Origin of the sequence: Micromonospora sp. NPDC049257 (assembly GCF_040678915.1) — a bacterium.
In the GTDB taxonomy this organism is placed as follows: Bacteria; Actinomycetota; Actinomycetes; order Mycobacteriales; family Micromonosporaceae; genus Micromonospora; species Micromonospora antibiotica.
Genome location: NZ_JBFAQU010000028.1, coordinates 1 through 57,671, shown reverse-complemented (window position 1 = coordinate 57,671; position 57,671 = coordinate 1). Strand labels below are relative to the sequence as shown.

The following is a 57,671-nucleotide window of genomic DNA, read 5'->3' as shown; positions in this document are numbered from 1 at the left end:
TGGTGCCCGGCACCGCCCTGGTCAGCACGAGCCCGTGGCACACCCGGATCGCGCTCTGGGACAGCCCGCTGCAACTGGTGGTCGGGCTGGTGATCGGGGTCGCGGCGGTCTTCGCGGTGAACGCCCGACGACGGCTGACCGCGATGCTGCTGGTCGGGGTGACCGGCTACGGCACCGCGATGCTGTTCGTGCTGCACGGGGCACCCGACCTGGCGCTGACCCAGTTCCTGGTGGAGACCTCCACCATCGCCGTCTTCGTGCTGGTGCTGCGGCGGCTGCCGGAGCGGTTCTCCGCCCGGCCGCTGCGCCGCAGCCGGTGGGCCCGCCGGGTGCTCGGCGTCGCGGTGGGCGTGGTGCTGGCCGGGCTGGCGCTGATCGCCTCCGGGGCCCGCACCGCGGTGCCCATCTCCACCGCGTTCCCGGCGCTCTCCGTCGCCGAGGGGTACGGGCGCAACGTGGTCAACGTGACCCTGGTGGACATCCGGGCCTGGGACACCATGGGTGAGATCTCGGTGCTGGTGGTGACCGCCACCGGGGTGGCCAGCCTGATCTTCGAGCGGTCCCGCACCGGACCGCGCCCCCGCCGGGTCGAACCCGCCTCGCCCCGACACGACGACCGGCCGGTCTGGTTACGTGGCGGGGCGACCCTGCACGCGCGACGCCGGTCCATCGTCTTCGAGGTGGTGACCCGGCTGCTGTTCCACACCATCGTGCTCTTCTCGCTGTTCCTGCTCTTCTCCGGTCACAACGCACCCGGCGGCGGCTTCGCCGGTGGCCTGGTGGCGAGCCTGGCGCTGGCCGTGCGCTACCTGGCCGGCGGCCGGTACGAACTGGCCGAGGCCGCCCCGATCGGGGCGGGCACGGTGCTCGGGGCCGGCCTGGCGATCTCCGTCGGTGGTGGCGTGCTGTCCCTGCTGACCACCGGGACCGTGCTGGAGAGCGCCAAGGTCGACCTGCCGCTGCCCGGCCTCGGTGGGCCGTACCTGGTCACCTCGCTCTTCTTCGACATCGGCGTCTATCTGATCGTGGTGGGGCTGATGCTGGACATCCTGCGCAGCCTCGGAGCGGAGATCGACCGGCACGTCGAGGCGGCCGGCAAGTCCGACCGGGGGCTCGTCGTCGACCACGAGGGGGACCGACGGTGAGGGGCGGCGGGGCGGGACCCACGCTGGTGCTGGTGATCGCCGTGGGCCTACTCACCGCCACCGGGGTGACGCTGCTGCTGGAGCGCAGCCTGACCCGGATCTTGCTCGGGGTGATCCTGTTCGGCAACGGGGTGAACCTGCTCATCCTGGTCGGCGGCCGTTCCGGGGTGGCTCCGGTGGTCGGCACCGGCCCGGAGGACGAGATGAGCGACCCGCTGCCGCAGGCGATGGTGCTCACCGCCATCGTGATCACCTTCGGGCTGACCGCCTTCCTCGCCGCCGTGGCGTACCGCAGCTGGTATCTCGGCGGCAACGACGAGGTGCAGGACGACGTGGAGGACCAGCAGATCGTCGCGCTCGCCGCCCGCAACGAGGTGGCCAACGCCGACCTCGGTGGCGAGGGACCCGGCGACGACCCGGAACAGGTCGACCCCGAGCCGCCCCAGCGGGGGCCACGCCGACCCGGGGGTACGCGATGACCGCGCTCCTACCGTTCCCGGTGGTGGTGCCGCTGCTCGGTGCCGCCCTCACCCTGATCCTGGTCAACCGGCCCCGGTTGCAGCGCACCGTCAGCGTGGTCGCGCTCGGCACCAACCTGGTCGTCGCGGTGCTGCTGCTGGTGCGGGCCCACCGGGACGGGCCGGTGGTGACCGAGGTGGGGGGCTGGCCCGCCCCGGTCGGCATCGTGCTGGTCGCCGACCAGCTCGCCGCGCTGATGCTGGTGGTCTCCTCGGCGGTCACGCTCTGCGTGCTGCTCTACTCCATCGGCCAGGGCCGCGCCGAGACCAGCGAGTCGGCGCCGGTGAGCATCTACCACCCGACGTACCTGGTGCTGACCGCCGGGATCACCAACGCGTTCCTCGCCGGTGACCTGTTCAACCTCTTCGTCGGGTTCGAGATCCTGCTCGCGGCGAGCTTCGTGCTGATCACCCTGGGTGGCACCGAGGCCCGGATCCGCACCGGCTCGACGTACGTGGTGGTCAGCATCCTCTCCTCGATGATCTTCCTGGCCGCGGTGGGCCTGGTGTACGCGGCCACCGGCACCCTCAACCTGGCGCAGCTCGCCGGTCGACTCGACGCGCTGCCCGACGGCGTACGGCTGGCGTTGCAGTTGATGCTGCTGCTCGCGTTCGGCATCAAGGCGGCGATGTTCCCGCTCTCCGCGTGGCTGCCGGACAGCTACCCGACCGCCCCGGCACCGGTCACCGCCGTCTTCGCCGGCCTGCTCACCAAGGTCGGCGTCTATGCGATCATCCGGACCGAGACGCTGCTCTTCCCCGGCGGCCAGGTGGCCAACGTGCTGATGGTGGGGGCCGGGCTGACCATGGTGGTCGGCGTGCTCGGCGCGGTGGCCCAGTCGGACATGAAGCGGCTCTTCTCGTTCACGCTGGTCAGCCACATCGGCTACATGATCTTCGGGGTGGCGCTGAGCACCACCGCCGCGCTCTCCGGCGCGATCTTCTATGTGGTGCACCACATCACCATCCAGACCACCCTGTTCCTGGTCGCCGGCCTGGTCGAGGAGCGGGCCGGCAGCACCGACCTGCGCCGGCTCGGCGGCCTGGCCCGGGTCACCCCGCTGCTGGCGGTGCTCTTCTTCGTCCCCGCGATGAATCTGGCCGGCATCCCACCGTTCTCCGGTTTCCTCGGCAAGGTCGGTCTGCTCCAGGCCGGGGTGGCCCAGGGCGGCCCACTGCCCTGGGTGCTGGTCGTCGCCGGCACGGTGACCAGCCTGCTCACCCTCTACGCCACCTCCCGGGTGTGGAACATCGCGTTCTGGCGGGCCCCGCAACTGGCCACCGCCGAGCCGGTCGTCCGGCTCCCCGGGTTGATGGTCGGGGCCACCACCGCCCTGGTGGTGCTGGGGCTGGCCCTGACCGTCGCCGCCGGCCCGCTGTTCCAGGTCACCGCCGACGCCGCCGTCGACCTGCGGCTGCGCACCCCGTACGTGCGGGCCGTCCTGCCCGGCGGTCCACCGTGAGCGGCGCGTCGTCACGACCCACCGGACGGCGTCGGGACCAGCTCATCGCCCTCGGTTGGCTGGTCGTGGTCTGGAACCTGCTCTGGGGCCACTTCTCCCCGGCGAACGTCCTCACCGGTCTGCTGGTCGGCGGGTCGGTGCTGCTGTTCTTCCCGCTCCCGCCGGTCTCCTTCGGCGGCCGGTTGCGACCCCGGGCGCTGCTGGTGCTGGCCGGCACCTTCGTCGTGGAACTGGTCAGCGCCAGCATCCACGTCGCCGCCATCGCCGTGCGTCCCGGCTTCCGCCCGCGCGGCGCGATCATCGGGGTGCCGCTGCGGGTACGCACCGACCTGAACCTGGCGCTCACCGCCGAACTGCTCTCCCTGGTGCCGGGCACCCTGATCGTCGAGGTGGACCGGGAGGCCGGGGTCCTCTACGTGCACGTGCTCGACGTGCGCTCACCGGCCGACATCAGCGGCAGCCGGGAGCGGATCCTCGCCGTCGAGGAACGCATCGTCCGTGCCGTCGGCTCCGAGGCGGAGTTGCGACAGCTCCTCACCGAACCCACGGAGGCACCGTGACCGTCGTCCTCGCCGTCGTCCTGACCGTGCTGCTGTCGACCACCGCGCTGCTGGCGTTGGCCCGGATCTACCGGGGGCCGTCGCTGCTGGACCGGGTCATCGCCGCGGACCTGCTGCTCGCCGCGATGCTCAGCGCGGTCGGCGCGGAGGCGGCGGTGAACCGGCACGCCACCACGTTGCCGGTGCTGGTGGTGCTCTCCCTGCTCGGTTTCGTCGGCTCGGTCGCCCTGGTCCGCTTCGCCGCCCGGGAGGAGTCGTGAGCGTGGGTACGGTGGTCGACTGGTTGGCCGCCGTCGCCCTGGTGTCCGGGGCACTGCTCAGTCTCGCCGCCGGGATCGGTGTGCTGCGCTTCCCGGACGTGCTGGACCGGATGCACGCCGCCACCAAACCCCAGGTGCTCGGGGTGCTGCTGTTGCTGGTCGGGCTGGCGCTGCGGCTGCGTACCGCCGCCGACCTGGGCATGATCATGCTGGTCGGGGTCTTCCAGTTGGCCACCGCCCCGGTCGCCGCCCAGATGATCGGCCGGGCCGCCTACCGGTCGGGTCGGGTGGACCGCAGCCTGCTCGACGTCGACGAGCTGGCCGGACACCAGCCCGAGCCGGCTGGCCCCCGGCCGGAGCGTGCCGACTTCCGGTCCGGGGACGACGGTTCCCGTTCCGGGGACGGTGGTTCCCGGTCCGGGGACGGTGACTCCCAGGCCGAAGGCGGTGACCCCCGGTCCGGGCCCGGTGGACAGCGGGAGTGACGCCGCGGACAACGGGGAGGAGCAGGCACTTTGTGCCCACCCTCAGCGGGCTTCCAGCGAGCGCCGATAGAATTGCCGGATGATCGACTCTTCTGCCCAGGAGGGCAGCAGTAGCCAGCCGGGTCGTGCCCGGCAATCCCCCGCCCCGACGTCCACGGGAGCCCTGAGCGACCCGTGTTGATCGTCGTCGGCCTCGCACTCATCATCGTTCTCACCGCCGCCACCGGCTACTTCGTGGCCCAGGAGTTCGGCTACGTCGCCGTGGACCGGGGCAAACTCAAGCAACTCGCCGACGACGGCGACGCCAAGGCCGCCCGCGCCCTGGAGGTCACCGGGCGGCTGTCGTTCATGCTCTCCGGGGCACAGCTCGGCATCACCGTGACCGCCCTGCTGGTCGGCTACGCCGCCGAGCCCTACCTCGGTGCCGGGCTGGCCGAACTGTTCGGCGGCGTCGGCGTCTCCACCGGGGTCAGCCTGCCGCTGTCGGTGGCGTTGGCGCTGGTCATCGCCACCGTCGTGCAGATGGTCCTGGGTGAGCTGGCCCCGAAGAACCTGGCCATCGCCCGGCCCGAGACGCTGGCGCGGGCGCTGAGCCGGTCCACCCTGATCTACCTGAAGATCGCCGGGCCGCTGATCACGCTCTTCGACCGGGCCGCCGTCCGGTTGCTGCGCCGCCTCGGCATCGAGCCGATCGAGGAGCTGCCCAGCGGCGCCACCCCGGCCGACCTGGAGCAGATCATCGCCGAGTCCCGGGAGGAGGGGCACCTCGACGCCGAGATGTCCGACCTGCTCGACCGGGGCCTCGACTTCCGGGAGCTGACCGCCGGGGAGGCCATGGTCCCCCGGGTCGACGTGCACACCATCCGGGCACACGAGCCGGTCAGCCGGGTGGTCGAGCTGCTCGACACCGGTCACTCCCGTTTCCCGGTACGTGGTGCCGAAGGCGTCGACGACCTGGTGGGCGTGGTCGGCATCGCCGACGTGCTCGGGGTGCCGCCGGCCGAGCGCGCCACCACCCCGGTCAGCGCGGTGGCCGTACCGCCGCTGCTGGTGCCGGAGACGTTGCCGCTGCCCACGGTGCTGGACCGGCTGCGGTCCGGGCACCGGCAGCTCGCCTGCGTGGTCGACGAGTACGGCGGCTTCGCCGGCGTGATCACCCTGGAGGACATCGCCGAGGAACTGGTCGGGCCGATCCGCGACGAGGACGACCCGCCCGACCGGGCCCCGGCCCGGCAGGAGGACGGTTCCTGGGTGGTGCCGGCCCGCTGGCGCATCGACGAGGTCGCCGACAGCACCGGCATCTCGCTGCCCGAGGCCCCCGAGTACGACACCCTCTCCGGGCTGGTCATGCGGGAGTTGGGCCGGGTGCCCGAGGTCGGTGACCGACTGGAGGTCGTCCTGCCGGCCGACGGCGACGAGCCCACGGAACGCCCGAAAGCCCTGATCGAGGTGCTCGCGGTGGACCGGCACGTGGCCGACTCGGTGCGGCTCACGATGGCCGCCGACCCGGGTACGGGCACGCAGCCCCGGACCGCCCGCAGCGGAAGCGACCGACGCCGTGGTGCGAACGTCCGCGCCACCGGCGGCGGGGGCGACCGTGCCGGGGGCACGAATGCCCGCGCCACCGGCAACGGCCCGGACGTGCACGTCGCCCGGGGTCGGGAGGAGCGCTCATGAGCCCCGTTGTCGCACTGCTGGTCTCGGTGCTGCTGCTCGCCCTCAACGGCTTCTTCGTGGCCGCCGAGTTCGCCCTGGTGGCGGCCAAGCGCTACCGGCTGGAACAGACCGCCGCCGGTGGCGGCCGGGCGGCCCGCGCCGCCCTGGACGGGGTACGTGAGCTGTCCCTGATGCTGGCCGGCGCGCAGCTCGGCATCACGCTGTGCACGCTGGGCCTGGGCGCGTTGGCCGAGCCGGCGATCGAGCACCTGCTCAGCCCGTTGCTGCACGCCGTCGGGCTACCGGCGGCAGCCAGCCACATCATCGCGTTGATCTTCGCGCTGGGGCTGGTGACGTTCCTGCACCTGGTGGTCGGCGAGATGGCCCCGAAGTCGTGGGCGATCACCGACGCGGAGCGCTCGGCGACGCTGCTGGCGCTGCCGTTCCGGGCCTTCGCCCGGGTCGCCCGGCCGGTGCTGTCCCTGCTCAACGCCCTGGCCAACGCGATGCTGCGACTGGTCGGGGTGCAGCAGCAGGACCAGCTCGCCCAGGTCCACGGCCCGGACGAGCTGCGCATCCTGCTGGAGCAGTCCCGCGAGCACGGGCTGCTCGGTGCCGAGCAGCACCAGATGCTGACCAGCATGCTGGAATTGCAGGGCACCACCGTCGCCCAGGTGATGGAACCCTTCGACCAGATCGTCACGGTCCACCGGGACGACACCGCCGAGCGGATCGAACAGGTCAGCCGGGACAGCGGCCGGTCCCGGCTCGCCGTCCTCGACGGCGGCGGCGAGGTGTGCGGGCTGGTGCACGTCCGGGAGGCGGTCCGGGCGGTCACCACCGGCCGGGCGGCCACCGCCGCCGAGCTGATGAGCCGCTCGTTCACCCTGCCGGCCACCTCCTCGGTCACCGAGGCGGTCGCCGCGATGCGCGCCGACCAGGCCCAGTTGGCGCTGGTCCGCAACGGCGGCGGGCCGACCCGGCCGATCGGATTCGTGGCTCTGGAGGACCTGCTCGAAGAGGTCATCGGCGAGTTCGACGACGAGACCGACCCGATCCCCCGGGGCCGCCGCCTGCGCTGACTGTCGGCCCGGCCGGGCCGACGCGGTTGAGGCTCCGGCGAGCAGTGGTGGTGCACCGGCTGCCCCCGAGGTGGCGGCATCGAGGTGCGGTGGACCCGTTACCTCGGCCCAACGGAGTCGATCAACGACCCCGCCCCGCCCCGGGGCGGGGTCGTTCCGTCGGGGTGGTCGAGGAGTGCCCGGCCGATCAGGGGGAAACCGCCACCCGCCGGGTAGGTCAGGGCCGGCTCCTGCCTGGTCGGTCGGGGGACACCTCGACTGCCTGGTCGGGGGCGGCGGGCGGAGGACGGGGGAGTGGCGGGGATGCGGTTGACCGGGGTGTCCCACGAGTCCGGTGCGACCGGGTTGGCGGTGAGCACCACCCTGACCAACCCGAGCACCCGCCCGGGGCTGCGGCTGCCGGGGCAGGTGATGCTCAGCGCCGGGGCGCAGGACGTGCCGGTGCGGCACGTACGGCTCGGGTTGGTGGCGACTGCCGAACCTGACGACCCCCGCTCACCCCGTCACCTCGTGCAGTACCACCAGGTGACGGTGGGGGGTCGGTTCGTCGTACCGGCCGGGCGGCGGCGGGCCATCGACTTCGCCGTACCCCTGCCGTGGGAGACGCCGGTGACGATCTTCGGTGGGGTGCCGTTGATGAGCCTACGCACCGGGCTGCGTACCGAGGTGTCGGTGGACCCGGAGCTGGAGCAGGGCGCGATGGTGCCGATCTTCGTCCACCCGTTGCCCACCCAGCAGCACGTGCTGGCGGCCCTGGACACGCTCGGCTTCGTCCTGCGGCAGGCGGGCCTGGTGTCGAGCCGACTGCCGGGGGTCGAGCAGAGCCTGCCGGTGCACGAACGCCTCGGTTACTGGGTCGCCCCGCTGTACGCCGGGCCGATCACCGAGCTGGAGCTGATCTTCGTGACCAATTCCGCCGGCCTGGAGGTGCTGCTCTGGATGGACCGGCGGCTCTCGCTGACCGGAATCAGCCATCAGAGCATCAGCCGGTTCCGGACCTGGCACACCGGTGCCGATCAACGCGACTGGGTCTCCGTCGTGGACGGCTGGTTGCGGGCGGCGATCAACCGGCACGCGGCAGCGGCCTCGAACGCGCACTGGTCGGCCCGGATCACCGAGTCGGCGCACGTCAGCCGCCGACCTGACACGCCGGTGCGACCCGGTTACGGGTTGGGCGGCACCGGCGGTGGAGGTGGCATCGGTGGTGGCGGTGGTGGCGGTGACGGCACCTGAATCCGCCCGCGCCCCCGGCGGTGGTGGTGGCACCTGAATCCGCCCGCGCCCACCGCATCGCCCCCGGTGGTGGTGGCTGAATCCGTCGGGGGTCGCCGCCCGGTCGTGCGTCCGGGGAGGGTCAGACCGAGGCGGTGGCGAGCTTGATGCCGAAGCCCAGGAAGAGCATCGCGACACCGGTGGTGGCCCCGGCGGCCAGCCGGCGGCGCTGCCGGAACTGGGCGGCCAGGAAGGTGCCCGCGAAGATCAGCGCGGTCAGGTAGAGCACGCTGGTCACCTGGGCGATCAGCCCGAGCAGCAGGAACGACAGGGCCGGCCAGGCATAGCCGGGGTCGACGAACTGGATGAAGAACGAGATGAAGAAGAGGATGGCCTTGGGGTTGAGCAGGCTGATCACCAGTGCCTTGCGGAACGGGCTGCGCAGCGCCGCCGGCTCGGCCGCGTCGATCAGCCGGGGCGCCGCCGGATCGTGGCGGTCGCGCCACCGCTGCCAGGCCGCGCGCAGCATGGTCAGCCCCACGTACCCGAGGTAGGCCGCGCCCGCGTACTTGATCACGAGGAAGAGCGGCGGGTACGCCTTGAGCAGCGACGCCACCCCGGCGGCCGACAGGAACATCAGCACCGCGTCGCCGAGGAACACCCCACCAGCCGCCCGGTAGCCGACGGCCACGCCCCGCTTGGCGGCGGTGGAGAGCACGAAGAGGGAGTTGGGCCCCGGCAGCAGGACGATCGCCACGGTGCCCAACACGTAAGTCCAGATGTCGGTGATGCCCAGCACGCCCGTCATCCTCGCCCCACCGGGGTGGTGCCGCGAAGTCTTTCCCGCAGCCTGGCCTGTGCGTTCGGCCACTCATCGACGGTCATCGCGTACTGGACGGTGTCGCGCCAGGAGCCGTCCGGACGCTGCCGGTGCATGCGCAGCACGCCCTCCCGGGTCGCGCCGAGCCGGGCGATCGCCGCCTGCGACCGGGTGTTGCGGATGTCGGTGTGCCAGACCACGCGCACCGCCCCCAGCGTGTCGAACGCCCGCCCGAGCAGCAGCAGCTTGGCCTCGGTGTTGATGCCGCTGCGCCACCAGGGGCGGCCGAGCCAGGTGTAACCGATCGCGACGCTGCGCCGCTGCGGGTCGATCTCGTAGAAGGAGGTGGTGCCCACGACCGCTCCCGTCCGGGCGCAGCGCTGCACCCAGGGCACCCGGTCGCCGTCCTGTCGGGCGGCCAACGCGGCGGCGACGACCGCCCGCATCGCTGCCGGGTCGGCGGGCAGCGGGTGGCCCAGGTGGGCCCAGACCTCCGGCTCGGCGGTAGCGGCGAACAACTCGTCGGCGTGCGTGGGGGTCAACGGCTCCAGCAGCACGTGCGCGCCGTGCAGCGGCACCGGCTCCCACCACGGTGCAGCGCCGGAATCCGGCCCCGGCAGGCTGACGACAGGTGCCGGTGACCCGGTGGAGCCCGGCGTCGGCGAGCCGGTGGCGGGCAGGTAGCCCGGGACCGGCGCGACCACCCCGGCGTCCGGCTCGGGCGGGCCGGCGGTCAGCCGGAGCGGCACCACCCCGGCCCAGTGCGGCAGGTCGAGATCGGCCGGTTCGTCGCGGACCCCGCCGGTGCGGGCCCGCACCGACACCTCGCGCAGCGGCAGGGCCAGGACCGCCGTCTCGGCCAGCTCCCGACGGGTCGGTGGACGACTGTCGGCGGCCCGCCCCGCCCCGACCTTTTCCACCAGGGCGGTCATCGCGGCCCGCTTGTCGTCTTCGCTGGTGACCAGGTGGGCGGTGCCGTGCGCGACGACCGACCGGTAGTTGGCGCTGTGGTGGAACTGCGAGCGGGCGTAGATCAGCCCGTCGAGCAGGGTCACCGTGGCGCAGACGGGCAGCCCGGCCTCGCCCCGGGCGGCGAGCAGCGGCCGGCTGCCGGTGGACCCGTGCAGGTAGAGGGTGTCACCGACCCGGACGTGCAGGGTGGGCAGCAGACGCGGCTCACCGTCGACCACGAACCCCAGCACGCAGTGGTAGGCCTCGTCGAGCACGGCGTGGGCGGCGGCCCGGTCGTAGCTCATCCTGTCCCGGGTGCGGCTGGCGGTGGTGCGTGCGGTCGGCGCGTACATGTGACATCCAGACTTTGTTCTAGTACGATCCTGAAACTGTGGCAGCACATTATCAGATCCTCGGGTCCACGTCCGCCGCGATTTCGGCGAGTGTGGAAACGGGCATCCGCACCGGGGTGCTCGCGGCAGGCGACGCGTTGCCGCCGGTCCGCTCCCTGGCCACGACGCTGGCGGTCAGCCCGGCCACCGTCGCCCGCGCCTACCAGGAGCTACGCCAGCGGGGTCTGGTCGTCACGGCCGGCCGGCACGGCACCCGGGTCCGGCCCCGACCGCCGGTCGCCCCCCGTCGGGCCGCCCGGCACCCGACCCCCGCCCCCGGCACCCGCGACCTGTCCCAGGGCCAACCCGACCCCCGGCTGCTGCCGCCGCTCGGCCCGCACCTGGCCGCGCTCGCCACCGGGATCGGTCCCCCCGTGGGGTACGCCACTACCGGCGTGCACCCCGCCCTGGCCGAGGCGGCCCGCTCCCGGCTCGCCGCCGACGGGGTGCCCGCCGACGAGTTGACCGTCACCGGGGGAGCGCTCGACGGCATCGAGCGGCTGCTCGCCTCCCACCTGCGCCCGGGTGACGCGGTCGCGGTGGAGGACCCCGGCTGGGCCAACCTGCTCGACCTGGTCGCCGCGCTCGGCCTGCGGCCGGTCGGCGTGCCGGTCGACGACGAGGGGCCCACCGTCACCGGGGTGCGCGACGCGTTGACCCTCGGGGCGCGGGCGCTGGTGGTCACCAGCCGGGCGCAGAACCCGACCGGTGCCGCCGTCTCCGCCGGCCGGGCCGAGGCCCTGCGGGCGCTGCTCGCCGGCCGGGCCGACCTGCTGCTGATCGAGGACGACCACGCCGCCGAGCTGTCCCGGCTGCCGCTGCACCCGCTGGCGGGGGCCACGGCGACCTGGGCGTTCGTCCGTTCGGTCAGCAAGCCCTACGGGCCCGACCTGCGGCTGGCGGTGCTGGCCGGTGACGAGGTGACGGTGTCCCGGGTGGCCGGCCGGGCCCGGGTGGGCGCGGGATGGGTCTCCACCGTCCTGCAACGACTCGTCCTGTCGCTCTGGCGCGACCCGGCCACCACCACCCTGATCCACCGGGCCGCCGACGCCTACGAACGCCGCCGGTCCGGCCTGCTCGCCGCGCTCGCCGACCGGGGCGTGGTGGCGCACGGCCGCAGCGGCATCAACGTCTGGCTGCCGGTGCCCGACGAGACCATCACGGTCACCGCCCTGCGGGACGCCGGCTGGTCGGTTGCGCCCGGTGGCCTCTCCCGGCTCGGTGCCCCGCCCGCCGTGCGGATCACGGTCAGTTCGCTCGACGACGCCGACCTCACGCCGCTGGCCGACGCGGTCGCGGCGGCGGTCCGCCCCGCCGACCCGATCGGCTTCACCGCCTGACCCGTGTCGTCGGTCTGCTCCTGCGGGGCTGCGCGGGGGCGGGTGGCGCGGTCAGCCCCGCCGGCTGGACGAAGATCCGCCGCCGGGAGACTGCGTCCCCGGCCGCGTCCAGCTGGTATCCCTCCAGCCAGACCCAGCCGTCGTACGTCGGCCAGTCGAGCACCCGGATGACCCGGAACCGGATGGGGCGGAGAAACTGCACGCTGGCGGCCCTGGTCACGTACACCAGGTCACCGGCCTTCATCGGCGCTCCTGGTCCCGCGCGCGCAACGCCCGCTGCACGCGTCGCTCGCGCCAGACGCGCAGCGTCTCGCCCGCGTCGGCCAGGCGGTCGCAGGAGCCGTCCGGCTGGCAGCGGGAGCAGGCGTTGCGATGGTGGAAGTCGACGACGTAGCCGGCCATGACCACGACGAACGGCGGCTCGGCGGGTCGCTGCTCATACATGCGGCCAGGCCCCCCGGTTGAGCCTCGGCGCGTCATCTGTGCGCCGCCGGGTGGCAAGGGCTGTCGGCGGTCGGCTCCGGCGCTGGAGCGCGCTGTGAGTGCTACCGGGGGTTGCCGGCGATGCTGGCGACGCCGTCGCGTGCTGGACCACGTCGACGGGTTCGGTGGGGCGCTGGAACCATTTGATCCTACACATCTGGCCGCCTCCTGGAATGGGCGACGGACACGGAATGCCTACCCCAAGGTCACTCTATGTGTCCGCCGCGCCGCCACTCTAACCCTTGTCCAGTCAGGCTGTCTATACAGGTTGGTGGCGAGAGTCGTGAGCGATCGGGAGTAGGTTGGCGGATGTGCCTACCCCGCACGTAGAGCCGCGCCGGTACCGGATCGTGGCCGACGAGTTGCGCCATCGGATGATGAGCGGTGCGATCCCGCCGGGCTCCCTGCTGCCCAGCGAAGCCACGCTCATGGCGGAGTTCTCCGTCGCCAGGGGCACGGTGCGAGAAGCTCTGGCGTTGCTGCGCGCCGAGGGCCTGACCGTGTCGGAGAAGGGCAGGGGAACGTTCGTCCGCCCGGTCCTGCCGGTACGCCGGCTCGGCTCCGAGCGCTACCGGGCCGAGCTTGAGCAGGTGCGTCGTGGCGAGCTGGGAACGTCCTTCACCGTTGATCAACGTGTCGACTGGTCGTCGTACACGCTGGACAAGGAGTTCCGTGAGGTCCCTGCGGCTGACCCGGCGGCAGAGCTGTTCGGGGTGACACCTGGAACGATGCTGCTGGAACGTCGTTTCGTGTTCCGTACGCACGGCGTCGCGCAGCAGATGTCCACCTCGTTCCTCCTGCTGTCCATGGTGGCGGACACGCCGGTGGCCGACCCCGCGAACGAGCCGTGGCCCGGCGGCAACACGTCGCAACTGCACAGCCTGGGCTACGACATCACCGCAGTACGGGAACAGGTGGTTGCCCGGATGCCACTACCCGACGAGAAGGACACCCTGCGAATCCCGGGCGGTGTACCGGTCGTCGCCATCACCCGACAGACCTATGTGGACGAGATGGTCGTGGAGGTGGCGGACATCGTGGTCCCGGGCGACCGGGTCCGTCTCGACTATCTGATCCACCTCACCTGAACGGCCCGCAGCGCATGGCTGGGAAGGAGCCCGGCGGGTCCTTCGTGGACCTTCCGTGCGACCGGGTAGAACAGTCGCCATGGCCGAGCAGACCGCCCCACCCGGTGCCCGACAGTTCATCCCGCCGCAGGCCGGCACACTGGCCGAGTTGCGTACCGCCGCTGCCGGCTGCCGGGGCTGTGAGCTGCACCGGGACGCCACCCAGACCGTCTTCGGCCGGGGCGACGAGAGCGCCCGGGTGGTCTTCGTCGGGGAACAGCCCGGCGACCTGGAGGACCAGCACGGGCTGCCCTTCGTCGGTCCCGCCGGCCGGCTGCTGCGCCGGGCGGTCGACGACGCCGGTCTCGACCCGGCCCACCTCTACATCACCAACGCGGTGAAGCACTTCCGACACGAGCTTCGTGGCCGGCGGCGCATCCACCAGACCCCGGACCAGGTGCACATCGTCGCCTGCCGACCGTGGCTGGTCGCCGAGTTCGCCCGGCTCCGCCCCGAACTGGTGGTGGTGCTCGGCGCGACGGCGGCGAAGGCCCTGCTCGGTCCGGCGTTCCGGGTCACCCGGCAGCGCGGCGCGCTGCTGCCCTGGCCGGCCGCCGCCGAGCACCCGGACGACTTCACCCGGGCGCCGGTGGGCGACACCGGTACGGATGCGCCCGCCGCCCGTCTGCTGGCCACCATCCACCCGTCGGCGGTGCTGCGCGCCGACAACCAGGAGATCGCCTACCGGGGGCTGGTCGACGACCTCACCGTGGCCGCCCGCGCCCTGACCGGTTGACCGGGTACGACGGCACCGGGCACCGGGCCCCGTCCCGCGCCGCCGCGCGTCGACCGGTAACCCCGGTGCGGGCGGCGGGCCGGCTGCGCGACGATGGGCTCCCCGAACCAGGAGCGTGTGATGACCGCCGACCTGCGCGCACCCACCCGGCCCGACGTCGCCCCGATCCAGCGGCGCACGCTGCGGCTGCTCTTCGTCACGCAGATCATCGGTGGGGTCGGGGTGGCCATCGGGATCTCGGTCGGGGCACTGCTGGCGGCCCGGGTCGCCGGCACCGCCGTGGCCGGGCTGGCGCAGAGCTGCGGGGTGGTCGGCGCGGCGCTGCTCGCCGTACCGGTCACCCGGATCATGAACGGGCACGGGCGTCGCCCGGGACTGGTGGTGGCATACCTGGTCGGGGCGGTCGGGGCGCTGCTGGTGGTGCTCGCCACGGCCACCGGTGCGGTGCCGCTGCTCTTCCTGGGGATGCTGCTGTTCGGCGGGGGCACGGCGGCCAACCTCCAGGCCCGCTACACGGCCGTGGACCTCGCCGAGCCGGCCCGCCGGGGCCGGCAACTCTCCCTGGTCGTCTGGGCCACCACCATCGGCTCGGTGGCGGCACCCAACTTCGCCGCGCTCGCCGACGGGGTCACCCGGGGATGGGGCCTGCCGTCGCTGTCCGGCCCGTTCGCGTTCAGCGCCGTCGCGTTCGGCGTGGCTGCGGTCGTACTGCTGCTGCTGTTGCGGCCCGATCCGCTGTTGACCGCGCGGCGGCTCGCGGCGGCCGACGCCGGGACAACGGCCGGGGCCGCCCCACCGGCGGCGACCACCGCGCCGGGCGCGCGGCGGGCCGGTATGCGGGTGGCCTGGCGGGTGGTGCGCGGCCGGCCGGCGGCCCGGCTGGGCATCGCCGCCGTCGCCATCGGCCACCTGGTGATGGTCGCGGTGATGGCGATGACCCCGGTACGTCTCGGCGAGTCGCACTCCGACGCGGATGTGCTGCGTGTCGTCGGCATCGTGCTGAGCGTGCACATCGCCGGCATGTACGCCCTCTCCCCGGTGGTGGGCTGGCTCACCGACCGGTTGGGTCGGCGTGCGGTGATCCTCGGTGGGGTCGGCACGCTGCTGGCCGCGTGCGCGGTGGCCGGCACCGCCGGGCACCACACGCCGCGTCTCTCGGTCGGCCTGGCCCTGCTCGGGCTGGGCTGGTCGGCGACGATGGTGGCCGGTTCGACGCTGCTGTCCGAGGCGGTGCCGTCCGGGGTACGCCCCAGCGTGCAGGGGCTGTCCGACCTGACGATGGGGCTGGCGGGGGCGGGCGCGGCGGCGGCCAGCGGGTTTGTCATGCGGGTGGCGGGTTATCCGACCCTGACCCTGCTGGCGGCGATCGCGGTGGTGCCGTTGGTGGCGCTAGCGTTGCGTCGGGTGCCGCCGACGGCACCCGACGAGGAGGAGTGATCACGTGCGGCTGACCGACTTCTGGACCCGGCTGGACGAGGCCTTCGGGCCGGGTTACGCGGCCAGCATCGCCAGCGACCAGGTGCTATCCCAGCTCGACGGGCGGACCATCACCCAGGCCCTCGCCGCTGGTGAGCAGACCCACGTCGTGTGGCGGGCGGTGGTCGCCGCATACCCCGACCGGGTGCCCGCACGGCTACGTTGAGCTGCCGTTCCGCCACTTCCGCGTGTCACTTGCCGGCTCGTACACCTGTTCGGCTATTGTCCACAGCGGGGTGCTCGTCCACAGCTCACGGCCCGTCGGCTGGTTTTCTGTCGGACCCAGCGCCTAGCGTGTCCGCGTGACGCGAAGCTCAGGAAAGACGCCGGCGAAGGCAGGAGTGGCAAACATGGCCGCAGGGCCCGACCGGGAGAAGGCACTCGACCTTGCTCTCGCTCAGATCGACAAGCAGTTCGGTAAGGGGTCGGTGATGCGGCTGGGCGAGCGCCCGGTCGTCCAGACCTCGGTCATCCCGACCGGCTCCATCGCGCTCGACGTGGCGCTCGGCGTCGGTGGTCTGCCCCGGGGCCGGGTCGTCGAGGTCTACGGTCCCGAGTCCAGCGGCAAGACCACGGTCGCCCTGCACGCGGTGGCCAACGCCCAGCGGGCCGGCGGCATCGCCGCGTTCGTCGACGCCGAGCACGCGCTCGACCCCGACTACGCCAAGGCGCTCGGCGTCGACACCGACGCCCTGCTGGTCTCCCAGCCGGACACCGGCGAGCAGGCGCTGGAGATCGTCGACATGCTGGTGCGCTCCGGCGCGATCGACATCATCGTGATCGACTCGGTGGCGGCCCTGGTGCCGCGCGCCGAGATCGAGGGCGAGATGGGCGACAGCCACGTCGGTCTCCAGGCCCGGCTGATGAGCCAGGCGCTCCGGAAGATCACCGGCGTGCTCAACAACACCGGCACCACGGCGATCTTCATCAACCAGCTCCGCGAGAAGATCGGCGTCATGTTCGGCTCGCCCGAGACGACCACCGGTGGTCGGGCGCTGAAGTTCTACGCCTCGGTCCGGCTCGACGTGCGCCGCATCGAGAGCCTCAAGGACGGCACCGACGTGGTCGGCAACCGCACCCGGGTCAAGGTCGTCAAGAACAAGGTCGCCGCGCCGTTCAAGCAGGCCGAGTTCGACATCATGTACGGCAAGGGCATCTCCCGCGAGGGCTCGCTGATCGACGTCGGCGTGGAGCAGGCGATCATCCGTAAGTCCGGTGCCTGGTACACCTACGACGGCGACCAACTCGGGCAGGGTAAGGAAAAGGCCCGGGAGTTCCTCAAGGAGAACCCGGACGTGGCGGCCGAGATCGAGAAGAAGATCCTGGAGAAGCTCGGCGTCGGGGTCGGCGCGGGTGACGCCGCCGGTGGCCCTGAGCTGCCGCCTGTCGACTTCTGACCGGTCGCGGTCGAATGGCAGGACGACGCGCCCGCACGGGGCGGGGCTGGGATGCCGCCCCTCCCCGTGCAGGAGCCGACGACGCGACGCCCCGCCCCCGGCGGGGTCGCCGGGGGGCGGCCGACGGGACCGAGCCGACCCCCGGTGAGTCGACGCCCCGCGACGAGGCCGAGGTGGCCCGGGAGATCTGCCTACGGCAGCTCGCGGTGCGGCCGCGTACCCGGGCCGAGCTGGCCGGGGCACTGGCGAAGAAGGGCATCTCCGACGAGGTGTCCGCTCAGGTCCTCGACCGCTACGACGAGGTCGGCATCATCGACGACGCGGCGTTCGCGCGGGCCTGGGTCTCCAGCCGGCACAACGGTCGTGGGTTGGCCCGCCGGGCACTCGCCAACGAGCTGCGTCAGCGTGGCGTGGACGGTGAGGTGGCCAGCGAGGCCCTCGGTGAGCTGGACGAGGAGACCGAGGCGGAGACCGCCCGTGCCCTGGTCGACCGCAAGCTGCGCAGCGCCCGGGGTGAGCCCGACGCGGTGTTCCGCCGGCTGGTCGGCATGCTCGCCCGCAAGGGCTACCCACCCGGGGTGGCGATCCGGGCGGTGAAGGACGCCCTCGCCGCCCAGAGCGCCGAGGCCGCCGAGTTTGCCGACCAGATCGACGCCGACGCCCTGGCCGATGCCGAGGGCGAGCGGGGCTGACCGGCGCAGATCGACGCCGGTGCCGGGGGCGAGCGGGGCTGACCGGTGCAGATCGACGCCGACGTGCCGGCCGGCACCTCCCGAACGGTGCGCCCGCCGTCCGACACTGCCACCCTGGCGTCACACGCCCGTGCCCTGGGGCGTCACCTGGCCCCCTGCGTACCGCCACCCGTCTGGACCTGCGCCCCGGGCGTCACCTGACTGACCCCGCGCGCATCCTCACCCGCGTAGCCTCCCTGGCCGGTGCCACCGGTTCCGCCTACTCCCACACCCCGCAAGATCATGCTCGAACCTGGTTGTAGTGGTATCCGTCGTTTCGGAGGCCACTACAACCAGGAAACAGTGCGATCTTGCGGAGCGGGGTGTGGGCGCTGGTCCGGAGGCCGGCCCCGGTCCGGACGGCAAGCGGAGTGGAGAGACGCCCGGGTGCGGAGGGCCGCCAGGTGCCGAAGGGGAATAGCGGCCGGAGGACGACCGATGGGCGCATGAAACGGGAATTTTATGGCCTGGTGTCCGGATTTGGATCACCAGTGGGTGACGTTGCCAACTCTCTCCGTTCGGGGGGTTTGATCATGAGTTCTTGACCGATCGGCCTTCCGAGACCTAGCCTCGCCATACAGGCTCACTTTGCCCGACCAGCGCAGGCTAAGCGCACAACATAGATCTCGTAACAGAACAGCATCACTTTGGCCAGCTCCACCGGCCTTGACGGTCGTTCCGGACAGCCGGTCCGGAGCCGACCCGACAACTGCACCCGGCTGTCGGCGATGCCGCATGGGCACCGCCGACGGAGAGCTATCCCCACGGCCAGCCGCTCGGTCGGGCGTCCAGAGCCGCAGAGGTGCGTGCCCGTCGGCACGGTTCCCCTGCGGCGTAGACGTTTGGGGAGGCACGACCATGGCGGGTCGGCACAGGGACCGGGGGTCCCCAGCAGGCGGTGGCGAGCGCGGGTGCGCCGACGCGGTGTGGCGGCCCACCGGCCCCGGTGACGGGACGCCGGCATGAACACCTTCGACGTGGTGCTCCTGATCGTCGTCGGGGTCCTCACCCTGGTCGTGGTCGGCGCCGTCCTGATCGGCGTACGAGCGCTGCGTCGCATCGGTGCCGCCCCCGCCCCGGAGGACCCCGCCTTCATCGCCGAGAAGGACCGCCAGGAACAGTCCCTGGCCGCCCTGCGGACCGCCGCCGACGAGGTGAACAGCACCATCGACGTGGCGAAGTCCGCCGCCTCCGCAGCCCGTGCCGAGGCGGCCGGGGCCAAAGCGGAGGCGAAGTCGGCCCGGGCGGAGGCCCGCCGGGTCCTCGACGACGCCCGTGCCGAGGCGGACACCGTCCTGGAGCGCGCCCACAAACAGGCCGAGGCGGACGCGGAGCAGCTGCGGGCCAGCGCCCGGCGCAGCGGTGAGCGTGAGGTGGCGGTGCTCGCCGCGACGACACGGGAGCAGGCGGCCGAGGTGGAACGCCGGGCCGCCCGGATGGACGAGCGGGAGCGGCTGCACACCGAGGAGGTGGAGCGGCTGGCCGAACGCGAGCGGCAGCTCACCGCCGCCAGCGCCGCGCTGGCCGAGCGGGAGGCGGCGATCAGTGCCCGGGAGGCCGCGCTGACCGTGGCCGAGGAACAGCGCCGGCGGGAACTGGAACGCGTCGCCGGGCTGACCGCCGAGTCGGCCCGCACGGAGCTGATCGAGGTGATCGAGACCCAGGCGAAGCGGGAGGCGGCGCTGCTGGTGCGGGACATCGAGTCCGACGCCCGCAACACCGCCGAGCAACGCGCCCGGCACATCGTGGTGGACGCCATCCAGCGGGTGGCCAGCGAGCAGACCGCCGAGAGCGTGGTCAGCGTCCTGCACCTGCCGGGGGACGAGATGAAGGGGCGGATCATCGGCCGGGAGGGGCGCAACATCCGTGCCTTCGAGTCGGTGACGGGAGTCAACCTGATCATCGACGACACCCCCGAGGCGGTGCTGCTGTCCTGCTTCGACCCGGTACGCCGGGAGGTCGGTCGGCTCACCCTGGAGAAGCTGATCCTCGACGGGCGGATCCACCCGCACCGGATCGAGGAGGTGCACGACCTCGCCCGGCAGGAGGTGGAGGAGCTGTGCCACCGGGCCGCCGAGGACGCCCTGGTGGAGGTGGGCATCACCGAGATCCACCCCGAGCTGGTCACCCTGCTCGGCCGGCTGCGCTACCGCACGTCGTACGGGCAGAACGTGCTCAAGCACCTGGTGGAGACCGCGCACATCGCCGGGATCATGGCCGCCGAACTACGGCTGGACGTGCCGACGATCAAACGGTCGGCGTTCCTGCACGACATCGGCAAGGCGCTCACCCACGAGGTGGAGGGCAGCCACGCCATCATCGGCGCCGACCTGGCCCGCAAGTACGGCGAGAGCGAGGACGTGGTGCACGCCATCGAGGCGCACCACAACGAGGTGCCGCCGCAGACCATCGAGGCGGTCCTCACCCAGGCGTCCGACGCCTGCTCGGGCGGGCGGCCCGGGGCCCGGCGGGAGAGCCTGGAGGCGTACGTCAAGCGGCTGGAACGGATCGAGGAGATCGCGGCCGGCAAGATCGGCGTGGAGAAGGTCTTCGCGATGCAGGCGGGCCGGGAGATCCGGGTGATGGTCAAGCCGGACGACGTCGACGACATCGGCGCGGCGGTCCTCGCCCGGGACGTGGCCAAGCAGATCGAGGAGGAGCTGACCTACCCGGGGCAGATCCGGGTGACCGTGGTCCGGGAGTCCCGGGTCACCGAGATCGCCCGCTGACCGGCCACCGGACGGCGGCACCGGCCGCACCGGGCGACGAGGGGAACCCGCGACCACGGTGACCACCGAACGACACGGCACGAGGGCCGGCCCGGAGATCCGGGCCGGCCCTCGTGCCGTGCGGGGTGGTTCAGTTGCCGCCCGCGCCCTCAGCCTGGGAGGTGAGCGCGGCGGCCGGGGGCGGCGGGGCCGCCTTCCCGACGGACTTGCGGCCCCGGGACAGCCGCCGCTGGACGAACTGGGCCAGCTTGGACAGCGAGTAGTTGGCCAGGATGAACAGCGCGGCGATCACCACGTAGACCTGGATCGGGTTGTCCAGCACGCCGATGAGCTGCTTGCCGATGTTGAGGGTCTCCTCGTAGCTGATGATGAAGCCCAGCGAGGTGTCCTTGAGCACCACGACGAGCTGGCTGATCAGCGCCGGCAGCATGATCCGGAACGCCTGGGGGAGCAGGATCATCCGGGTGGTCTGGGCGGGGGAGAGGCCGATCGCGGCGGCGGCCTCGGCCTGCCCGCCGGGCAGCCCCTCCATGCCGGAGCGGAGGATCTCGGCGATGACCACGGAGTTGTAGACGGTCAGGCCGATGACCAGGTACCACAGCGAGTCGAAGGAGACGCCGAACTCGGGGAAGCCCCGGGCCACGAAGAAGATGGTGAGCACCACCGGCAGGCCCCGGAACACCTCGACGCAGACCCGGGTGACCGCCGAGAGGGTGACGCTGAGCCCGCGCAGCAGGTAGGCCACCGGGGTGGCCATCCCGGTGAAGCGTCGCCGGGTGAGGCTCTTGAGCTGGATGCGCAGCACCGCGAGCAGGGTGCCGACCACCAGCGACGCGACGATGGCCAGCACGGCGGCGGTCAGGGTGTTCTTCAGCCCGAAGCCGATCCGGTCCCACACCTGGGAGAAGTTCTCGTGGGAGGGGTCGACCAGCGGACCCCACAGCTCCATCGAGAACTGGCCCTTGTCGTCCAGCGGGCGGTAGATCAGGAAGTACGCTCCGACGGCCAGCAGCACGGTGGCGACGATGCTGCCGATCAGGGTGATCCGGCGTTGGCGCGGGCCGGGGACGTCGTACAGGACGCTGGTCTGCTGACTCATCGGGCCACCGCCTGTCGCTTCTCCAGCCGGTCGAGCAGTGCGCCGAGCGGCACGGTCATGATCAGATAGCCGATCGAGATGCCGATGGCGACCGGGATGAAGGCGTAGCCCTCGGCGGAGGTGAGCTGGTCGGCGCTCTGGGAGAGGTCGCCGACCACGCCGAAGAAGCCGATCAGCGCCGAGTTCTTGATCATTGCGATGATCACCGAGCCGAGCGGCACCACCGACGCCTTCCAGGACTGCGGCAGCACCACGTGCCGCAGGTTCTGGCCGAAGGTCAGGCCGAGCGACCGGGCCGCCTCGGCCTGACCGGGGGGCACCGCGTTCACCCCGGAGCGCAGCGCCTCACAGACGAACGCGGCGGTGTAGAGCACCAGGGCGATCAGCGCGAACCGGAAGTACGGCAGGTCGGTGCCGAGCCGGGTGAAGAGCGAATCCAGCACGGGGATCCGCAGGAAGTCGGCGTTGGAGCCGAGCGCCGGCAGGCCGAATGCGGCGAAGAACATCACCACGGTCAGCGGCATGTTCCGGAAGATGTTCACGTAGGCGGTGCCGACGGCGCGCAGCGGCGGCACCGGCGAGATGCGCAGCACCGCCAGGACGGCACCCAGGATCAGGGCGCCGAGCGCGGCGAGGACGCAGATCTGGAGGGTGAGCCAGAAACCACCCGCGAAGACGTCGAACTTGTCGATGAGCACACTCACGGGCCGGTGTTCCTCCCCACCCTCCAGATCGAGGTCAGATCAGTAACGGTTGACGGTGGGCGCGGTGCCCAGCTCCGCGCCGAACTTGCCGGCGGTGTCGTCCCACGCCTTCTTCCAGCTGCCGTCGTTGAACGCCTTCTCCAGCGTGTCGTTGACGAAGTTGCGGAAGTCGTTGTCTTCCTTCTTCACCCCGATGCCGTACGGCTCCTTGGTGAAGTTCTCGCCGGCCAGCTTGAACGACGACTCGTCCTTGGCGATGTAGCCGAGCAGGATGACGTTGTCGGTGGTGACGGCGTCGACCTGGCCGCCCTTGAGGGCGTCGCGGCACTTGTCGTACGTGTCGAAGAGCACGAGCTGGGTGCCGACGTCCTTGACGTACTTCTTGATCTCCTCGGCCGGGGTGGACCCGGTCACCGAGCAGACCTTCTTGGTGCCGTCCTTGAAGGAGTCCGGCCCGGTGATGGTGGCGTCGTCCTTCTTGACCAGGATGTTCTGGCCGGCCTCGTAGTACGGGCCCGCGAAGGCGATCCGCTCCTTGCGCTTGTCGTTGATGGTGTACGTCGCCGCGACCAGGTCGACGGTGCCGTTGACGATGACGTCCTCACGGACCTTCGACGGCGTCTCGACGTACTCGATCTTGTCCTCGGGGATGCCCAGCTCCTTGACGATGAGCTTGGCGACCTCGACGTCGAAGCCCTCCGGCTTGCCCGACAGGCCCTTCTGGCCGAAGCCGGGCTGGTCGAACTTGGTGCCGATCTTGATCTTCTGCGCCTTGTTGAGCTTCTCCATGGTGCTGCCGGCGGCGAAGGACTTGCTGCCGGAACCGGTGCCCTCGTCGGCGTCGTCGCCGCCGCAGGCGGCCAGGCCGAGCGCCAGAGTAGCCGCCGCGGCGACTGCCGCCACGCGCTTCATACGCATACTGATCTCCTTCTTCGTCGGAATGCACCGGTGACCGGCACGCTCCACTACGGACGCCTAGTGCGTGAGGATCTTGGAGAGGAAGTCCCGGGCCCGCTCGCTGCGCGGGTTGGCGAAGAACTCCGTCGGCGGGGCGTCCTCGACGAGCTGCCCGTCGGCCATGAAGATCACCCGGTTGGCGGCGTGCCGGGCGAAGCCCATCTCGTGGGTCACCACCACCATGGTCATGCCCTCGCCGGCCAGTGAGGTCATCACGTCGAGCACCTCGCCGACCATCTCCGGGTCGAGGGCGCTGGTCGGCTCGTCGAAGAGCATCGCCTTGGGCTGCATGGCCAGCGCGCGGGCGATCGCCGCCCGCTGCTGCTGGCCGCCGGAGAGCTGGGCCGGGTACTTGTCGGCCTGGTTGGCGATGCCGACCCGGTCGAGCAGGGCCAGGCCGCGCTCGCGGGCGGCGGCCGGCTTCTCCTTGCGGACCTTGACCGGCCCGAGGGTGACGTTCTCCAGGATGGTCTTGTGGGCGAAGAGGTTGAACGACTGGAAGACCATGCCGACCTCGCTGCGCAGCTTCGCCAGCGCCCGCCCCTCGGCCGGCAGCGGCTGGCCGTCGAAGGTGATCGTCCCGTCGTTGATCGGCTCCAGCCGGTTGATCGTCCGGCAGAGTGTCGACTTGCCGGAGCCGGACGGCCCGATCACCACCACGACCTCGCCCTTGCCCACCGAGAGTGACACGTCGTCGAGCACGTGCAGTGGGCCGAACCACTTGTTGACCTTGTCCAGCACGATCAGCGGTTCGCCGGTCGCCACGTCGTCCACCGTCCCTGTCGTCGTACCGGAAAGCGGGGTCGGTCGACCCCCGGTTGGGCCACTGTAGGCGGGGCGACGTGGCGGATCGCAACCCAACGGGTCACGGAGAGGTAACACCGGTGTCGGGTGTGCTCCGGCGTCCGAATTTCGGCACCCGACGGGCCGGTCGGGTGGCGGGTGGACCGGGTGACGGAGATCATGGGGCGATGACCGAGCGGATCCGGCTGACCGAGTACGCGCGTGGCGGCGGCTGCGCCTGCAAGATCCCACCGGGGGAACTGGAGGCGATGGTCGCCGGCCTCGGGCCGGCCACCGGCACCGCCGAACTGCTGGTCGGTCTCGACCACGGCGACGACGCCGCGGTGGTCCGGCTGGACGAGCGGACCGGCCTGGTCACCACCGCCGACTTCTTCACCCCGGTCGTCGACGACGCCTACGACTGGGGGCGGATCGCCGCCGCCAACGCCCTCTCCGACGTGTACGCCATGGGCGGCACCCCGCTGGTCGCCATCAACCTGCTCTGCTGGCCCCGGGACACCCTCCCGCTGGAGCTGGCCCGGGAGGTGCTGCGCGGCGGGCAGGACGTGGCCCGGGAGGCCGGCTGCCACCTGGCCGGCGGGCACAGCGTCGACGACGACGGCCCCAAGTACGGGCTGGCCGTGACCGGGCTGGTCCGCCCCGAGGAGCTGATCACCCTGGACGCCGGGCGGGCCGGGCTGCCGCTGTCGCTGACCAAGCCGCTCGGCGTCGGTGTGCTGAACACCCGGCACAAGGCCACCGGTGAGGTGTCCGCCGAGGCGGTGGCGTCGATGACCACGCTCAACCGGGACGCGGCCCGCGCCGCCGTCGCGGCGGGCATCCGCTGCGGCACCGACGTGACCGGTTTCGGGCTGCTCGGGCACGCCTCGAAGCTGGCCCGGGCGAGCGGCCTGACGGTGGCCATCGACGCCGCCCGGGTGCCCTACCTGCCCGGTGCCCGGGAGGCGGTGCGCGACGGGCACGTCAGCGGCGGCACCCGACGCAACCTGGACTGGGTGGGCCCGTGGACCGGGTTCGGGTCGACCGGGGAGGCGGACCGGCTGCTGCTGGCCGATGCGCAGACCTCCGGAGGGCTGTTGCTGGCCGGCGAGGTGCCCGGCGGCACGGTGATCGGCGAGCTGCTGCCCCGGGGCGAGTCGATGGTCGTCATCCGCTGACGCGTGCCGCCGCCCCTGACCGCCGACGCCTGACCGCCGACCGCCGCCCCCTGACCCCTGACCGCCGTCTCCTGACCCCGGGTGGCGGGCCCGGACTTCCGACGCCGCGCCGGGTGGGCTGGGCTGTCGGTCGGCCGGTTCGGCGGGGCACCGTACCCGATAAACTGTCATCTTCCCGCTACTCCGGGCAATGCGGCGCTAGGAAATTTTGCCCGGAATGGTCACAGACCGGTAACTTGCCCCCGGCCGGGGGCAAATGCCCCCCACCATCGTGAGTAAGGCCCGATCCGGAGGCCGGTGGGACTAACGCAGCGAGGAGGCGGCATGACCGAGCTGTGGAACTGGAGAATCGACCGGGCCGCACCCGTGGAGGTGTACCCGGCCCTGGCCGAGGCGCTCGGACGGGTGGTGATGCCCCTGGCCGTGGCCGACCCGGCCCGGCTGCCCACGTACGCGGTGATCTGCGACGTGTGGGAGGCCCCGGGGGAGTTCGGGACGATCGTCGACTGCTACGGCGTACCCGAGTCGCTGCACCAGCTGAGCGCGGTCGCCGCGCTGGCCCGGCTGCTCGACCGGGACTGCCTGCTGGCCGACGACACCCTCGACGCCGGCCGGCACCTGCTGGTCGCCCCGGGCGGCACGATCCGCCCGGTGCACTTCGAGGTCACCGAGACCGACGACGGTGAGGTGCTCTCCGCGCGCCGGCTCTGCACCCTGGCGCACCCGGGCTGTCGGGGCTGGTCGCGGTGCTGCCGTTCGCGCTGGGCACCCGACTCGGTCAACCCGGCCCTGGCCGCCGCCTGACCGACCCCCGCCCGACGGCCCGTGCACCCAGGGCCACCGCCCGGTCCATGGCGGTGCGGCCGGCGCCCGGCGGGTCAGGGGGGCGACGGCCCGGGGCCCGGTGGGTCAGGGAGGCGACGGCCCGGGGCCCGGCGGGTCAGGGGGGCGACGGCCCGGGGCCGGTGGGTCAGAGGGCGACGGCCCGGGGCCGGTGGTCAGGGGGCGACGGTGGGGCGGGTGCCCCGGACCTGCAACTGGTTCAGCAGGGTCGCGGTAGCGGCGGTCACCGCGCTCACCGCCGCCTCGAACGCCGCGGCGTTGTGCGCGGCCGGGGCCCGGAAACCGGACACCTTGCGGACGTACTGCAACGCCGCCGCCTCGATGTCGGCCGACGTGACCGTCGGGACGTACGGCTCACGCAGGGTCTTGATGCTCCGGCACATGGTTCCTCCTCGTCGGGGTCTTCCCGGTCGGCCCCGGTCGGGCGGCCCGGATACGCTGTGCGTGTCATGACTACCGCAGCCGTGAGCAGCCCGCGCACCTACCAGGTGCGCACGTACGGCTGCCAGATGAACGTGCACGACTCCGAGCGCATCTCCGGCCTGCTCGAACAGGCCGGTTACGTGCGGGTCGCCGACGCCGACGACAACCCGGACGTGGTGGTGTTCAACACCTGCGCCGTCCGGGAGAACGCCGACAACCGGCTCTACGGCAACCTCGGTCACCTGCGCCCCGTCAAGGCCCGGCACCCGGGGATGCAGATCGCCGTCGGCGGCTGCCTGGCCCAGAAGGACCGGGGCGACATCGTCCGCAAGGCACCCTGGGTGGACGTGGTGTTCGGCACCCACAACATCGGCTCGCTGCCGGTGCTGCTGGAACGGGCCCGGCACAACACCGCCGCCGAGGTGGAGATCCTCGAATCCCTCGACGTCTTCCCGTCCACCCTGCCGACCCGGCGCGAGTCGACGTACGCCGGCTGGGTGTCGATCTCGGTGGGCTGCAACAACACCTGCACGTTCTGCATCGTGCCCGCCCTGCGCGGCAAGGAGAAGGACCGCCGCCCCGGCGACGTCCTCGCCGAGGTGCGCGCCCTGGTCGCCGAGGGCGTGCTGGAGGTGACCCTGCTCGGGCAGAACGTCAACTCCTACGGCGTCGAGTTCGGTGACCGGTACGCCTTCGGCAAGCTGCTGCGCGCGACCGGTGAGATCGACGGGTTGGAACGGGTCCGGTTCACCAGCCCGCACCCGAAGGACTTCACCGACGACGTGATCGCCGCGATGGCCGAGACCCCCAACGTCTGCCACTCGCTGCACATGCCGTTGCAGTCCGGCTCGGACGACGTGCTGAAGGCGATGCGCCGGTCGTACCGGTCGGAGCGCTACCTCGGCATCATCGAGAAGGTCCGGGCGGCGATGCCCGACGCGGCGATCACCACCGACATCATCGTCGGCTTCCCCGGCGAGACCGAAGCCGACTTCGAGCAGACCCTCGACGTGGTCCGCGCGGCCCGCTTCTCGTCGGCGTTCACCTTCCAGTACTCCAAGCGCCCCGGCACCCCGGCCGCGACCATGCCCGACCAGCTGCCCAAGCAGGTCGTGCAGGAACGCTACGAACGGCTGGTCGCCTGCGTCGAGGAGATCACCTGGGCGGAGAACAAGCGTCTGGTCGGCGAGACCGTCGAGGTGCTGGTCGCCGTCGGTGAGGGCCGCAAGGACGACCGCACCGGCCGGCTCTCCGGCCGGGCCCGCGACGGCCGACTGGTGCACTTCGCCACCGGTGCGGCCGGTGAGCCGGGCGCGGCCGGCACGATCCGACCGGGCGACATCGTGCACACCACCATCACCTACGCCGCCCCGCACCACCTCAACGCCGACGGTGCCCCGCTGGCACACCGCCGCACCCGGGCCGGTGACGCCGCCGAGGCCGGCCGCGCCCCGCGTACCCCCGGGGTGCTGCTCGGGTTGCCCACGGTCGGTGCGCCGGCCGCGACGCCCGCGCCGACGACCGGCTGCGCCGCGCACTGACCTCCCGGTCGGGGCCCGCCGCCGGCGGACCCCGACCGGTGCGCGGTCAGACCGAGATCCGGCCCGCGCCGGCACCCGCCGTCACGATGGACTTCACGCTGCTCGCGCTGTCCAGGGTGTACTGGTACGGGATGCCGGCGACGCTGCCGCCGGTCTGCCCGGCGGGCGAGTTGACGAAGTGGTTGTTGCGGGCCACCAGGCTGCCCGGCCCGGAGTCGGCCTCGCCGAGGTGGTAGGTGTCCTTGACGTTCTCGAAGTAGTTGCCCTCGACGAGCACCCCGGCGCTCATCGTGGACGCCACGCCGTAGCCGGCGTTGTTGTAGTAGTAGTTGTTGTAGACGTGCACCGGGTTGCCGAAGCGGACCCGGGGGTTGCGCTGCTTGCTGCCGTCGTACCAGTTGTGGTGGTAGGTCACCCGCAGGTGCCCGATGTCCTGGCTGCCGTTGTCGTCGCTGTGCCCGAGCAGCATCGTCTTGTCGTGGCTGTAGACCCGGTTCCAGGAGACGGTGACGAAGTCCGAGCCGCGCTTGATGTCGACGGTGCCGTCGTAGCCGATGCTGAAGGTGTTGTGGTCGATCCAGATGTTGGTGGCGGAACTCTCCACGTTGATCGCGTCGTCGCTCCAGTTGCGGAACGTCAGGTTCCGGATGATCACGTTGCGGTCGCCGTTGACGGTGAACCCGCAGCCGACGATCGTCGCCCCGGCGTTGCCGAGCACGGTCTTGTTGGAGCGGACCCGCAGCATGCCCGAGCAGTTGATGGTGCCGGAGACCCGGATCACCGCCGCGCCGGTGGCGTTCAACGCGCTGGTCAGCGCCGAGGCGGTGGAGACGGTCGTCGCGCCCGCGCTGCCGCCGCCGGTGGTGCCGCCGTTCTGGGTGGCCCAGCCGACCAGGCCGGTCTGCGGCACGCTGGGCGGCGGGGTGGTCGCCGGGGGCGTCGTCGGCGGGGGTGTGGCCGACGGCGGGGTGGTCGGCGCATTGGTCGGGGCGGTGCTCCCGGTGCAGGTCACCCCGTTGACGGTGAAGCTGGTCGGGACCGGGTTGCTGGAGTTGTTCCAGGTGCCGTTGAAGCCGAACGAGACGCTGCCGCCGGTCGGCACGCTCCCGTTGTAGCCCACGTTGGTGGCGGTCACCGTGCTGCCGCTCTGGGCCACGGTGGCGTTCCAGGCGTCACTGACCGTCTGGCCGGCCGAGTACGACCAGCGCAGGCTCCAGCCCGACAGCGGGTCGCCGAGGTTGCTGATGGTGATGTTGCCGGTGAATCCGCCCTGCCACTGCCCACCGACGGTGTAGCTGACCGCGCAGCCGGGGGCGGCGTGGGCGGCGACGGCGGTGAGCGTACCGGTGGCGAGCAGGGCGACGGTGGTGGCGGCGATCAGCGTCGTACGACGCCGGGGTGTGCGCATGCTGCGTCCCTTTCGGGTGGGACAGGCTGCCGTCGACGGGAGAGCCACCGGTGGATGCCGGTGACCCGGGACGTCGCCGATCGGCCCCTGCCGAGGGGGTCAGGTCGGTACGAGGTGGATCCCGTGTGGTGCGCCCGCAGCCCGGACAAGCGCTTTCCCGAGCAAAGCATAGACAGTGGCAGATGTAAATCGGCGTGCCGGACGCGCGGCGGCGGTGATCCGGCAGGTGGGTCGCCGGTCGACGTTGCCCGTCGACCGGCGACCCACCGGTGGCCACTACGGACGGTCCCGGCTCAGCAGGCGGTGCCCTTGAGCTTCACCGTGGCCGGGGCGGCGGCCGTACCGTTGGCGGTGAAGCCCACGGTGACCGACGCGCCCGCCGCCAGCGACGGCGCGTAGGCCGGCCCGGCGGCGGTCACCGTCGTGCCGGCCTGGGTGACGGTGGCGTTCCAACCGCTGACCAGGGTGACCCCGGCCGGCCAGGCCCAGGTCACCGACCACGGGTTGACCGCCGACGAACTGGTGTTCTTCACCGTCAGCTCACCCTGGAAACCACCCTGCCACGCGCTGACCTGCTTGTAGGTGGCGGTGCAGCCACCGGTCGGCGGCGGGGTGGTGGTCGGCGGGGGCGTGGTGGTCGGCGGCGGCGTCGTCGGGCCGGTGGTGGTCGGCGTCGGCGTCGGGGTGCCGGTCGGGTCGGTCCCGCCACCCACCGGCGGGATCAGGTACGGCTGGAGGATCGCCTGCTTGGCGGTGTTGACGTTGGTCCAGTCGTCCAGCGCGATGCCTCCCGTGTCACCCGAGTTCGGGTTCCACGACCAGTAGGTGAAGGACATCCCGTTGACCCCGGTGCCGGTGTAGGCCATCAACTTCTCCAGCCACACCTTGTCCCGGGGATCGGCCAGGGTGCTGCCGAACTCGCCCATCATGATCGGGGCGATGTTCTGCTTGTAGAGGTAACCCCAGTACCTGTCCCAGATCGCCGGCAGGTTCGCCGGGAAGTCGGCGGCCTTGAACCAGTTCTGCTCGTAGACGCTGGTGGCGTACTCGTGTGGCGAGTAGACCAGCCGGTTCGCCACGTTCAGCCGGACCGGGAACTGCCCGGCCTTGGACAGGTTGCCACCCCACCAGCCGCAGTCCTCGTCGTTGCTGGTGTCGTTGTCCCAGACGTTCGACAGGCCACCGCTGGGGCAGCTCACCCCCTCCACGAAGATCAGCCAGTTCGGCTGCACCGCGAGGATGGCGTTACCGGCCCGCTCGGCGGCCAGCCGCCAGTCCCGGGTGGTGTCGCCGCAGCCCCAGCAGGCGCCGGTCGCGGCCGGGTTGGTGCCTTCGGCGTGCGGCTCGTTGTGCAGGTCCGCGCCGATCACCGTGGTGTTGCCGGCGTACCGCTGGGCCAGCATCTTCCAGTCGGCGAGCCAGGTCGCCTCGGAGACCGTCGGGGTGTACCAGAGCGGCGACTGCCCGGCCGCCGTCGGCCGGTGCCGGTCCAGGATGACCCGCATGCCCTTGCTGCCGGCGTAGGCGATCACCTTGTCCAGGATCTGCAACGGCGAGAGCCCGACCAGGTCCGGGTTGACGAAGTCGTTGATCCCGCTGGCCGTCGCGCCCGGCTTCACCGAGTCGTTCGAGTACGGGACGCGCAGCGTGTTGTAGCCCAGGCTGGCCATCTTGTCGAGCTGCCCGCGCCACGGGTTGTTCGACCACAGGCCGTGGAACGTCCGGTTGTCGGTCTCCATGCCGAACCAGTTGATGCCGGTCAGCCGGACCGTCGCGCCGGTGGCGTCGACGATCTTGTTGCCGTTCGTGTGCAGGTAACCGGTGCCGGTGCCGCCGACTGCGGCGGCGGCCGGCGTGGTGCTGACGGCCGTGGCGACGAGCACGCCGGCCGCGGCGGTGGCGAGCGCGGTGAGCGCGGCGCCGATGATGCGGGGTCGGTACATACGGGCTCCACTTCGAATGCCCGGCGTCGCGACGGCGACGCGGGCGGAAAACCAGGGATTCGCCGGCCGCCGCCCGTCCGTCCCGCTCCTGCGGGGGTACGCGGACAGTGCGCGGCACGCCGGGTCACGTGGACGCGGCCACTCGCTGCGGTGCACCGGCGACTCCCGACGACGGTGTCCGTCGTCGGTGCCCTCGCGCCGGCGGGGTCGACCTGGCTCTGCCGCCCATTCTGATCAGCAGGCCTCGATGCGTCAACCGCAGCCCCTGCGCCCACCGCCGGGCGGGCGTGCCGGTACCGGCGGGGGTGCCCGGCTGGGTGGGCTCGGGTGGGGTGGGTTTTCGGGGTGGGACATGGGGAAGCCCCCGGTCCCGAGGGGGAGCGGGGGCTTCCGGGGCGTTCGGGGTCAGCCGGCCTGCTCGGCGAGCTGGAGGAACTGCCGCTTGGAGGCGAGCGCCTGCTCGGCCTCCTTGACCCGACGGGCGTCCCCGGCGGCTTGGGCGCGGGCGAGCCGCTCCTCGGCCTCGGCGACCTGCGCCCGCATCTGCGCGAGCAGCGGGTTGTCCTCCTTGGTGGTCCGCCGCCAGGCCGAATCCATCACCTCGCGGACCTTGTCGTCGATGGCCCGCAGCCGCCGCTCCAGGCCGGCAGCGGCCTCCCGGGGCACCCGGCCGGCCTCGTGCCACTGGGCCTGGATCTCCCGCAGCTTGGCCTGGGCACCCTTCGGGTCGCCGTCGACGTCCAGCGCCTCGGCCTCGACCAGCAGCGCCTGCTTGCGCTCCAGGTTGGCCCGCTGCTCGTTGTCCCGGGCCGAGAAGACCTCACTGCGCCGGCTGAAGAAGGCGTCCTGGGCGGCGCGGAACCGTTCCCAGAGCTTCTGCTCCGACTCCTTGGAGGCGCGCGGGGCGGCCTTCCACTGGTTCATCAGCTCCTTGAGCTGGTTGGCGGTGGCCGCCCAGTCGGTGGAGTCGGAGAGCTTCTCAGCCTCGGCGACCAGCTCCTCCTTGGCCGTGTGCGCCTGCTTGCGCTGCTGGTCGAGGGAGGCGAAGTGGGCGCCCCGACGCCGGGTGAAGCCGTCCCGGGCGGCGGCGAACCGCTTCCACAGCTCACCGTCGGCCTTCTTGTCGACCCCCCGGATGGTCTTCCACTCGTCGAGGATCTCCTTGAGCCGGTCACCCGCGGTCTTCCAGCCGGTCGACTCGGCGGCCAGCTGTTCGGCCTCCTCGACCAGGGCGGTCTTGCGGGCGAGCGCCTCACCCCGGGCGGCCTCCCGGGCGGCACGCGCCTCAGCGGCCTTCTCCTCGGCCACGACGGCGAGCTTGTCCAGGCGCGCGGCGAGGGCGTCGATGTCCCCGACGACGTGCGCCTCGGCCAGCGAGCCACGGATCCGCCGGACCGTGCTCAGCGAACCACCCGCGTCGGCGGCACCCGAGTTGAGCCGGGCCTCGGTCAGGTCCACCTCGGTGACCAGGTCGGCGAAGCGACGGGCGAAGTGTGCCAACCCCTCCTCGGGGGCGCCCGCCTGCCAGGATCCGACCACCCGCTCGCCCTCGCTGGTCTTCACGTACACGGTGCCGTCCGCGTCCACCCGTCCGAAGGCAGTCCAGTCGCTCATGTGCACATCCTCGTTCTCCCGGCGTCGACGGGAAACCCCGCACGATCGCCGCCACGGCGCAGCCAACTTGCTCCCGGCATTGTCACAGGTCCGCCCCCGTCCGCGTCGAGCGCCTGTCTCTGACCGTGACCATACGGTGTCCTAGCACCCACACACAGACTCCGTGGGGGGAGTGTCGCATTCCGGCGTACGCTGTACGGTAGGGCGTACGAGACACTGCCGCCCTATCGACGGGCGGACGAGGAGGAGCAGGATGACCCAGTCCCACACCCGGATGACGCCCCCGGCCGACCCCGGTTTCGTGCCCGACGAGGCCGATCTCGCCGAGCTGGACGCGTGGTTCCGCCACTACGACGCCCTGGCCGAGGCGGGTGACGTCGCCGGCACCGCCGAGCTGGCGATGTTCCCGCTGAACACCGTCACCGACGACGCCTCGGGGGAGGGCTCCGCCCGCCAGCTCGACCGGGCGGCCTACCTGGAGATGATGGGCGGCGTGCTCGGCGGCGGTGGCGACCTGCGGATGGAGAGCCGCCGCACGCCCTACTTCCTCACCCGGAGCCTGGCCGTGGTGCTCACCGAGGCCGAGTTCACCCTCGACGGCGAACGCCAACGGGTGCGCTACGCCGACCTGATGGTCCGCACCGGCGGGCGGTGGCGGTTCCAGACCATGGTCCAGGGCGGCTGGGGCGGCCAACCGGCCTGATCCCGCCGCGGCCTGCCGAACCGGCTGGTTCCGGCGTCGGACGCCGGGCGGGTCCCTCCAGGTGTCGGGCCGTCGGCCGGGTCGCTCCTGGTGTCGGGCCGTCGGCCGGGTCGCTCCTGGTGTCGGGCCGTCGGCCGGGTCGCTCCTGGTGTCGGGCCGTCGGCCGGGTCGTCCCCGGGCTGCCGACCGACTCGGTTCGGTGGTCGGGCTGCCGCAGCGGTGGGGCAGGCGGGGCGGGCGGTGCCGGGCCGCTAACGTTGCCTGGTGCCTCTGGTCGCCGCCGCCGTCTGCCCGCACCCGCCGCTGATCGTGCCCGAGCTGGCCGGGGCCGCCGCGCCCGAGCTGGCGGAGCTGCGCGCCGCCTGTACCGCCGCCGTCACCGCCCTCCACACCGCCGGGGCGGGCACCGTCGTGCTGGTCGGCGCCGGAGAGCGCACGGTCGAACTGGACCTGCCCCGCCAGGGCAGCTTCGCCCCCTGGGGCCTGCCCCTGGCGGTACGCCTCGGCGGGGGACCGGCCCCCACCGACCCCGGCAGCGGCGACGATCGGCTGCCGCTGAGCCTGCTGGTCGGGGCCTGGCTGGTCGACCGGGTCGCCCCCCCGACATCGGTGGCCTGGCGGATGGTGAGCATCGGGTCCGACGAACCGGTCGACCGGTGTGCCGCCCTCGGGGCCGGCCTACGGGTGGACGGGCCGTGGGCCCTGCTGGTGCTGGGCGACGGCTCGTCCTGCCACGGGCCGAAGGCACCCGGCTACGACGACCCGCGCGCCGGGGCGTACGACGAAGGGGTTGCCCGGGCCCTGGCCGACGCGGACACCGACGCGCTGCTCGACCTGGACCCGGTGGTCTCGGCGCAGCTGGGGGCCGCCGGCCGGCCCGCCTGGCAGGTGCTGGCCGGCGCGGTGAGGGCGGCCGGCGGCGACTGGCGCGGCGAGCTGCGCCACCACTCGCGTCCCTACGGGGTGGGCTACCTGGTGGCCTCCTGGTCCCCGCCGGCCGGGACGGACGGGGCGGGCACGGGCGGGGCGGCGCGGTGAGCGGCACGGTCGTCGCCGTGGTCGGGCCGACCGCGGCGGGCAAGTCGGCGCTGAGCATCGCCCTCGCGCACGCCCTCGGCGGGGAGGTGGTCAACGCCGACTCGATGCAGCTCTACCAGGGGATGGACATCGGCACCGCCAAGCTCACCACGGCGGAGCGGGACGGGGTGCCGCACCACCTGCTGGACATCTGGCCGGTCACCGAACCGGCCAGCGTCGCCGAGTACCAGCGGCTGGCCCGCGCGGCGGTCGACGACATCCTGGCCCGGGGGCGGGTGCCGCTGCTCGTCGGCGGCTCCGGCCTGTACGTGCGGGCGGTGCTCGAACAGTTCGAGTTCCCCGGCACCGACCCGGCGGTACGCGGACGGCTGGAGGCGGAACTGGCGCAGCTCGGCCCCGCCCCGCTGCACGCCCGGCTGGCCGGGGCGGACCCGGTCGCGGCGGCCGGCATCCTGCCCGGCAACGGTCGACGCATCGTCCGGGCCCTGGAGGTGATCGAGCTGACCGGGGCGCCGTTCACCGCCTCGCTGCCCGACCCGACCCCGTACTACCCGGCGGTGCAGCTCGGCGTCGACCTCGACACCGCGCTGCTCGACGAGCGGATCGCGGCGCGGGTCGACCGGATGTGGGCCGACGGGCTGGTCGCCGAGGTCCGTACGCTGTGCGGGCACGGCCTGGCCGACGGCCGGACGGCCAGCCGGGCCCTCGGCTACCAGCAGGTGCTGCGGTTCCTGGCCGGGGAGACCGACGAGGCGCAGGCCCGCGACGAGACGGTCCGGGCCACCCGGCGGTTCGTCCGACGGCAACGCTCCTGGTTCCGCCGTGACCAGCGCATCCACTGGCTGGACCCGACCGCGCCGACGTTTGTCGACACTGCGCTGCGGGTCGTCTCCGGGCATCGGCCATGATGGGGGCGTGGAGTTCACCAAGGGGCACGGCACCGGCAACGACTTCGTCATCTTGCCCGACCCGGACGGCACCCTCGACCTGACCCCCGACCTGGTCGCCGGGCTCTGCGACCGACGGCGCGGCCTCGGCGGCGACGGCGTGTTACGGGTGGTGCGCGCCGCGAAACACCCCGACGGGGTGGCCCTCGCCGATGAGGCCGAGTGGTTCATGGACTACTGGAACGCCGACGGCTCGTTCGCCGAAATGTGTGGCAACGGGGCCCGGGTCTTCGTCCGCTACCTGCTCGCGACCGGCCTGGCCACCGCGACCGACGGAACCCTGCCGGTGGCCACCCGCGCCGGCCTCGTGCGGGCCCGGGTCGACGGCGACACCATCGCCGTCGAGATGCGCCGCCCCCGGTTGTACGACGCGTCGCATGCCGCCCTGAGCGGGCTCACCCTGCCCGGCACGGCGGTGGACGTCGGCAACCCGCACCTGGTCTGTGCCCTGCCGGCCGGCATCGACCTGACCGACCTGGACCTGACCCGCGCGCCCGAATTCGACCCCCGGGTCTTCCCACACGGGGTGAACGTCGAGTTCACCACCCCCGGTGCCCCGCTGGACGGCACCGACGGCCACGTGCTGATGCGGGTCTACGAACGTGGCTCGGCGGAAACCCTCTCCTGCGGCACCGGCGCCTGCGCGGTCGCCGCCGTGGCGCTACGCGACGCCGCCCGGGACACCGGCGTCGTGGCGGTCGACGTCCCCGGTGGCCGCCTCACGGTCACGGTGACCACCGACTCGTGCTGGCTCGCCGGCCCCGCCATCCTCGTGGCCACCGGCACCCTCACCCTCCCCTGACCCCCCGCCGCCCTCCCCACCCCGCTCTGCCCCGTCTCACCCCGTCTCGTCTCGTTGATCAAGAGGTTTGCGTCAGAATCGGCGTGACGGATGACGTAAACCTCTTGATCACCCGGTCCCGACGAGGTGACGCGCGGTGATCAAGAGGTTCGGGTCAAAGATGGCGGGCGGAATGACGCAAACTTCTTGATCACCGGGGCCGGGCGGGGAGGGTGCGTGGTGATCAAGAGGTTTACGTCATGGGTGCCGGGCGGAGTGACGCAAACCTCTTGATCACCGGGGCCAGCCGAGCCTGGGGCGAGCCGAGCCTGGGGCGAGCCGGGGCCAGTCGAGTCGGGCTGGCCGGTGGGGAGTGGGGCTCGCGGGGGAGGGGAGGGGGTCAGGGGGTGGCGCTGGCGGTGGCGGCGACTTCGGGGAGGTCGGCGGGGCCGGGGTCGGCGGCCGGGGGTGGCGTCGCAGCCGGGTTCTGGGCGGCGGCGCGGACTGCGGCGGCGACCGCCGGGGCGACCCGGGAGTCGAAGACGCTCGGCACGATCACCGTCGGGTTGATCTTGTCTTCGCCGACCACGTCGGCGATGGCCCGGGCCGCCGCGATCGCCATCTCCTCGGTGAACTCCTCGGCGTGCGCGTCGAGCATGCCCCGGAACACGCCCGGGAAGGCGAGCACGTTGTTGATCTGGTTCGGCTGGTCGGAGCGGCCGGTCGCGACGATCGCGGCGTGCTTGCGGGCCTCCCGGGGGTCGACCTCCGGATCGGGGTTGGCCAGCGCGAAGACGATCGCGTCCTTGGCCATGGTGGCGACGTCGTCGCCGGTGAGCAGGTTGGGGGCGCTCACCCCGATGAAGACGTCTGCGCCCCGGACCGCACCGGCCAGGTCGCCGGCGTAGTTGTCCCGGTTGGTGTTCTCGGCCAGCCACTGCCAGGCCGGGTTGAGGCCGGTCAGCCCACGGTGCAGGGCGCCCTGCCGGTCGTACGCGATGATGTCGCCGACGCCCTGGCGCAGCAGCAGTTTCATGATCGCGGTGCCGGCCGCGCCGGCCCCGGAGACGACCACCCGGACGTCCGCGAGCTGCTTGCCCACGACGCGCAGTGCGTTGGTCAGCGCGGCCAGCACGCAGATCGCGGTGCCGTGCTGGTCGTCGTGGAAGACCGGGATGTCCAGCAGCTCCCGCAGCCGTGCCTCGATCTCGAAGCAGCGCGGCGCGGCGATGTCCTCCAGGTTGATCCCGCCGTACGCGGGGGCGATGGCCTTGACGATCGCCACGATCTCGTCGGTGTCCTGGGTGTCCAGCACCACCGGCCAGGCGTCCACCCCGCCGAAGCGCTTGAACAGCGCCGCCTTGCCCTCCATCACCGGCAGCGACGCCGCCGGGCCGAGGTTGCCCAGGCCGAGCACGGCCGAGCCGTCGCTGACCACGGCGACCGTGTTGCGCTTGATGGTCAACCGCCGGGCGTCCGCCGGGTTCTCCGCGATCGCCATGCAGACCCGGGCCACCCCCGGGGTGTACGCCCGGGACAGCTCGTCGCGGGTCCGCAGCCCGACCTTCGAGTGCACCTCGATCTTGCCGCCGAGGTGCAGCAGGAACGTCCGGTCGGACACCTTGCGCACGTCCACCCCGTCGAGCGCGGTGAGCGCCTCGACGACCTGGTCGGCGTGGCCGGCGTCGGCGGTGTCGCAGGTGAGGTCGACGATCACGTGGGTCGGGTCGGAGTCGACCACGTCGAGTGCGGTGACGATCGCGCCGGCCTCGCCGACCGACGTGGTCAGCCGGCCGATCGAGGAGGCGTCCGCAGGGACCGCGATCCGGATCGTGATCGAGAATCCGGCACTCGGCAGTCTGGTGATGGCCACGGAAATACCTCCGTCGTCGCTGGCGGCTCGTCGCCATTTCTACTCGCCCACCGGGCCACGGCGGCAGCCGCCCCCGCGTTCGGCGACCTCCACCACGGGCATATAGCAGTCGCGTTCCGCGTTGACCCGTGTCAGGATTACTCGGTACATGCACAGAACGGACAGGAGACGCAGCTTGCGCGACCAGGAGACCCACACCCCCTTCTCGGACGACGACCTCGACGCCACGACCGGTGAGTACGAGCTGTCGGAGCGGCAGGCGTTGCGGCGGGTCCCCGGCCTCTCCACCGAGCTGACCGACGTCACCGAGGTCGAATACCGCCAGCTCCGGCTGGAGCGGGTCGTCCTCGTCGGCGTCTGGACCGAGGGCACCCAGCGCGACGCCGACAATTCGCTGACCGAGCTGGCCGCCCTGGCCGAGACCGCCGGTTCGCAGGTGCTCGAAGGGCTGATCCAGCGCCGCAGCCGCCCCGACCCGGCCACCTACGTCGGCCGGGGCAAGGTCGACGACCTCAGCGCGGCGGTGCTCTCCACCGGGGCCGACACGGTGATCTGCGACGGTGAGCTGTCCCCGTCCCAGCTGCGCAACCTGGAGCAGCGCACCAAGGTCAAGGTGGTCGACCGCACCGCGCTGATCCTCGACATCTTCGCCCAGCACGCCAAGAGCAAGGAGGGCAAGGCGCAGGTCGAGCTGGCCCAGCTCGAATACCTGCTGCCCCGGTTGCGTGGTTGGGGTGAGTCGCTGTCCCGGCAGAGCGGTGGCTCCGGGCGCGGCGGTGGTGCCGGTGGCGGCGTGGGTCTGCGTGGCCCCGGTGAGACCAAGCTGGAGACCGACCGGCGGCGCATCCGCCACCGCATCGCCCGGTTGCGCCGGGAGATCAAGGCAATGAAGACGGTACGCCAGACCAAGCGCGCCCGTCGGTCCCGTAACGCCGTTCCCGCGGTCGCCATCGCCGGTTACACCAACGCCGGCAAGTCGAGCCTGCTCAACCGGCTCACCGGCGCGGGCGTGCTGGTGGAGAACGCGCTCTTCGCCACCCTGGACCCGACCACCCGCCGGGCCACCACCTCGGACGGGCGGCTCTACACGCTGTCCGACACGGTGGGTTTCGTCCGGCACCTGCCCCACCAGATCGTCGAGGCGTTCCGTTCGACGCTGGAGGAGGTCGCCGAGGCCGACCTGGTGGTGCACGTGGTCGACGGCACCCACCCCGACCCGGAGGAACAGGTCCGCGCGGTGCGGGAGGTGCTCTCCGAGGTCGGTGCCGACCGGCTGCCCGAGCTGCTGGTGGTCAACAAGACCGACGCCGCCGACGAGGAGACCCTGCTGCGGCTCAAGCGGCTCTGGCCGGACGCGGTCTTCGTCTCCGCGCACAGTGGGCGTGGCCTCGAGGGGCTGCGTGAGGTGATCGAACAGCGGCTGCCGCGTCCGGCCGTGGAGGTCCGCGCGGTCCTGCCGTACGACCGGGGTGACCTGGTTGCCCGGCTGCACCGGCAGGGTGAGGTGCTGAGCACCTCCCACCTCCCGGAGGGCACCCTGCTGCACGTGCGGGTGGGGGAGGCGCTCGCCGCCGAGTTGACTCCGTTCGTGGCGGCGGGTGACCCTGCGGTGGCCGGCAGTCGGTGAGCGCTGCGGTGTGACCTGAGGTTCATGGCGGCATGCGACACTGACGCCATGCGCCGCGCTGTCTCCTCGGTCACGGTTGCCCTCGCCCTGTTCGGCGTGGCCGTGGCACCCGCTGCTGCCGCAGCGGCACCGGTCTCCGCTGCCACCTCCGGGGCGGCGTCGGTCCTGGCCACCCCCGTCGGGACGGTGCCGTTGGCCGGTGCGGCGCCGTTGGCCGGTGCAGTGCCGTTGGTCGGGGTGGCGCCGTTGGCCGTCGCCGGCAAGAAGAAGTGCACCATCACGGACGAGCGGCTGCGGGAGCTGTCCGGCCTGGTCGCCACGAAGACCGGCTATGTCGTGATCAACGACGGCACCCTCCAGGAGAGCCGCAAGCGGGTCTTCTTCCTCGACACCAAGTGCAAGATCGCCAGGGAGCCGGTCAAGTTCTCCGGCGACGGCCCGTTCGACACGGAGGACCTGACCCTCTCCCCGGACGGCAAGACGCTCTGGATCGCCGACACCGGTGACAACGTGACCAGCAGGGAACGGCGTACCCGGGTCGCGGTCTGGACGATGCCGGTGACCGGGTCGAAGCAGCCGGTGCTGCACCGGCTGTCGTACCCGGAGCGCAAGCCGCACGACGCCGAGGCGCTGCTGATCGGCGCGGACGGGTCGCCCCTGGTGATCACCAAGGTGCCCAGTGGCAAGGCGGAGATCTTCACCCCGGAGACGAAGCTCGACAGCGGCGGCAACGCCGATCCGGTGCCGATGAAGAAGGTCGGCGAGATCACCCTGCCCAAGACCACCACCGACAACCCGCTCAACATCATCGGTCGGGTGGCCATCACCGGGGCGGCCCGCTCGCCCGACGGCAGCCGGGTGGTGCTGCGCACCTACGCCGACGCCTTCGAGTACGACGTCAAGGGCGACGACATCGTGGCCGCGTTGACCACCGGCAAGCCCCGGGTCACCCCGTTGGCGGACCCGTTCGGCGAGGCCATCTCGTACATCCCGGACGGCACCGGGTTCGTGACCGTCTCCGACGGCGGGGAACTCTCCCCGGAGGACCCGATCGACATCCTCGGCTACACCCCGTCCACCAAGGGCGCGGAACCAGTCGAGGGCGCGGCGGGAGCCAAGCCGGCAGCCGACAGGTCCTGGTACGACAACCTGAGCCTGGACCAGATCACCTACCTGATCGGTGCGGTCGGGGTGGTCGGCGCGGTGCTGGTCGGGGCCGGCATCGTCGGGATCGTGCGGTCGCGCAGGCGGGCCACGGCGGCCGGCGAGATGCCTGACGATCCCGACGACGAGGTCTTCACCTCCGGCGCGGTGTCCCGGGCCGAGGGCTTCCCGGCCGGTGAGTCCCCCCCTGCCGCCGAACCGGCCCCGGACCGGCCGCGTACCGGCGGTGTCTACGGTGCTGCGGCAGGTGGTGGCCCCGCCCGGCCGGCCGGCGGCGCGGTCTACGGCGGAGGTCGGCCCCCAGCGGCAGCCGCAGCGGTTCCCTCCGGCGGTCCGGGAGGTAGCAGCCCTGCGGGCGGCGGACGTCCGGCGGGTGGTGGTGTCTACGGCGGAGGTCGCCCTGCCGGCGGTGGTGTCTACGGTGCCACCCCGGCCGGCGGTGCCGGTCCGCGCGGTGCCACCCCGGCCGGCGGTGCCGGTCCGCGCGGCGGTGCCGACGGTGCTGGTCCGCGCGGTGGCGCCCCGGGCATCGGCCCGCGCGGTGGTGCTTCGGGCGGTGGTGCCCGGGGTGGTGCGCCGGCCGCCGCCGACCCGCGCGGTGGTGCGCCGGCTGGTGGACGCGGCGGTGTGCCGGCGGGTGGGCGTGGCGGTGCGCCGGCCGGTGGACGCGGCGGTGTGCCGGACGATGGGCGTGGTGGGCCGCCGGGGATCCGTGGTGGTGCCCCGGTGGCCGGGCGTGGCACCCCGCCGGGTGGCCGTGGCGGTCCGCCACCGGAGGGGCGCGGTGGTGCGCCGGTCGGTGCCCGTGGCGGTCCTCCGCCGGGTGGGCGTGGTGGCCCTCCGCCGGGTGGTCGTGCTGCGCCGCCGGCCGGTGGGCGTGGCGGTGCTCCCGCTGGTGGGCGTGGTGCCGGCCCGGCGGGCGGGCGGGGTGGCGCTGCGGGTGGTGGGGACGGTGTCTACGGTGCCGGGCGGGCCGAACCGCCACGGCGTGAGGGTGGGCCCCGGGAGCCGCGTTCCGGTCCACGCCGGGACGACGACCACGACGACCGGCGGGGCGGCCAGTACGGCCCACCGCCCGGCCGCAGCGGCGAGCGTTACTGACCTCTCCCCAGGTCGCGGGCGTGCGCGGTCGACCAGGCACGTGCCGCGGCCGTTGCGGGGCGGGGCACGGTCACCGGGGACGGCACCGGCAGCCTCCGCCGGAGGCTGCCGGGCGGGACGAGGTCAGATCCGGCGGAGCACGGCCACGACCCGGCCCATGATGGTGGCGTCGTCACCGGGGATCGGGTCGAAGGCCGGGTTCTGCGGCATCAGCCATACGTGACCGTCGCGTCGCCGGTAGGTCTTGACGGTCGCCTCACCGTCGAGCATCGCGGCCACGATGTCACCGGCCTCGGCGATCGGCTGCTGCCGCACCACCACCCAGTCGCCGTCGCAGATCGCCGCGTCGAGCATCGAGTCGCCCTTGACCTGGAGCATGAAGACCTCGCCCTCGCCGACCAGTTCGCGGGGGAGCGGGAACACGTCCTCGACCGCCTGCTCGGCCAGGATCGGCCCACCGGCCGCGATCCGGCCCAGCATCGGCACGTACGCCGGGGTGGGGCGCTGGGCTCGGCTCAGCTCGTCGTCGGCGTCGACGGGGGCGCGGACGTCAACCGCGCGGGGGCGGTTGGGGTCGCGGCGCAGGAAGCCCTTCTTTTCCAGCTCCTTGAGCTGGTAGGCGACGCTGGACGGGGAGACCAGGCCGACCGCCTCGCCGATCTCGCGGACGCTCGGCGGGTAGCCGTGCCGCTCCACCCAGCTGCGGATGAATTCGAGGATGCGGCGCTGGCGGGCGGTGAGGTCGACGGCGGCCGGGTCGGGGAAGCCGCTGACCACCGGCGTGACCTGGCGGACGGCCGGTTGGCCGGTCCGGCTGCGGGCGGCGCGGGGACGCCGAGTGGCCGGGGGACCCGCCTCGGCGATCGGCTGCGGGTTCTTCTGCCGGTTGGCCCGGTCCTCGGTCACGTCCGTCCTCCCTGGTCGGCGCTGGGTGCCTTGGCGGCTCGTGGTGCGCGCGGGGTGTCGCGGTGCCGGACCGACGTGGTGCGCCGTGCCCGGTCGTTCATGACCGTATAGGTGAGATCGGTCATTTTCAAACATCTGTACGACGCGTCTCGGCGTGTCGGGTGGAAAACCTGGTAACTCGTACGCCTGTTCTGGTAGATGGTACGTCCTCCTCGAACCCGTGTTCGAGGGGTTCGGTGGTCTGCCGGGTCGGTCAACCGTCCGGGTCGGGCTGGCCGGACGGCCGGTAACCTCCCCGGCGTCCGGTCGGTTGGAGCTGTCGACCCCCGGGGGCGGCGACGGGCCCGGGGTGGTGGGCCCGGGGTGGTGGGCCCGGGGTGGTGGGCCCGGGGGTGGTGGGCCCGGGGTGGTGGGCCCGGGGGTGGTGGGGCGGTTCGGGCGTGACGCGCCGGACAGTCGGGCAACTTGACCCGACCCGGCCGGCGGCCTACGGTCGACCCCTAGATGTAGTAGTCACACGGGCGTAAGTTGCCCACAGGTTGGGTTCGACTACCCACCGCACTCCCGTATCGTCGACCACGGCGAGACCGGCGACACCGGTTGCGCCGGGTCGACGCGTGCCCGGAGGCGGGCGGGCGGGCCCCACAGTCGATCAAGGAGGTCGGGCGATGCGGTGTCCGTACTGCCGGCACGCCGACTCCCGGGTGGTCGACTCGCGCGAGGCCGACGACGGCCAGCTGATCCGGCGGCGGCGCTCCTGCCCGGAATGCGGCAAGCGGTTCACCACGGTCGAGGAGGCCGTCCTCGCGGTGGTCAAGCGCAGCGGGGTGACCGAGCCGTTCAGCCGGACGAAGATCATCGGCGGGGTACGCAAGGCGTGCCAGGGCCGGCCGGTCGACGAGGACTCCATCGCGCTGCTGGCGCAGAAGGTCGAGGAGACCGTCCGGGCCAAGGGAGCTGCCGAGCTGCCGAGCCACGACGTGGGACTGGCGATCCTGGGCCCACTGCGCGACCTGGACGAGGTGGCCTACCTGCGCTTCGCCAGCGTCTACCGCTCGTTCGACTCGCTGGCCGACTTCGAACGGGAGATCGAGACCCTCCGGGCCGCCGCACAGGCCCGTGTCGACGCGGCCGGGGCCGCCGACCGTACCGACTGAGTCTTTCACCAAGTGACGACCTGGATTTCGACAGTGACGACGCGTGGCGGGTGGCCGCGCAGACGAGGGGGCCGATGAGATGGCGGGGGACGGCGTGACAACAAGCCGGACGCGGGCGGCGAAGAACGGCGCGGCGACGGGGCTGAAGGTGCAGCGGGTCTGGACGACCGAGGGCGTGCACCCGTACGACGAGGTGGCGTGGGAGCGCCGCGACGTCGTCATGACCAACTGGCGGGACGGCTCGATCAACTTCGAGCAGCGCGGGGTGGAGTTCCCCGAGTCGTGGAGTGTCAACGCGGCGAACATCGTCACCACCAAGTACTTCCGGGGCGCGGTGGGGACCCCGGAACGGGAGTGGTCGCTCAAGCAGCTCATCGACCGGGTGGTCAGCACCTACCGGGCCGCCGGTGAGCAGCACGGCTACTTCGCCAACCCGGGCGACGCTGAGATCTTCGCGCACGAGCTGACCTGGATGCTGCTGCACCAGGTGTTCAGCTTCAACTCGCCGGTCTGGTTCAACGTCGGCACCCCGTCGCCGCAGCAGGTCAGCGCCTGTTTCATCCTGGCGGTCGACGACTCGATGGACTCCATCCTGGACTGGTACAAGGAGGAGGGGCTGATCTTCAAGGGCGGCTCCGGCTCCGGGGTCAACCTGTCGCGCATCCGGTCGTCGCGTGAGCTGCTCTCCTCCGGTGGCACCGCCTCCGGCCCGGTCAGCTTCATGCGTGGCGCGGACGCCAGCGCCGGGACGATCAAGTCCGGCGGTGCCACCCGGCGCGCGGCCAAGATGGTCATCCTCGACGTGGACCACCCGGACATCGAGGAGTTCGTCACCACCAAGGCGCGCGAGGAGGACAAGATCCGCGCGCTGCGGGACGCCGGCTTCGACATGGACCTCGGCGGCAACGACATCGTCAGCGTCCAGTACCAGAACGCCAACAACTCGGTGCGGGTCTCCGACGAGTTCATGGCGGCGGTGGAGAACGGCGGCGGCTTCGACCTGCGGGGCCGCCTCGACGGGCAGACCATCGAGACCATCGACGCGCAGAAGCTGTTCCGTACCATCGCCCAGGCCGCCTGGGAGTGCGCCGACCCGGGCCTGCAGTACGACGACACGATCAACGACTGGCACACCTGCCCGGAGACCGGCCGGATCACCGCGTCGAACCCGTGCTCGGAGTACCTGCACCTGGACAACTCCTCGTGCAACCTGGCCTCGCTCAACCTGATGAAGTTCCTCCGTGCCGACGGCGGCTTCGAGGTGGAGAAGTTCGTCCGGTCGGTCGAGTTCGTCATCACCGCGATGGACATCTCGATCTGCTTCGCCGACTTCCCCACCGACAAGATCGGCGAGACCACCCGCGCCTACCGGCAGCTCGGCATCGGCTACGCCAACCTCGGCGCGCTGCTGATGGCCTCGGGCCTGCCGTACGACTCGGAGCAGGGCCGGTCGGTGGCCGCGGCGATCACCTCGCTGATGACCGGCACCGCGTACCGCCGTTCGGCCGAGCTGGCCGCGATCGTCGGCGCGTACGACGGCTACGCCCGCAACGCCGAGCCGCACAAGCGGGTCATGCGCAAGCACGCCGCCGCCAACGACGCCATCAAGCCGGCCGGCACCGTCGCCACCGCCATCGCGCGGGAGGCCACCAAGCAGTGGACCGAGGGCAACAAGGTCGGCGACCGGTACGGCTGGCGCAACTCGCAGGCCGCCGTGCTGGCGCCGACGGGCACCATCGGCCTGATGATGGACTGCGACACCACCGGGGTCGAGCCCGACCTGGCGCTGGTGAAGTTCAAGAAGCTGGTCGGCGGCGGCTCGATGCAGATCGTCAACCAGACCGTGCCGCGCGCCCTGCGCAGCCTCGGCTACCCCGAGGAGCAGGTCGAGGCGATCGTCGAGCACATCGCCGACCACGGTCACGTGGTGGACGCCCCCGGCCTCAAGCCGGAGCACTACCCGGTCTTCGACTGCGCGATGGGCGAGCGGTCCATCGCCCCGATGGGTCACGTGCGGATGATGGCGGCCGTCCAGCCGTTCATCTCGGGTGCCATCTCCAAGACGGTCAACATGCCGGAGCAGGCCACCGTCGCCGACGTCGAGAAGATCTACTTCGAGGGCTGGAAGCTGGGCCTGAAGGCGCTGGCGATCTACCGGGACAACTGCAAGGTCGGCCAGCCCCTCTCGGTGGCCAAGCCGAACAAGACCGCCGCCCCGGCCGCCGTCGAGACGCCGGCCCCGGCCGCCGTGGAGAAGGTCGTCGAGTACCGGCCGGTGCGTAAGCGGCTGCCGAAGAAGCGTCCGTCGGAGACGGTCTCCTTCTCCGTCGGCGGCGCGGAGGGCTACCTCACCGCCTCGTCCTACCCGGACGACGGGCTGGGTGAGGTCTTCCTCAAGATGTCCAAGCAGGGCTCGACCCTGGCCGGGGTGATGGACGCCTTCTCGGTGGCCATCTCCATCGGCCTGCAGTACGGCGTCCCGCTGGAGACGTACGTCAGCAAGTTCACCAACATGCGCTTCGAGCCGGCCGGCATGACCGACGACCCGGACGTGCGGATGGCCGCCTCGGTGATGGACTACATCTTCCGGCGGCTGGCGTTGGACTTCCTGCCCTACGAGCGTCGTGCCGAGCTGGGCATCTTCACCGCCAAGGAGCGGGCCGCGCAGCTGCGGGCCGAGGCCGATGCGGAGATGAGCGGCACGGACCTGACCGCGATGGCGTCCTCGGCCCCGGTCGAGGTGACCGAACCGAAGACCGGCCCGTTGGCCCAGCCGGCCCAGGAGTTGGCCGAGGTGGCCGCCGCCAAGCCGGCGCCCGCCGTGGGCTCCTCCACCGAGTTGCTGGAGGCCGTGATCGGCAAGGCCGCCGACGCGCCGCTCTGCTTCACCTGCGGCACGAAGATGCGCCCCGCCGGCAGCTGCTACGTCTGTGAGGGCTGCGGTTCCACCAGCGGTTGCAGCTGACGTACGCGTCGCACGAAGGGCCGGCGCCCGTCGGGTGCCGGCCCTTCCGCGTCCCGTCTTCATGATCGACCCCAGTGGGGCGAGGTAGCGGCACCGGTCCTACCCGGACGCCGCTACCTCGCTCCCGTCGCGCAGATCACGCCGACGGCGGCGCACCGGGGGCCGCGCCGGACGGGATGATCGGGGCATGACCACAGCCGACCGGTACGTCGAGTTCGCCACCAGGGAGGCGCACGGCGTCTCACCGTCGTACGAGCGACTGGCCCACGCGGTCGCCCGGGACAGCAGCCTGCTGGCGCTTCTCGACACCCTGCCGCCGGCCAAACGCCAGCCGAATCTGCTGTTCGCCGTGGTCCGACTGTGCGGCGGTACGGTCGAGGACCCGGCCGCGTTCGGCGAATTCGTCAGGGCCAACTGGCCGGTTGTCGCGGCGGAGATCCGGGCCCGGGCGACGCAGACGAACGAGGCCGGGCGTTGTGCCGTCCTCCTGCCGGTGCTGGCCTCGTTGCCGCAGCCACTCGCCCTGCTGGAGGTGGGCGCGTCGGCAGGCATGTGCCTCTACCCCGACCGGTACGCGTACCGTTACGGCGACCGTCTTCTCGGTACAGGTACGCCGACGCTCGACTGTGCGATCACCGGCACGACGCCACCGACTCGCCTGCCCGAGGTGGTGTGGCGGGCCGGCCTCGACCTCAACCCGCTCGACGTCACCGATCCGGACGACATCGCTTGGCTGGACGCCCTCATCTGGCCGGAGAACGGGCACCGCCGCGAGCGGCTGCGGGCTGCTGCGGCTGTCGTCGCGGCCGACCCGCCGCTGCTCGTCCGCGGTGACCTGGTCGACGACCTGCCGGAGGTGGCGGCACTGGCCCCGTCCGACGCGACCCTCGTGGTGTTCCACAGCTCGGTGCTGTACCTGGTGCCACCGCCGCGCCGCGCCGCGTTCGTCGAGGTGGTGAGCGGTCTTTCCGGCCACTGGATCGCCAACGAGGACCCGGCGGTGCTGCCCTACCCGGGTCTGCCGGGGCAGCAGGACGACACGCTGCACAACGTGCTCGCGCTCGACGGCACGCCGCTTGCCTGGACCCGCGGCCACGGCCAGGCGCTCACCTGGTTCGGGGAGCCGGTGGGCTGAGCAAACCGCACCGCTGCGACGATCCCTGACTCTGCGCGACTCGACCAGCGGGGCCTGCCGGCCGGGCGCGGGGATCCGCAGACCCGCACCAGGGGTGGGGGAGCGAGCCCTCCTTACACTCACCGGGTGAGTGGGCAACGACGTCCGTTGGCGGGCCGGCCGCTGACCGAGCCGCACCCGTCCCGGCTGCCGCCGGAGCACCCCGACCGGGCGCGGATCCTGGCCGCGCACGCCGCCGCGCTCGCCGCCGGGGACGCCGGGTATCCCGACCCGGCCACCGGGCTGTTCGTCCTCAGCGCCGGGTTCCTGGCCCGGCGGGGCACCTGCTGCGGGCGTGGCTGCCGGCACTGCCCGTACGTCGACGACTAATTAGGCTGTCCCGGCGGCCCGCCCCACCGCCGACTGATGATCGGCACGGCCCGGGTGTTCTGGGTGGCGATGGTGGTGCCGGGGCCGCTCTACTGCGGACCATGCGTGACCTCCCGCCCACCTGACGCCGCCGGGCGACTGCCCGGGTCTTCCGTCCGACAGTGCCAACCCGTACGGTTTCCGACGGACATCGGCGGATCTCCCGCCGACGATCACGGAGGTGTGCCCGTGCACGGGCGGATCTGGCTCGCCGGGGCGGGCGTGCTGCTGACCACGGGCTGCGGGGCGTCGGAGCCCGACCCGGTACGGCTGCCGGCGGGGGAACCTGTCGTCGTCGAGGTGGGTGCCGCCTCGTCCGGTGGGGCGTGCCGGCTGCTCGACTTCGCGGTGATCGAGGAGCACACCGGCGTCCGCTTCGACGTGGCGGCGGCCAGCGAGCGGGGTGATACCCGTACCTGCGTGGTGCGGGCCACGGACACCACCTGGCCGGAGCTGACCCTGACCGTGACCGACACCTCGATCGACGTGCCGACCTTCACCGCTGACGTGCTGCCCGAGGGGGCGACGAAGGTGTCGAAGCTGGGCCAGGCCGGCTACCGGCGGACCGGCGCGAAGACCGCGAAGCACGGGCCGACGGCCGAGGTGGGCTGGTTGGCCGCGGAGGACCGGCTGGCCATGCTCCGCTGGACCTGCCCACCGGCCGAGGACCGGGCGACCGCCGGTGCGGTGGCCGGCCACCTGGTCGACCTGGCCAGGAAGCTCGACACCCGGTCCCTGTAACCCCCGTCCGGGCCGACGGCGACCCGAGCCGAGTCCGATCCCAGCCCGGACCGGCGGCGACGGGGTCCACCCCGGCCCGGCGCACGCCGGTGGCGGCCCGGGGTCAGTGGGCGGCGACGAACACCCGGGAGGCGACCTCGCGGGGCAGCCGGACCCGTTCGCCGGAGCGGTCGATGAACACCCCGTCGCGTTCCTGGGCGACGGTGACCGTGGCACCCGGGTCGACCCCGGCGGCGTGCAGTTGCCGCAGCACGTCGGCGTCGGTCTGCACGCTTTCGCAGATCCGCCGGACCACCACCGGGCCGGTCAGCCCGGGGAAGGCGAGGTTGCGTTCACCCTCGGCGTGGTCGGTGGCCTCGGTCTCCGGCGAGCCCAGCTCCTCCAGGCCGGGGATCGGGTTGCCGTACGGCGAGCGGGTGGGTCGGTTGAGCAGGTCGTAGACCCGCTTCTCCACCGCGTCGCTCATCACGTGCTCCCACCGGCAGGCCTCCTCGTGGGCCTCCTCGTAGGGCATCCCGATCACGTTGACCAGCAGCAGCTCGGCGAGCCGGTGCTTGCGCATCACCGACACGGCGGTGCCCCGGCCCAGGTCGGTGAGCGCCAGGTGCCGGTCGCCCTCGACGGTGAGCAGCCCGTCGCGTTCCATCCGGGCCACGGTCTGGCTGACGGTGGGCCCGCTCTGCCGCAACCGCTCGGCGATCCGGGCACGCAGCGGCGGCACCCCTTCCTCTTCGAGTTCGAGGATGGTGCGCAGGTACATCTCGGTCGTGTCCACTAAGTCATGGCTTTTCACATTCGCCCCTTTTGTCCGAAGGCGGCGAAGGTAGCTTCGCGCTCAGTGGTGTCGACCCGGTCATGCTTCACGTCAGCGGCCTCCCGGTGGTCGATGCTACCCCGGCCCACGAAGATCGACCTGCGCCGAATCGCGAGGTCGGTGCCCCGATGGTGTTGACTGGACGTCATGTCCGGTACCGCTACCCCCCTGATCGAGCCGGACCGGCTCGCCACCGAGCTGGCCCGCCCCGACCCGCCGACCCTGCTGGACGTCCGCTGGCGGCTGGTCGGCCCTCCGGGCCGCGACGACTACACCGCCGGCCACCTGCCCGGGGCGGTCTTCGTGGACCTGGACACCGTCCTGTGCGGTCCGCCCGGCCCGGCGGGCCGGCACCCGCTGCCCGAACCGGCCGCGCTCCAGGCCGCGCTGCGGGCCGCCGGTGTCCGCGCCGGTCATCCCGTGGTGGTGTACGACGACGGCGACGGCCTGGCCGCCGCCCGCGCCTGGTGGACGCTGCGCTGGGCCGGCCACCGGTCGGTACGGGTGCTGTCCGGCGGCTGGCCCGGCTGGCTCGCCGCCGGCCTGCCCGGCACCGTCGAGGTGCCCACCCCGCAACCCGGCGACGTCACCGTCACACCGGGTGGGCTGCCGGTGCTGGACGCCGACGACGCGGCCCGGCTCGGCGCGGCCGACGACGGTGTGCTGCTGGACGTCCGGGCCGCCCCCCGCTACCGGGGCGAGACCGAGCCGATCGACCCGGTCGCCGGACACGTGCCGGGCGCGGTCAACCTGCCCGCCCCCGAGTACGTCACCGAGGGCCGCTACCTGACCGCCGAGGCGCTGCGGGACCGGTTCGCCGCCGCCGGGGTGCGCGCCGACCAGCCGGTGGGGGCGTACTGCGGATCAGGGGTGACCGCCGCGCAGACGGTGCTGGCGTTGCACCTGGCCGGTCGGCCGGACGCCGCGCTCTACGTCGGATCGTGGAGCGGCTGGGTCGCCGACCCGTCCCGCCCGGTGGCCACCGGCCCGACACCAGCCGGTTGACCAGCACGCCTGGTGGGCGACCGGTGACCCGCGTGCGACGATGACCCCATGTCGGACGACACGCTGGTGGTGTGGGACGAGTCCCTGCTCGACTACGACATGGGGGAGCACCCGCTCGACCCGGTCCGGGTCGAGCTGACCGTCGCGCTGGCCCGGGAGCTGGGCGTCCTGGACCGGCCGGGCGTACGGCTGATCCGGCCCGAGCCGGCCGACGACGCGACGCTGACCCGGGTGCACCTGCCCGACTACCTGGCGGCGGTCCGGACCGCCCCCCGCGATCCGCTCTTCGCCGGCTACGGACTGGGCACCTCGGACAATCCGGTCTTCGACGGGATGCACGAGTCCAGCGCGCTGATCGCCGGGGCGACGGTGGCCGCCGCCGAGGCGGTCTGGCGGGGCGAGGCCCGCCGTGCGGTCAACGTGGCCGGTGGGCTGCACCACGCCATGCCCGACCGGGCCGCCGGGTTCTGCGTCTACAACGACCCGGCGGTGGCCATCGCCCGCCTGCTCGACCTGGGCGCCGAGCGGGTCGCCTACGTCGACGTGGACGTGCACCACGGCGACGGTGTGCAGGAGGTCTTCTACCACGACCCCCGGGTGCTCACGGTGAGCCTGCACGAGACCCCGCTCGCGCTCTTCCCCGGCACCGGGTTCCCCGACGAGACCGGTGGCCCGGGGGCGCAGGGCAGCGCGGTCAACGTGCCGCTGCCACCGGGCACCGACGACGCCGGCTGGCAACGCGCCTTCCACGCGATCGTGCCGTCGGTGCTGCGGGCGTTCCGACCGCAGATCCTGCTCACCCAGTGCGGTGCCGACGGGCACCGGCTCGACCCCCTGGCCGACCTGCACCTGTCGGTGGACGGGCAACGGGCCACCTACCTGACGTTGCGGGCGCTCGCCGACGAGTTGTGCGACGGCCGCTGGGTGGCCACCGGCGGCGGCGGTTACGCCCTGGTGGAGGTGGTGCCCCGGGCCTGGACGCACCTGCTCGCGGTGGCCACCGGCGACCCGCTCGACCCGGCCACCCTCACCCCGCCCGACTGGCGTGCGCTGGCCGCCCACCGGCTGCCCGGCCGGGACGTCCCGCTGCGGATGACCGACGACGTCGACCCGTCACACCAGCCGTGGCAGCCGACCGGTGAGCCGAACTCGGTGGACCGGGCGGTGGCGGCCACCCGCAAGGCGGTGTTCCCGCTGCTCGGGCTGGACCCGTACGACCCGCGCGACTGAGCCGGGGACCTGGGGAGGGACCGGACGTGGTGACCACTGTCGACCAACCGGTGGACGTGCTGCTCAGCGACGGCAGCACCGTCGGCCTGCGACCGATCCGGCCGCAGGACGCCCCGGAGATCGTCGCCATGCACGGGCGGTTCTCGGAACGCACCCGCTACCTGCGCTACTTCTCGCCGTACCCGCGTATCCCGGAACGGGACCTGCGCCGCTTCGTCACCGTCGACCACCGGGACCGGGAGGCGTTCGTGGTGCTGGTCGGCGACCGGATCGTCGCCGTCGGCCGGTACGAGCGGCTGGGTCCGGCGGCCCCCGAAGCCGAGGTGGCGTTCGTGGTGGAGGACGCCCACCAGGGCCGGGGGATCGGTTCGGTGCTGCTGGAGCACCTGGCCGACGCGGCCGGCCGGGCCGGCATCGGGCACTTCGTCGCCGAGGTGCTCCCCACCAACGGGGCGATGCTGCGGGTCTTCGCCGACTTCGGCTACCAGGTGCAACGGCAGTTCGCCGACGGGGTGGTGCACCTGACGTTCCCGATCGCCCCGACCGAGGCGACCCTGGCTGTGCAGCGGGGTCGGGAGCACCGCACCGAGGCGCGGTCCATCGCCCGGCTGCTCACCCCGCGCGGCGTGGCCGTCTACGGGGCCAGCGCCACCGGTCAGGGGGTCGGCGCGGCCGTCCTCGGGCACCTGCGCGACGGCGGCTACCCGGGGGCGATCGTGCCGGTGCATCCGAGCGCGCGCACGGTGGCGGGGCTGCCCGCGTACCCGTCGGCAGCCGACGCCGGAGTGGACGTCGACCTGGCGGTCGTCGCGGTGCCCCCGGACGCGGCGGCGGGGGTGGTGGCCGACGCCGCCGCTGCCGGCGCGCACGGCCTGGTGGTCATCTCCGCCGGTTTCGCCGAGGCCGGACCGGCCGGCGCGGCGGCCCAACGGGCCCTGGTCCGGGCGGCGCACGCCGCCGGCATGCGGGTCGTCGGCCCGAACTGCCTGGGCGTGGCCAACACCGACGGGCGGGTACGCCTCAACGCCACCCTGGCCCCGGTGCTGCCCGCCCCCGGACGGGTGGGTTTCTTCAGCCAGTCCGGCGTGTTCGGGGTGGCGCTGCTGGCCGAGGCGCAGCGCCGGGGGCTGGGCCTGTCGAGTTTCGTGTCGGCCGGCAACCGGGCCGACGTGTCCGGCAACGACCTGCTCCAGTTCTGGCAGGACGACCCGGGCACCGACGTGATCCTGCTGTACCTGGAGACCTTCGGCAATCCGCGCAAGTTCGCCCGGTTGGTGCGCCGGATCGGCCGGGACAAGCCGGTGGTGGCGTTGGCCTCGCTGGCCCGCCCGGTCGGGTCCGGCGTCGCACCCACGCTCGACGAGGCCGCCGTCGGTGCCCTCTTCGCGCAGTCCGGGGTGATCCGGGTGGACACCGTCGCCGAACTGCTCGACGTCGGGACGCTGCTGGCCAACCAGCCGCTGCCCGCCGGTGGCCGGGTCGGCGTGGTCGGCAACTCGTCGGCGCTGACCGGCTTGGCGGCCACCGCCTGCGCGGGGCAGGGTCTCACGGTCGCCGCCGGCTACCCCCACGACGTCGGCCCGCACGCCGGTGCCGCCGCGTTCACCGCCGCGCTGGCCGGTGCCGCCGCCGACGACGGCGTGGATGCGCTGGTGGCGGTCTTCGCCCCACCCCTGCCGGGGCAGCTCACCGTCGAGGAGGCGGACTTCACCGCCGCCGTGGCGGCGGCGGTGACCGGCGGCAAGCCGACCGTGGTGACGTTCCTCGCCGGCCGGGTGCCGGTCGGGCTGCCCGCGTACCCGAGCGTGGAGGAGGCGGTGCGGGCGCTGGGCCGGGTCGGCCGGTACGCCGACTGGCTGCGCCGGGACCCGGGCACGCCACCGGAACTGACCGGGGTGGACCGGGCCGCCGGGCAGGCCGCGCTGCGCGGTGACGCCGCCGACGCGGCGGCGCTGCTCGCCGCGTACGGCATCGAGGTGGTCGGCTCGGCCCCGGCCGGCACCGTCGACGAGGCGCTCGCCGCCGCCGGGCGGCTGGGCTGGCCGGTGGCGTTGAAAGCCGCCGCGCCCGGCCTGCGGCACCGCCTCGACCTGGGCGCCGTCCGCCTCGACCTGGCCGACCCGGTCGCGCTACGCCGGGCGTACGCGGACCTGGCGGCGGCCTTCGGCGCGGACGTCCTGGTCCAACCGATGGTGCCGCCGGGGGTGGCCTGCGTGGTGGAGCTGCGCGAGGACCCGGCGTTCGGGCCGGTCGTCGGCTTCGGGCTCGGTGGGGTCGCCACCGAACTGCTCGGGGACCGGGCCTGGCGGGCGGTGCCGTTGACCGACCGGGACGCCGCCGAACTCGTCGACGAGCCCCGGGCGTCGCCGCTGCTGCACGGGCACCGGGGTGCTGACGCGGTGGACCGGGCGGCCCTGGCCGACCTGCTGTTGCGGGTGGGCCGGCTCGCCGACGAGCAGCCCCGGGTGCGGTCGCTCACCCTCAACCCGGTGCTGGCCCGCCCGGACGGCGTGTCGGTGCTGCACGCGGCGGTGGGGGTCGGCACGGCCGGGGCCCGCCCCGACACCGGCCCGCGCCGGCTCTGACCGTGCCCGCTGCCGGCTCCGGCTCTGACCGTGCCCGCTGCCGGCGGGCGCTGACCGTGCCCGCTGCCGGCGGCGCTGACCGTGCCCGCCGGCGGCTCCGGCGGTGACGAGACCCCGGACAGCGGGCAGGCCCCCGGCGAACCGCCGGGGGCCTGCGCCGAACCGTCCCGCTCAGCAGGCGTACGCCTCCAGCCGCTGCGCCCGCTCCGGGTCGCGCAACTTGAGCAGGGTGACCTTCTCGATCTGCCGGATCCGCTCCCGAGACAGGCCGAACTCCTTGCCGACCTCGTCGAGGGTGCGCTGCCGGCCGTCGTCCAGGCCGAACCGGAGCCGGATCACCGCCTGCTCCCGCTGGGAGAGGGTGGCGAGCACGATGCGTACCTCGTTGCGCAGTTCGCCGTTGGCGGCCGCGTCACCCGGCTCGGTGCGCTGGTCCACCGAGGCGACGAAGTCACCCAGGGCGCTCTCGCCGTCCTCGCCGACGGCCTGGTCGAGGCTGACCGGCTCCCGGTCGTACGAGATCAGCTCGATGACCTGGAACTCGGGGATCTCCATCGCCCGCGCCACCTCGGAGACGATGGGCTCGCGACCCAGCGTGACCGACAGCTCCCGGCGGACCCGGACCATCCGGTTGACCTGCTCGACCATGTGCACCGGGATGCGGATGGTGCGGGCCTGGTCGGCCATCGCCCGGGTGATCGCCTGCCGGATCCACCAGGTGGCGTACGTGGAGAACTTGTAACCCTTGGCGTAGTCGAACTTCTCGACCGCGCGGATCAGGCCGAGGTTGCCCTCCTGGATCAGGTCGAGGAAGGCCATCCCCCGCCCGGTGTAGCGCTTGGCGATGCTGACCACCAGCCGCAGGTTGGCCTCCAGCAGGTGGTCCTTGGCGGCGCGGCCCTCCCGGGCGATCAGGGCGAGGTCGGCGCGCAGGTCACCGGAGACAGGGGTGCAGGTGGACAGCTTCTCCTCGGCGAACAGCCCGGCCTCGATCCGTCTGGCCAGCTCCACCTCCTGGGCCGCGGTGAGCAGTTTGGTCCGGCCGATGCCGTTGAGGTAGGCCCGGACCAGGTCGGTGGAGACCCCGCGCTCGTCGGTGGCGTCGAGGTCGGTGAGGGCTTCGGTGCCGTGCTCGGCGTCGATGGTGGTGGCCGGGCGCGTCTTGTTATCGATCATCTGCAGGGCCATCTCTGTGTCTCCCCGTGTCTGCTTTCGGTGTCGCCTACCGGCGCCATCGGCTCCGGTGATGGACAGCTTTCCAACCGGGACGTGAAACGGGGGTGAGGCGATCGGGGACCCGACAGCAATCTGGTCGGATGCGGGGTGGGTCGTCGGCGGTCTTGCCAGGTCCGGCTACCGTGCCAGCGTCGGCCATCGGGGTCGGCGATGCGACAGGCAATGGAGGACGTGGTGGTCTTCAAACGGCTCATGCAGTCGATGGGGGTGGGCGGTCCGTCGGTGGAGACCGTGCTCGCTAATCCGAACTGCCGTCCCGGCGGGGTGCTGGAGGGGCGGGTCCACGTGGCCGGCGGCGACCACGCCGCCGACATCGAGTACGTGGCGCTCGGCCTGGTCACCCGGGTCGAGGTGGAGAGTGCCGACTCCGACTACGAGACCACCCAGGAGTTCGCCCGCCAGCAGGTCACCGGCCCGTTCCGGCTGGAGGCGGGGCAGCGCTACGACATCCCGTTCCGGTTCGCCGTGCCGTGGGAGACCCCGCTGACCGACCTGTACGGCCACCGGCTGCACGGGATGACGATGGGGCTGCGTACCGAGCTGGAGGTGGCCCGCGCAGTCGACAAGGGTGACCTGGACGCGGTGTCGGTGCACCCACTGCCGGCTCAGGAGCGGCTGCTGGAGGCGCTGCTGCGGCTGGGCTTCCGGTTCGCCCGCGCCGACGTCGAGCGCGGCCACATCTATGGCGTACGGCAGAGCCTGCCGTTCTACCAGGAGATCGAGTTCTACCCCGCCCCGCAGTACGCCGGAGCGATCAACCAGCTGGAGGTCACCTTCGTCACCGACCCGCACCAGGTGCAGGTGGTGCTGGAGATGGACAAGCGGGGTGGCCTGTTCACCGAGGGTCGGGACGCCTTCGGCCGGTTCACCGTCGACCACGCCACCGCCGATCGCACCGACTGGGCCGCCCAACTCGACGGCTGGCTCCGCCAGTCCCTCCAACGCCGAGGCCTCTTCTCCTAACCCACCCCACACCACCCCGCTCACCCCAACCCCCACCCACCCCCCACCCAACCCGCCCCACCCCGCCCTGCTCGCCCCGCTCCGCCCCGCCCTGCTCGCCCAGCCCCGGCTCGCCCAGCCCCGGTGATCAAGAAGTTTGCGTCGTCGAGGTGGTGGAGTTGCCCGCCTTGTCGGTCGCGGTCACCGTCAGCTCGTGCAGGCCGAGCGGCAGCTCGTACAGCGCCTGCAGGGTGCCG

49 protein-coding genes and 2 pseudogenes (1 of these 51 running past the window's edge) are annotated in these 57,671 nt (G+C 72.6%); 35 read left to right on the top strand and 16 right to left on the bottom strand.

Translation table 11 applies throughout. The features are described from left to right. From AB0K25_RS27545 to AB0K25_RS27505, 9 genes and pseudogenes are all read left to right on the top strand, one after another. A protein-coding gene (locus AB0K25_RS27545; protein WP_363823478.1) for a Na+/H+ antiporter subunit A crosses the window boundary here: on the top strand, positions 1–1,145 show its 3' end. It extends 1,690 nt beyond the left edge of the window; only the last 1,145 of its 2,835 coding nucleotides appear in the window; its start codon lies off the left edge, out of view; it ends in the stop codon at positions 1,143–1,145. A 29-nt stretch (positions 1,146–1,174) separates the two neighbouring features. Next, positions 1,175–1,624 (top strand): Na(+)/H(+) antiporter subunit C, encoded by a 450-nt coding sequence (locus AB0K25_RS27540; protein WP_255599131.1) that lies wholly within the window; start codon positions 1,175–1,177, stop codon positions 1,622–1,624. Further along, on the top strand, positions 1,621–3,126 hold the full coding sequence (locus AB0K25_RS27535) for a Na+/H+ antiporter subunit D (protein WP_219468559.1): 1,506 nt from the start codon (positions 1,621–1,623) through the stop codon (positions 3,124–3,126). Before AB0K25_RS27540 ends, AB0K25_RS27535 begins: the two co-directional genes overlap by 4 nt. Beyond that, positions 3,123–3,686, top strand: a complete 564-nt coding sequence (locus AB0K25_RS27530) for a Na+/H+ antiporter subunit E (protein WP_357537807.1) — start codon at positions 3,123–3,125, stop codon at positions 3,684–3,686. Before AB0K25_RS27535 ends, AB0K25_RS27530 begins: the two co-directional genes overlap by 4 nt. Next, the gene (locus AB0K25_RS27525; RefSeq protein ID WP_208569351.1) at positions 3,683–3,946 is read left to right on the top strand and encodes a monovalent cation/H+ antiporter complex subunit F; all 264 of its coding nucleotides are present in this window, start codon (positions 3,683–3,685) and stop codon (positions 3,944–3,946) included. The genes AB0K25_RS27530 and AB0K25_RS27525 overlap by 4 nt, the downstream gene beginning before the upstream one ends. Then, entirely contained in the window at positions 3,943–4,431 is a 489-nt protein-coding gene (gene mnhG, locus AB0K25_RS27520) for a monovalent cation/H(+) antiporter subunit G (RefSeq protein ID WP_357537805.1), read from the top strand. The genes AB0K25_RS27525 and mnhG overlap by 4 nt, the downstream gene beginning before the upstream one ends. Positions 4,432–4,605: 174 nt before the next feature. After that, positions 4,606–5,928: pseudogene (locus AB0K25_RS27515) on the top strand (hemolysin family protein); the annotation flags it as partial. Between the two features lie 176 nt (positions 5,929–6,104). Further along, a complete protein-coding gene (locus tag AB0K25_RS27510) occupies positions 6,105–7,169 on the top strand; it encodes a hemolysin family protein (RefSeq protein ID WP_219468565.1) in 1,065 nt (354 codons plus the stop codon). A gap of 303 nt (positions 7,170–7,472) precedes the next feature. After that, positions 7,473–8,402, top strand: a complete 930-nt coding sequence (locus tag AB0K25_RS27505) for a sporulation protein (protein WP_219470788.1) — start codon at positions 7,473–7,475, stop codon at positions 8,400–8,402. 121 nt (positions 8,403–8,523) lie between these two features. On the opposite strand, the gene leuE is transcribed toward AB0K25_RS27505, so the two are convergent. Together leuE and AB0K25_RS27495 are read right to left on the bottom strand one after the other, a co-directional pair. Then, entirely contained in the window at positions 8,524–9,189 is a 666-nt protein-coding gene (gene leuE, locus AB0K25_RS27500) for a leucine efflux protein LeuE (RefSeq protein WP_219468570.1), read from the bottom strand. Beyond that, a complete protein-coding gene (locus AB0K25_RS27495; protein ID WP_363823473.1) occupies positions 9,186–10,505 on the bottom strand; it encodes a GNAT family N-acetyltransferase in 1,320 nt (439 codons plus the stop codon). Before AB0K25_RS27495 ends, leuE begins: the two co-directional genes overlap by 4 nt. Positions 10,506–10,543: 38 nt before the next feature. Here AB0K25_RS27495 and AB0K25_RS27490 point away from each other — a divergent pair, with 38 nt between their 5' ends. Beyond that, positions 10,544–11,884, top strand: coding sequence for an aminotransferase class I/II-fold pyridoxal phosphate-dependent enzyme (locus AB0K25_RS27490; RefSeq protein ID WP_363823470.1), 1,341 nt, complete (start codon positions 10,544–10,546; stop codon positions 11,882–11,884). On the opposite strand, the gene AB0K25_RS27485 is transcribed toward AB0K25_RS27490, so the two are convergent. Together AB0K25_RS27485 and AB0K25_RS27480 are read right to left on the bottom strand one after the other, a co-directional pair. Beyond that, positions 11,874–12,128 carry a hypothetical protein gene (locus AB0K25_RS27485; protein WP_363823467.1) on the bottom strand — a complete coding sequence of 85 codons (255 nt, stop codon included), beginning with the start codon at positions 12,126–12,128 and terminating at the stop codon, positions 11,874–11,876. The two genes, AB0K25_RS27490 and AB0K25_RS27485, sit on opposite strands and share 11 nt — an antisense overlap. After that, a complete protein-coding gene (locus tag AB0K25_RS27480; RefSeq protein WP_363823465.1) occupies positions 12,125–12,328 on the bottom strand; it encodes a hypothetical protein in 204 nt (67 codons plus the stop codon). Before AB0K25_RS27480 ends, AB0K25_RS27485 begins: the two co-directional genes overlap by 4 nt. A 389-nt stretch (positions 12,329–12,717) precedes the next feature. Here AB0K25_RS27480 and AB0K25_RS27475 point away from each other — a divergent pair, with 389 nt between their 5' ends. The 7 genes from AB0K25_RS27475 (at position 12,718) to rny (ending at position 20,563) form a co-directional block, all read left to right on the top strand. Next, on the top strand, positions 12,718–13,455 hold the full coding sequence (locus AB0K25_RS27475; RefSeq protein ID WP_363823462.1) for a GntR family transcriptional regulator: 738 nt from the start codon (positions 12,718–12,720) through the stop codon (positions 13,453–13,455). 79 nt (positions 13,456–13,534) lie between these two features. Beyond that, a complete protein-coding gene (locus tag AB0K25_RS27470; RefSeq protein WP_363823460.1) occupies positions 13,535–14,230 on the top strand; it encodes a UdgX family uracil-DNA binding protein in 696 nt (231 codons plus the stop codon). A gap of 120 nt (positions 14,231–14,350) precedes the next feature. Then, positions 14,351–15,667: an MFS transporter gene (locus AB0K25_RS27465; protein ID WP_208569361.1), complete on the top strand. Its 1,317-nt coding sequence runs from the start codon at positions 14,351–14,353 to the stop codon at positions 15,665–15,667. Between the two features lie 4 nt (positions 15,668–15,671). Next, positions 15,672–15,872, top strand: a complete 201-nt coding sequence (locus tag AB0K25_RS27460) for a DUF3046 domain-containing protein (protein WP_091249479.1) — start codon at positions 15,672–15,674, stop codon at positions 15,870–15,872. 184 nt (positions 15,873–16,056) lie between these two features. Beyond that, on the top strand, positions 16,057–17,103 hold the full coding sequence (gene recA, locus AB0K25_RS27455; RefSeq protein WP_208569362.1) for a recombinase RecA: 1,047 nt from the start codon (positions 16,057–16,059) through the stop codon (positions 17,101–17,103). A 14-nt stretch (positions 17,104–17,117) separates the two neighbouring features. Next, entirely contained in the window at positions 17,118–17,795 is a 678-nt protein-coding gene (locus AB0K25_RS27450) for a regulatory protein RecX (RefSeq protein WP_219468593.1), read from the top strand. A 1,001-nt stretch (positions 17,796–18,796) separates the two neighbouring features. Further along, positions 18,797–20,563, top strand: coding sequence for a ribonuclease Y (rny, locus tag AB0K25_RS27445; protein WP_357537795.1), 1,767 nt, complete (start codon positions 18,797–18,799; stop codon positions 20,561–20,563). A 130-nt stretch (positions 20,564–20,693) separates the two neighbouring features. On the opposite strand, the gene AB0K25_RS27440 is transcribed toward rny, so the two are convergent. From AB0K25_RS27440 to AB0K25_RS27425, 4 genes are read right to left on the bottom strand one after another with little or no spacing between them, the layout of a single operon-like run. Next, positions 20,694–21,662 carry an amino acid ABC transporter permease gene (locus tag AB0K25_RS27440; RefSeq protein ID WP_357537793.1) on the bottom strand — a complete coding sequence of 323 codons (969 nt, stop codon included), beginning with the start codon at positions 21,660–21,662 and terminating at the stop codon, positions 20,694–20,696. Continuing rightward, complete coding sequence (locus tag AB0K25_RS27435; RefSeq protein ID WP_363823455.1) at positions 21,659–22,366, bottom strand: amino acid ABC transporter permease; 708 nt, start codon at positions 22,364–22,366, stop codon at positions 21,659–21,661. Before AB0K25_RS27435 ends, AB0K25_RS27440 begins: the two co-directional genes overlap by 4 nt. Before the next feature lie 39 nt (positions 22,367–22,405). Then, positions 22,406–23,284 (bottom strand): glutamate ABC transporter substrate-binding protein, encoded by an 879-nt coding sequence (locus AB0K25_RS27430; RefSeq protein ID WP_357537789.1) that lies wholly within the window; start codon positions 23,282–23,284, stop codon positions 22,406–22,408. Positions 23,285–23,341: 57 nt separating this feature from the next. After that, positions 23,342–24,097: an amino acid ABC transporter ATP-binding protein gene (locus AB0K25_RS27425; RefSeq protein ID WP_357537787.1), complete on the bottom strand. Its 756-nt coding sequence runs from the start codon at positions 24,095–24,097 to the stop codon at positions 23,342–23,344. 197 nt (positions 24,098–24,294) lie between these two features. On the opposite strand from AB0K25_RS27425, the gene selD reads away from it, so the two are divergent. Continuing rightward, positions 24,295–25,284 carry a selenide, water dikinase SelD gene (selD, locus tag AB0K25_RS27420; protein WP_219468607.1) on the top strand — a complete coding sequence of 330 codons (990 nt, stop codon included), beginning with the start codon at positions 24,295–24,297 and terminating at the stop codon, positions 25,282–25,284. Between the two features lie 324 nt (positions 25,285–25,608). Then, the gene (locus AB0K25_RS27415; RefSeq protein WP_219468610.1) at positions 25,609–26,088 is read left to right on the top strand and encodes a hypothetical protein; all 480 of its coding nucleotides are present in this window, start codon (positions 25,609–25,611) and stop codon (positions 26,086–26,088) included. A gap of 194 nt (positions 26,089–26,282) precedes the next feature. Here the strand turns inward: AB0K25_RS27415 and AB0K25_RS27410 are convergent, their stop codons facing one another. Continuing rightward, positions 26,283–26,510: a DUF2277 family protein gene (locus AB0K25_RS27410; RefSeq protein ID WP_363823451.1), complete on the bottom strand. Its 228-nt coding sequence runs from the start codon at positions 26,508–26,510 to the stop codon at positions 26,283–26,285. Between the two features lie 66 nt (positions 26,511–26,576). On the opposite strand from AB0K25_RS27410, the gene miaB reads away from it, so the two are divergent. After that, entirely contained in the window at positions 26,577–28,091 is a 1,515-nt protein-coding gene (gene miaB, locus AB0K25_RS27405) for a tRNA (N6-isopentenyl adenosine(37)-C2)-methylthiotransferase MiaB (RefSeq protein WP_363823448.1), read from the top strand. A 46-nt stretch (positions 28,092–28,137) separates the two neighbouring features. Here miaB and AB0K25_RS27400 read toward each other — a convergent pair whose 3' ends face one another. The 3 genes from AB0K25_RS27400 to AB0K25_RS27390 form a co-directional block, all read right to left on the bottom strand. Then, on the bottom strand, positions 28,138–29,499 hold the full coding sequence (locus tag AB0K25_RS27400) for a cellulose binding domain-containing protein (protein ID WP_363823445.1): 1,362 nt from the start codon (positions 29,497–29,499) through the stop codon (positions 28,138–28,140). A gap of 293 nt (positions 29,500–29,792) precedes the next feature. Then, a complete protein-coding gene (locus tag AB0K25_RS27395) occupies positions 29,793–31,442 on the bottom strand; it encodes a cellulase family glycosylhydrolase (protein ID WP_219468613.1) in 1,650 nt (549 codons plus the stop codon). Positions 31,443–31,847: 405 nt separating this feature from the next. Further along, complete coding sequence (locus tag AB0K25_RS27390) at positions 31,848–33,056, bottom strand: DUF349 domain-containing protein (RefSeq protein WP_219468615.1); 1,209 nt, start codon at positions 33,054–33,056, stop codon at positions 31,848–31,850. Positions 33,057–33,309: 253 nt separating this feature from the next. Between AB0K25_RS27390 and AB0K25_RS27385 the strand changes: the two genes are divergently transcribed. From AB0K25_RS27385 to dapF, 4 genes are all read left to right on the top strand, one after another. Beyond that, on the top strand, positions 33,310–33,759 hold the full coding sequence (locus AB0K25_RS27385) for a hypothetical protein (protein ID WP_219468618.1): 450 nt from the start codon (positions 33,310–33,312) through the stop codon (positions 33,757–33,759). 264 nt (positions 33,760–34,023) lie between these two features. Further along, positions 34,024–34,797, top strand: coding sequence for a class III extradiol dioxygenase subunit B-like domain-containing protein (locus tag AB0K25_RS27380; RefSeq protein WP_363823441.1), 774 nt, complete (start codon positions 34,024–34,026; stop codon positions 34,795–34,797). Beyond that, positions 34,743–35,705 (top strand): tRNA (adenosine(37)-N6)-dimethylallyltransferase MiaA, encoded by a 963-nt coding sequence (gene miaA / locus AB0K25_RS27375; protein ID WP_357537827.1) that lies wholly within the window; start codon positions 34,743–34,745, stop codon positions 35,703–35,705. Before AB0K25_RS27380 ends, miaA begins: the two co-directional genes overlap by 55 nt. Before the next feature lie 7 nt (positions 35,706–35,712). Next, positions 35,713–36,546 (top strand): diaminopimelate epimerase, encoded by an 834-nt coding sequence (dapF, locus tag AB0K25_RS27370; RefSeq protein ID WP_219468623.1) that lies wholly within the window; start codon positions 35,713–35,715, stop codon positions 36,544–36,546. Positions 36,547–36,925: 379 nt separating this feature from the next. On the opposite strand, the gene AB0K25_RS27365 is transcribed toward dapF, so the two are convergent. Then, positions 36,926–38,398, bottom strand: a complete 1,473-nt coding sequence (locus tag AB0K25_RS27365; protein ID WP_208569565.1) for an NAD-dependent malic enzyme — start codon at positions 38,396–38,398, stop codon at positions 36,926–36,928. Positions 38,399–38,546: 148 nt separating this feature from the next. Here AB0K25_RS27365 and hflX point away from each other — a divergent pair, with 148 nt between their 5' ends. Next, entirely contained in the window at positions 38,547–40,025 is a 1,479-nt protein-coding gene (hflX, locus tag AB0K25_RS27360; protein WP_244253122.1) for a GTPase HflX, read from the top strand. A gap of 48 nt (positions 40,026–40,073) precedes the next feature. After that, a pseudogene (locus AB0K25_RS27355) lies at positions 40,074–41,579 on the top strand (hypothetical protein); the annotation flags it as partial. A gap of 834 nt (positions 41,580–42,413) precedes the next feature. Here AB0K25_RS27355 and lexA read toward each other — a convergent pair. After that, positions 42,414–43,196: a transcriptional repressor LexA gene (lexA, locus tag AB0K25_RS27350; protein ID WP_208569562.1), complete on the bottom strand. Its 783-nt coding sequence runs from the start codon at positions 43,194–43,196 to the stop codon at positions 42,414–42,416. A gap of 668 nt (positions 43,197–43,864) precedes the next feature. Here lexA and nrdR point away from each other — a divergent pair. The 5 genes from nrdR (at position 43,865) to AB0K25_RS27325 (ending at position 49,602) form a co-directional block, all read left to right on the top strand. Then, complete coding sequence (nrdR, locus tag AB0K25_RS27345; protein ID WP_208569561.1) at positions 43,865–44,353, top strand: transcriptional regulator NrdR; 489 nt, start codon at positions 43,865–43,867, stop codon at positions 44,351–44,353. A 79-nt stretch (positions 44,354–44,432) separates the two neighbouring features. Then, positions 44,433–47,318, top strand: a complete 2,886-nt coding sequence (locus tag AB0K25_RS27340; RefSeq protein ID WP_363823492.1) for a vitamin B12-dependent ribonucleotide reductase — start codon at positions 44,433–44,435, stop codon at positions 47,316–47,318. Positions 47,319–47,505: 187 nt separating this feature from the next. Continuing rightward, complete coding sequence (locus AB0K25_RS27335) at positions 47,506–48,453, top strand: DUF2332 domain-containing protein (protein ID WP_363823436.1); 948 nt, start codon at positions 47,506–47,508, stop codon at positions 48,451–48,453. Positions 48,454–48,579: 126 nt separating this feature from the next. Then, positions 48,580–48,822, top strand: coding sequence for a DUF5522 domain-containing protein (locus AB0K25_RS27330; protein WP_208569556.1), 243 nt, complete (start codon positions 48,580–48,582; stop codon positions 48,820–48,822). A 228-nt stretch (positions 48,823–49,050) separates the two neighbouring features. After that, positions 49,051–49,602: a hypothetical protein gene (locus AB0K25_RS27325; protein ID WP_219468640.1), complete on the top strand. Its 552-nt coding sequence runs from the start codon at positions 49,051–49,053 to the stop codon at positions 49,600–49,602. 103 nt (positions 49,603–49,705) lie between these two features. Here the strand turns inward: AB0K25_RS27325 and AB0K25_RS27320 are convergent, their stop codons facing one another. Then, on the bottom strand, positions 49,706–50,395 hold the full coding sequence (locus tag AB0K25_RS27320) for a metal-dependent transcriptional regulator (RefSeq protein WP_208569554.1): 690 nt from the start codon (positions 50,393–50,395) through the stop codon (positions 49,706–49,708). A 168-nt stretch (positions 50,396–50,563) separates the two neighbouring features. On the opposite strand from AB0K25_RS27320, the gene AB0K25_RS27315 reads away from it, so the two are divergent. From AB0K25_RS27315 to AB0K25_RS27305, 3 genes are read left to right on the top strand one after another with little or no spacing between them, the layout of a single operon-like run. Then, on the top strand, positions 50,564–51,421 hold the full coding sequence (locus AB0K25_RS27315; RefSeq protein ID WP_219468643.1) for a sulfurtransferase: 858 nt from the start codon (positions 50,564–50,566) through the stop codon (positions 51,419–51,421). A gap of 48 nt (positions 51,422–51,469) precedes the next feature. After that, complete coding sequence (locus AB0K25_RS27310) at positions 51,470–52,651, top strand: acetoin utilization protein AcuC (protein ID WP_208569552.1); 1,182 nt, start codon at positions 51,470–51,472, stop codon at positions 52,649–52,651. Between the two features lie 29 nt (positions 52,652–52,680). Further along, entirely contained in the window at positions 52,681–55,236 is a 2,556-nt protein-coding gene (locus AB0K25_RS27305; RefSeq protein ID WP_357537768.1) for a GNAT family N-acetyltransferase, read from the top strand. A gap of 171 nt (positions 55,237–55,407) precedes the next feature. Here the strand turns inward: AB0K25_RS27305 and sigB are convergent, their stop codons facing one another. Beyond that, the gene (sigB, locus tag AB0K25_RS27300) at positions 55,408–56,412 is read right to left on the bottom strand and encodes an RNA polymerase sigma factor SigB (protein WP_219470791.1); all 1,005 of its coding nucleotides are present in this window, start codon (positions 56,410–56,412) and stop codon (positions 55,408–55,410) included. 234 nt (positions 56,413–56,646) lie between these two features. Between sigB and AB0K25_RS27295 the strand changes: the two genes are divergently transcribed. Beyond that, positions 56,647–57,435, top strand: coding sequence for a sporulation protein (locus AB0K25_RS27295; RefSeq protein WP_219470793.1), 789 nt, complete (start codon positions 56,647–56,649; stop codon positions 57,433–57,435). Positions 57,436–57,671: the final 236 nt, after the last annotated feature.

Excerpts from the sequence above, each read along its gene's own strand:
- AB0K25_RS27535 (WP_219468559.1), top strand. The coding sequence starts at position 1,621 with ATGACCGCGCTCCTACCGTTCCCGGTGGTGGTGCCGCTGCTCGGTGCC.
- AB0K25_RS27510 (WP_219468565.1), top strand. The coding sequence starts at position 6,105 with ATGAGCCCCGTTGTCGCACTGCTGGTCTCGGTGCTGCTGCTCGCCCTC.
- AB0K25_RS27505 (WP_219470788.1), top strand. The coding sequence starts at position 7,473 with ATGCGGTTGACCGGGGTGTCCCACGAGTCCGGTGCGACCGGGTTGGCG.
- leuE (WP_219468570.1), bottom strand. The coding sequence starts at position 9,189 with ATGACGGGCGTGCTGGGCATCACCGACATCTGGACTTACGTGTTGGGC.
- AB0K25_RS27495 (WP_363823473.1), bottom strand. The coding sequence starts at position 10,505 with ATGTACGCGCCGACCGCACGCACCACCGCCAGCCGCACCCGGGACAGG.
- AB0K25_RS27485 (WP_363823467.1), bottom strand. The coding sequence starts at position 12,128 with ATGAAGGCCGGTGACCTGGTGTACGTGACCAGGGCCGCCAGCGTGCAG.
- AB0K25_RS27480 (WP_363823465.1), bottom strand. The coding sequence starts at position 12,328 with ATGTATGAGCAGCGACCCGCCGAGCCGCCGTTCGTCGTGGTCATGGCC.
- AB0K25_RS27470 (WP_363823460.1), top strand. The coding sequence starts at position 13,535 with ATGGCCGAGCAGACCGCCCCACCCGGTGCCCGACAGTTCATCCCGCCG.
- AB0K25_RS27465 (WP_208569361.1), top strand. The coding sequence starts at position 14,351 with ATGACCGCCGACCTGCGCGCACCCACCCGGCCCGACGTCGCCCCGATC.
- recA (WP_208569362.1), top strand. The coding sequence starts at position 16,057 with ATGGCCGCAGGGCCCGACCGGGAGAAGGCACTCGACCTTGCTCTCGCT.
- AB0K25_RS27450 (WP_219468593.1), top strand. The coding sequence starts at position 17,118 with ATGGCAGGACGACGCGCCCGCACGGGGCGGGGCTGGGATGCCGCCCCT.
- rny (WP_357537795.1), top strand. The coding sequence starts at position 18,797 with ATGAACACCTTCGACGTGGTGCTCCTGATCGTCGTCGGGGTCCTCACC.
- AB0K25_RS27440 (WP_357537793.1), bottom strand. The coding sequence starts at position 21,662 with ATGAGTCAGCAGACCAGCGTCCTGTACGACGTCCCCGGCCCGCGCCAA.
- AB0K25_RS27430 (WP_357537789.1), bottom strand. The coding sequence starts at position 23,284 with ATGCGTATGAAGCGCGTGGCGGCAGTCGCCGCGGCGGCTACTCTGGCG.
- selD (WP_219468607.1), top strand. The coding sequence starts at position 24,295 with ATGACCGAGCGGATCCGGCTGACCGAGTACGCGCGTGGCGGCGGCTGC.
- AB0K25_RS27415 (WP_219468610.1), top strand. The coding sequence starts at position 25,609 with ATGACCGAGCTGTGGAACTGGAGAATCGACCGGGCCGCACCCGTGGAG.
- AB0K25_RS27410 (WP_363823451.1), bottom strand. The coding sequence starts at position 26,510 with ATGTGCCGGAGCATCAAGACCCTGCGTGAGCCGTACGTCCCGACGGTC.
- miaB (WP_363823448.1), top strand. The coding sequence starts at position 26,577 with ATGACTACCGCAGCCGTGAGCAGCCCGCGCACCTACCAGGTGCGCACG.
- AB0K25_RS27400 (WP_363823445.1), bottom strand. The coding sequence starts at position 29,499 with ATGCGCACACCCCGGCGTCGTACGACGCTGATCGCCGCCACCACCGTC.
- AB0K25_RS27395 (WP_219468613.1), bottom strand. The coding sequence starts at position 31,442 with ATGTACCGACCCCGCATCATCGGCGCCGCGCTCACCGCGCTCGCCACC.
- AB0K25_RS27390 (WP_219468615.1), bottom strand. The coding sequence starts at position 33,056 with ATGAGCGACTGGACTGCCTTCGGACGGGTGGACGCGGACGGCACCGTG.
- AB0K25_RS27385 (WP_219468618.1), top strand. The coding sequence starts at position 33,310 with ATGACCCAGTCCCACACCCGGATGACGCCCCCGGCCGACCCCGGTTTC.
- hflX (WP_244253122.1), top strand. The coding sequence starts at position 38,547 with ATGCACAGAACGGACAGGAGACGCAGCTTGCGCGACCAGGAGACCCAC.
- nrdR (WP_208569561.1), top strand. The coding sequence starts at position 43,865 with ATGCGGTGTCCGTACTGCCGGCACGCCGACTCCCGGGTGGTCGACTCG.
- AB0K25_RS27340 (WP_363823492.1), top strand. The coding sequence starts at position 44,433 with ATGGCGGGGGACGGCGTGACAACAAGCCGGACGCGGGCGGCGAAGAAC.
- AB0K25_RS27335 (WP_363823436.1), top strand. The coding sequence starts at position 47,506 with ATGACCACAGCCGACCGGTACGTCGAGTTCGCCACCAGGGAGGCGCAC.
- AB0K25_RS27315 (WP_219468643.1), top strand. The coding sequence starts at position 50,564 with ATGTCCGGTACCGCTACCCCCCTGATCGAGCCGGACCGGCTCGCCACC.
- AB0K25_RS27310 (WP_208569552.1), top strand. The coding sequence starts at position 51,470 with ATGTCGGACGACACGCTGGTGGTGTGGGACGAGTCCCTGCTCGACTAC.
- sigB (WP_219470791.1), bottom strand. The coding sequence starts at position 56,412 with ATGATCGATAACAAGACGCGCCCGGCCACCACCATCGACGCCGAGCAC.